This window comes from Methylolobus aquaticus (assembly GCF_054172105.1).
In genome coordinates this window covers 115,172-171,281 of the sequence record NZ_JBSYXP010000011.1, presented here as the reverse complement: position 1 = coordinate 171,281, position 56,110 = coordinate 115,172, and the positions used below count along the sequence as shown (strand labels likewise).

Sequence of the window (56,110 nt, the reverse complement as noted above, 5' to 3'; positions counted from 1 at the left end):
GGTCTTCTTGCTTGGCATAAAGGCTCCTCGTCTGCAACGACAGAGTAAACCTCACACACAAAAATTCTGACAGGCTCCTCTGGTATTGCGGATCTTCAAGTTGGATTCCCTTTCCCGTCCAGTTGGTTCAGTGACGGCGAAGGTATTCCGCTGCTTCGGGGTGAAAACGTCGGCTATGGTAGCGCAGATTGGTCCGATACTAAATCTTTGCCGCCTGCTGACGCCCAAAACTTTGCTGTCTACTTGCTCCGCCCCGGGGACATTGTCATTGGAATGGACAGAACCTTCACAAAGTCTGGAAGCAAAATTAGTCAGCTTCACGACGCAGACTGCCCAGCGCTTCTCGTGCAGCGGGTCGGAAGATTTATTCCGCGGGCTTGCGAGAATGGATTTCTATGGGCCGTTCTATCGTCCGCGCGCTTTCAGCGGTCATTACTGGTTCAGCAAAAGGGAATGGACATTCCCCATCTGTCACGCTCTGAGATTCTCGGACCAGAACTCGCTGTGCCGACAACTCGCCCCGAACAACAAGCCATCGCCACCGCCCTCTCCGACGTTGACGCCCTGATCGCTAAACTCGACCAACTCATCGCCAAGAAGCGCGACCTCAAACAGGCCGCGATGCAGGAACTGCTGACCGGTCGGCGGCGACTGCCGGGGTTTAGTGGGGAGTGGGAAACGAAGCGTCTCGGTGATGTCGCCGAAATAATCATGGGGCAGTCCCCGAGTTCTTCAAACTACAATACGACGGGCGAAGGGCTTCCCCTGATTCAGGGTAATGCAGATATTGATGACCGGAAGACAATCAGACGAATTTTCACTACCCAGATTACAAAGCGAGGCACCGAAGGAGACATTCTCATGTCTGTGAGGGCCCCAGTCGGCGAAGTTTCTCGTGCTGTCTTTGACGTGTGCCTTGGGCGAGGAGTCTGCGCCATCCGTTACGACAACGATTTCCTGTATCACTTTCTGATCTGTCTTGAGCCAGTTTGGGTGAAGCACTCAAAAGGGTCGACCTTTGACTCTGTGAACTCAGCAGACATAAAGGCCATGGAAATAAACGTGCCCAAACCCGAGGAACAAACCGCTATCGCCACCGTCCTGTCCGACATGGACGCCGAGATCACGGCCCTCGAAGCCCGGCGCGACAAGACGAGATTGCTGAAACAGGGCATGATGCAGGAACTGTTGACCGGGCGGATTCGACTGGTGTAGCCCGGCAAAACCAGACAGGCATTCTCCCTCACGAGAATCGGATGAACGCGAGCACTCACACGCTAGCACCGCATGTCGCTCAGGCCGCACGCCGTTTTACCGCAGCCCTTGCTCAGGAATTCGACGTAGCCGATGCGCTCGTCTTCGGCAGCCAGGCACGCGGCGAGAGCCGGCCGGACAGCGACGTCGATATTGCCGTACTGTTGCATGGAACCCCCGGTCGCCGGGTCGATGCTGCGCTGCGGATGGCCGCCATCGCATTCGATGTGCTGCTGGAGACCGGCGTCGTGATCGAGCCGCTGCCGCTGTGGGAAGACGAATGGATCCATCCCGAGCGGTTCGCGAACCCGGCTCTGCTTGAACGGATTCGGCGGGAAGGGATCGTGCTGTGACCCCGGAGCAGTACCTCTCAAAGGCGAACCGTGCGCTCGCCTCCGCCCGCTTGCTGTTGAGCGATGGCGATATCGAGGGAGCCTGCAATCGCGCCTATTACGCGATGTTTGACGCTGCTCAGGCGGCGCTCTTGGCTCATCTAACCGACGCCAACCCGCCCGAAACACCAACGCATCAGCATCGCTTGATACCGGAACGGCTGATTGGGAGAAACCGTCTGATTTGACCTTAACCGCATACTTCGGGGGAATCGTATGCAGATCTCGAACATTCTTTACCAGATCGACGATGGGCAGATGGCACTGCCCGAGTTCCAACGGGGCTACGTCTGGAACAGCGATCAGGTCCGCGGGCTATTCGAATCACTGTACCGGCGTCATCCGGTCGGCGGACTGCTGGTCTGGGCCACGGAGTCTCGGACCGCAAACCATCGCGGTGATGGCCCGCTTGCGGCGGGTGTGGTTAAACTCCTTTTGGACGGCCAGCAACGCATCACGTCGATCTATGGCGTGGTGCGCGGCCGAGCACCGCGATTCTTCGATGGTAACCCGAAGCCGTTTACGGGGCTTCGCTTTCACCTTGAAGACGAGAAGTTCGAGTTCTACCAGCCACTCAAGATGCAGGACGACCCCCTGTGGGTCGATGTGACAGCCCTGCTGCGCAATGGACATGCCGGGCTGGGTGACTTCGTCGGCAAATTGACTGTTCTGCCCCAGTACTCGGCCAAGATCGGAGACTATGTCGCTCGCCTGGGTCGGTTGCTCGGCATCCTGGAGATCAACTTCCACATCGACGAAATCAACGGCGCCGACAAGACGCTGGACGTCGTCGTCGATATCTTCAACCGGGTAAATAGCGGCGGGACCAAGCTCTCGAAGGGCGACCTCGCCCTGGCGAAGATCTGCGCCGATTGGCCGGAAGCCAGGGTCGTCATGAAGACCAAGCTGGCGGAATGGACTCAGGCCGGCTACCACTTCAATCTCGACTGGCTGTTGCGCTCGGTCAATACAGTCCTGACCGGCGAAGCGAAGTTCCAGCATCTGCACGATCGATCCGCCGAGGAGGTGCAGGACGGGCTGAAGCGCGCGACGAAGCATATCGACAGCAGCCTTAACCTGATCAATGGACGTCTCGGGCTCGACCACGATCAAGTCTTTTTCGGGCGCTTCGGCGTCCCCGTCATGGTGCGTTACCTCGACCAGCGCAGCGGCCCGCTGAGCGCAAGCGAAGGGGACAAGCTGCTGTTCTGGTTCATGCAATCCGGCATGTGGGGCCGCTTCTCCGGTTCGACCGAAAGCTACATCGACCAGGACCTCGCAGCCCTTGAGGGCCCCGATGGAGGCATCGACCGGTTATTGGAACAACTCAGGCTGTGGCACGGCGGCCTCCGAGTCGAGCCCGGGCATTTCGCGGGATGGAGTCTCGGCGCCCGATTCTATCCGGTCCTTTACTGGCTCACGCGGAAGGGAAGGAGCAAGGATTTGGGCAATGGCTACTACGAACTGAGCAGCCACTTGCTCGGCAATCTGAATCGACTCGAGGTTCATCACATCTTCCCGAAAGCGCAGCTATACAAAGCCGGGTATGCGCGGCCCGAGGTCAATGCATTGGCCAACTTCTGCTTTCTGACCAAGCAGGCCAATCTCGAGATCAGCGACCGCCTGCCACAGGACTACTTCGTCGAGGCCGAGAAGAATGCACCGGGTTCCCTGGCCTCCCAGTGGATACCGGATGATCCGGCCCTGTGGCGCATTAACCGGTATCGCGACTTCCTCGAGGTCCGCAAGGAACTATTGGCGGCCGAAGCGAACCAGCGACTGGAGGAATTGCTGCATGGCGACTCGCGCTGGTTACAGCGCACGACATCCGCGATGGCCCCCACTCCTGCCATCCCAGTCGGCGGAATCACGAGCGAAGCGGAAGAAGAGGCCTTGGAAGCACTCAATACCTGGGTGGAGGCACAGGGTTTGCCACGCGGCATTCTCGCCTACGATTTCGCCGATCCGACGACCGGCGAGCAAAAGGCGATTTTTGACCTCGTGTGGCCGACCGGGATTCAGGAGGAGCTGAGCCAGCCAGTGGCGGTACTTTTGAACGAGCCGAGCGAGATCTTGTCACTCGCCAGCCAGGCGGGTTTTCGTTGTTTCACCGCCGTCGGCGACTTCAAGCGGTATGTCGAGGCCGAAATCCTGGCGGTCGGAATGGTGGCGTGACCGCGACACGCGTTACCAGTAGCCGGGTGACGATGGGTTGGACTTGTTCGAACTGGGGGTTACGCAACAGAGAAGGGTGCACAGTCCACCGCCAGGTCCGAACATTTGGCAGGCAAGGTCCGAACATTTGGCAGGCAAGCTCCGAACATTTGGGGCCTTACTCCGAACATTTGCGGGCTAGCTCCGAACATTTAGGCTCCGAACACGAGGCCCATTTGTTGCAGCTTGCATCACCCGACTGCGACGGAACCGAACGGCTGACGCAGGGCTTGATGCAGGAACTGTTGACTGGGCGGGTGCGATGACACCGGACAAGCTGCAGATCGCCGTACAACTCAGTAAGGAGTAAGAATATCGCCCCCAGTTCCACGCGGGGCGATCGTCAGCCATTTGACACACTTACGCTACCGTGTAATTTATAGAAGATAAAGCAAACTTACGAAGCGTAAAAACTTGTTTTAAAAAAAACTCACACAATTTCATTACAGATCACGCTACCCCCATTTTCGAGAAATCTCGCACCGATGCCCGCATTCCGGCACTTTGCCCTTGAGCTATTGAACCCCGCCTTCGACTCCCCGTTGGTGGATGTGTTGCATGAACTGGAACACCTGAGGCGTCTGCGGCTGGAGGGCAGCACACCGGCACCGGTCTTCTTTCAGCTCAAAGCCGTCTTTCATATGCTAGAGAGCTTGGGATCGGCTCGGATCGAGGGCAATCACACCACCTTGGCCGACTACGTCGAGAGCACCGTCGAAGGGAACACCGCAGGCAACGAACAACTTCGCGAGATTTCCAAAATCGAAGCGGCGATGGATTACACCGAGGAGGTGGTGCAGCACGGTTCAGCCGTAACAGAACACCTCATCCGGGAACTGCACTCGATCACGGTTCGCGACCTACAACGAGAGGGTGACGCGTCACCCGGCGCGTACCGTCGCGGAACCGTCCGCATCGCGCAGTCGGAACACCTGCCGCCGGAAGCGATTCAAGTGCCGGGCTACATGCAAGAGTTGGTGGCATTCATCAATCGCGCCGATCCGCGAAAATACGACTTGATCAAGGTTGCCCTCGCTCATCATCGCTTCGGCTGGATACACCCCTTCGGCAACGGCAATGGACGGGTCGTTCGGCTGCTCACCTATGCGCTGCTGATCAAATATGGATTCAATGTCACGGCCGGGGGGCGCGTTCTGAATCCGACGGCTGTGTTCTGCAGCGACCGTGAGCGGTACTACACGATGCTCGGCCACGCGGACAAGGGAACGCCCCAGAGTCTCGAGGAATGGTGTCTCTATCTGCTGCAAGGCGTACTCACAGAACTCCAGAAGGTTGACCAACTAACCGACTACCAATTCCTCACGTCCAGAATCCTCGTTCCTACCCTGGCCTACTCCCGCGCGCGGGGGCTAATCAATGGTCAGGAGGAAGCGATTCTTCTGGCAGCCGCCAAGGCAGGGATCGCGAAGGCACGCGACCTTGAGGATGCAATGCCCGGTCTGAATGCCGCACAACGGACCTACCAGATCCGGAAGCTGGTGGAACGGCGCATGTTGCACCCGATCGCTCACAACGCCCGCCAATACACGATCGGTTTCTCCAACACGTACCTGTTGCGAGGCGCAATTCATGCGTTGTCGCGGGAAGGATTCATCTGTGCGCCGCTGGAGCGACCCGATGCCTGACACTGCATCGAGCCAGCACGTGTACTCGCGGGTTCCTCATCAACGGAGTGGAGTCAAACCATGGGACTGACCCCGGTCGGAGAAATCGAGAAACGCACCCAGGCCCGCATCATCGCCTTGTTCCGGCAGCGGCTGGGTTACGACTATCTCGGCAACTGGACCGACCGGCCCGACAACCGCAACATCGAGCCGGAGCTGCTCACCTCGTGGCTCGAGCAACGCGGTATCGGTGAACTGCTGATCAGCCGCGCGCTGCACGAATTCACCAAGACTGCCTCCGACAGCAGCAAGCACCTGTACGACCGGAACCAGGCGGTCTACGGACTGCTGCGCTACGGCGTCAAAGTACTTCCCGCCGCTGGGGAAAACCACGTCACCGTCTGGCTGATCGACTGGCAGCATCCGGAACGCAACCACTTCGCGATCGTCGAAGAAGTCACAGTCAAGGGTGCAGACACCAAGGCCAGCACCAAGCGCCCCGACCTCGTGCTGTACGTCAACGGCATCGCGCTGGGCATCCTGGAGCTGAAGCGCTCCACGGTTTCGCTTGCCGAAGGCATCCGCCAGAACCTGGACAACCAGAAAAAGGAATTCATCCAGCCGTTCTTCTCGACCGTGCAGTGGCTGATGGCGGGGAACGACAGCGAGGGGCTGCGCTACGGGGCGATCGAGACGCCCGAGAAGTATTACCTGCGCTGGGTCGAGGACACAGGATTCTACGCTGCGGAACCGAATCGGCTGGATCGGGAAGTGCTGCAGCTCTGCCAGAAGCAGCGCTTCCTCGAATTGATCCACGACTTCACCGTGTTCGATGCCGGCACCAAGAAGCTGTGCAGGCAAAACCAGTACTTCGGCGTCAAGGCGGCACAGGACTTCATCCGGCGGCGCGAGGGCGGCATCCTCTGGCACACGCAGGGCAGCGGCAAGTCGTTGACGATGGTCTGGCTGGCCAAATGGATTCTGGGAACCATTCCAGGCGCTCGCGTCCTGATCATCACCGACCGGACCGAATTGGATGAGCAGATCGAGAAGGTCTTCAAGGGCGTCGATGAAGCCATCTATCGGACGACGAGCGGCGCAGACCTGATCGCTGTGCTGAATGCCAGCACGGAGTCGCTGATCTGCTCGCTGATCCACAAGTTCGGCGGAAAGGGCGACAACGACCCGGAAGGCACAAAAGCCTTCATCGAGGCTATCAAGAGGCTGCCGCCCGGCTTCCAGGCCAAGGGCGATGTCTACGTGTTCGTCGACGAATGCCATCGCACACAGTCCGGCGATCTCCATCAAGCCATGAAGGGCATCCTGCCGAATGCCGTGTTCCTCGGCTTCACCGGCACGCCGCTGTTGAAGTCGGACAAGGCGCGCAGCATCGAGGTGTTCGGACGGTACATCCATACCTACAAATTCGATCAGGCGGTGCGCGAGGGCGTGGTGCTGGATCTCCGCTACGAAGCGCGGGACATCGACCAGGCGCTGACGAGCCAGGACAAAATCGACCAATGGTTCGAGGCCAAGACCAAAGGCTTGAACGACCTGGCCAAGGCCCAGCTCAAGCAGAAATGGGGTACTTTGCAACGCGTCCTGTCCAGCAAGGGCCGCTTGCAGAAGATCGTCAACGACATCGTGTTCGACATGAACATCCGCCCTCGGCTGATGAGCGGGCACGGCAACGCGATGCTCGTAACCGGCAGCATCTACGAGGCCTGCAAGGTCTATGAATTGTTCGAAGCCACCGAGCTGAAAACGCGCTGCGCGATCGTGACCAGCTACGCGCCATCAGTCGCCGATGCCAAGGGTGAGGCCACGGGCGAGGGCGAAACCGATAGCCTGTTCAAGTACCAGGTCTACACGCAGATGCTGGCGGACTGGTTCGGCGAACCCCCGGAGTCAGCGGTCAAGAAGGCCGAGACCTTCGAAAAGGAGGTCAAGAAGGCGTTCATCGACCAGCCAGGGCAGATGAAGCTTCTGATCGTCGTCGACAAGCTGCTGACCGGCTTCGATGCACCGTCCGCAACGTACCTCTACATCGACAAGGAAATGCGCGATCACGGCCTGTTTCAGGCCATATGCCGGGTCAACCGGCTGGACGGGGAGAGCAAGGATTACGGCTACATCGTCGACTACAAGGACTTGTTCAAGAGCCTGGAGGGCGCCGTCCACGATTACACCAGCGGTGCCTTTGACGGCTACGACAAAAGTGATGTCGCTGGCCTACTGACAAACCGACTTGAGCAGGCGCGGGAAGATCTGGACGAGGCGCGCGAGCGCATCAAGGCGCTGTGCGAGCCGGTCTCGGCACCCAGAGCGCTTGAGGACTACTTCCACTACTTCTGCGCCGCGGACTCGGGCAACGCCGAGCAGCTCAAGGAGAACGAACCGAAACGGGTCAAGCTCTACCAGCACACCGCGGCGCTGCTGCGCGCCTATGCGGCTATCGCCAACGAACTGGCCGATGCCGGCTACACAGCTGAGCCGATCGCAGCGATCAAGGCCGAAGTCGATCACTACACGCAGGTCCGCGATGCGGTGCGCCTTAACAGCGGCGATTACATCGACTTGAAGGCCTACGAGCCGGCCATGCGGCACCTGATCGACACCTACATCCGAGCCGAGGACAGCGAGAAGATCTCAGCCTTCGATGACTTGAGCCTGATCCAGTTGATCGTCGAGCGCGGCGCCGCGGCGATCAATACGCTACCCAAGAACATTAAGAAGAAGGAGGAGACCGTCGCCGAGACGATCGAGAACAACGTCCGCAAGCTGATCATCAACGAATCACCGATCGACCCGGCGTATTACGACAAGCTGTCGAAGCTGCTCGATGCGCTGATCGAGCAACGCCGGAAGGGCATGCTGAGCTACAAGGAACATCTGGAAAAGGTCGTGGACCTGACCCGCGCGGCGGCACAACGCGGCAGCGGAAACGGTGGACATCCGGCGAGCCTCAGGACCCCGGCACAACGAACGCTGTACAACAATCTGGGCGAAGACGAGCCGCTGGCTCTGGCCGTCGATGCCGCGATCATGGGGAGCTTGCAGCAAGGCTGGAAAACGCATCCGATCAAGACCAAAAAGGTCCGGAACGCGATCAGGGCGGCGCTTCAGTCGGCGCACCGAGCACGCGTCGGCATGGGCATCCACGACGACCCGAACGACAGCTATCCACTCGAGGCCGAGATCGAGCGCCTCCTGAATCTTGCGCTGCACCAGGATGACTACTGAACCGCATCGCATCACGGTCGCCGGAATCACCGTCGAGGTCGTGCGCAAAGACATCAAGAACCTGCACTTGGGCGTCTATCCACCCCATGGGCGGGTGCGGGTCGCCGCGCCGCTGCTGGTAAGCGACGATGCCGTGCGGCTCGCGGTCGTCGACAAGCTCGCGTGGATACGCCGACAGAGAGAGAAGTTCGAAGAACAGCCGCGACAGTCGCAGCGGGAGATGGTCAACGGCGAGAGCCATTACTTTCTCGGCCAGCGCTATCGGCTACGCGTCCGGGAACGCGAAGGCGCGCCACGTGTAGCAATCCAGGGACTCGATACCCTCGAGCTGTGCGTTCGCCCCGGCAGCACCCGCGACCAGCGGGAAGCCGCGCTGCAGCACTGGTATCGGCAGTCGCTCAAAGTCCGCGTGCCACCTCTGCTCGCGCGCTGGCAAGCAACGCTGGGCGTCCAGGCCAGCCACTGGGGTATTAAGCGGATGAAGACGAAATGGGGCTCGTGCAACCCGGATACGCAGCGGATCTGGCTGAATCTCGAACTGGCCAAGAAGCCCGAGGGCTGCATCGAGTACATCGTCGTGCACGAGCTGATGCACCTGCTCGAACGCCATCATAACGATCGGTTCATCGCGCTGATGGATCGGCACCTGCCGACGTGGCGTCGCTATCAGCATGAACTCCGCCAACTGCCGCTGGGGCACGAAGAGTGGGCAGGATAGCGACGGAATCGCTTGCAAGCTTCGCGGCTTTCAATTTCCCGCAGGAACACAGGAATCCAGATGTCTCGTGCGCACGGCTTCCCCGCAACCCTCCCGGTGATCAGCCGGGGATTCTGCACCTTGCGAAGCAAAGAATAGAGAGATAAAGCGTGCGCCATGCGCGCGAAACGCCTCGGCAAGAATGGGGTCACGTCCCTGTGATTGTGCTTTCGGCATTTCACGCCGGAAAGACATGCTTCAGAATCCTGTGCTGACCTTCGTGCAATCTCCCTGCAAAGGCGCGCGGAGTCAGAAGGACGATGAATGACTGACGGTGATATGTAGCTCGACGGACGCTCGCGACGCTGCAGTACAACGAAAAATGCCGGCAGCCCTTCGGCCGCCGGCATCCTGGTCCGCTGACTTGGACCGGGTTCGACTTCGGCTAGACCACGCCCGGCTCGCCGCTGAACTTCACGAGGATGTCCTCGTGGCGAACGATGAACTGGCAGGCCAGGCGGAACGGCGGCGGGCGGTCGTTGACCACCGCGTCTTCGATCTGCGCCTTGGTCAGCTTGCCGGCCGCCAGCAGGGTCGCCCGTTCCTTCTCGGTCAGGGATTGGGCCATGAACGGCTTGTCGGACAGTTCCTGCACTTCGATGACGCAGGAGCCGCATTCGCCGTCCTCGCATTCGAACGGCAGCGGGATCTTATGCTGCTTCGCGACTTTCAGCAGCGTGTGGGTGTCCCCGGCGACCGCGTAGACCGTCAGGTCCTTCGGCATCAGGGGACTGGAAAAAGTGACGTTGCCCATTTTGGGTTCCTCGATGTTCGGGAGTGCACCGGAGCGTCCTGGGTCAGGGCGCTCCGGCTTGGACTATCCCGCTTTTACGGTGGGTGCGGTTGGTTTACCGGATGATGTCGAAGCTGTAGTCCGTCTTGGCCGGGACATTCGTGTTCGCATCGAAGGCGTCGAAGATGCGGTCGAGGATCCAGACCAGGACGTTCAGGCCGCCCTGATAGCCCCACACCGGGTAGCGGTGCTTGTGGTGGCGATCGAAGATCGGGAAGCCGATGCGGATCAGCGGGGTGCCGGTGTCACGCTCGAGGTACTTACCGTAGGTGTTGCCGATCAGGAAATCGACCGGATCGGTGAACAGCAGTGAGCGCATGTGCCACAAGTCCTTGCCCGCGTAGACCTTGCAGTTCTTGCCGAACGGCGAGGAGTCGAACAGTTCCTGCATCTTCTTTTCCCAGGCCTTGCCGCCGTTGGTCGCCAGGACATGGGTCGGCTCGGCGCCGAGCTCCAGCAGGAAAGCCGCCAGGCCGTAGCACAGATCCGGATCGCCGTAGATGGCGAATTTCTGGCCGTGGATGTGGGCCGTGGAGTCGGCGATGGCATCCACCAGGCGGCCACGTTCCTTCTCCAGTTCCGCAGGGATGGGCTTGCCCGTCAAACGGGAGATCTCCATCAGGAACTTGTCGGTACCGGCGACGCCGATCGGGTGATTCAGCGCAACCACTTCCTGGCCGTGCTCGGCGATGAACGGCAGGGTCTTCTCGGTGCAGTATTCCTGCATCGAGATCGTCGCCTTGGCATTCAGCGCATTGGCCGTCGCTTCCAGCGTGGTGCCGCCGTCATACATGCGGAACTCACCGTCCGTCGGGGTATCCCAGACATCGCTGTTGTCACCGAGGATGGTGTAATCGATGTCGAACAGATTGAAGATCCGCTTGACTTCACGCAGGTTGCCGACCGTGTAGCCATCGAAGCCGCCGATGAAGTTGATCGACTCATTCGGCGTGCGCTCCAGCGCCGGCGCGGTGCCGGCCTTGCCGTCCCAGAAGTGCTGGACGATGCCCTTCATGACGTTATCGTAACCGGTGATGTGGCTGCCCACGAACGCCGGGGTATGCGCAAACGGCACATCGAATTCGGCCGGAATGCTGCCCTTTTCCTTCGAGGTCTTGATGAAGGCGTTCAAGTCGTCGCCGATGACCTCTGCCATGCAGGTGGTCGAGACCGCGATCATCTTCGGCTTGTACATGTTGTACGAGTTGGCCAGACCGTCGACCATGTTGTTCAGACCACCGAACACGGCCGCGTCTTCGGTCATCGAGGACGACACGCACGAGGTCGGCTCCTTGAAGTGACGGCTGAAGTGCGAGCGGTAGTACGCGACGCAACCTTGCGATCCGTGCACGAACGGCAAGGTGCTTTCGAAGCCGACCGCGGCGAACACCGCGCCCAGAGGCTGGCAGGCCTTGGCGGGATTGACGACGAGGGCTTCGCGAGCGAAGTTCTTTTCCTTGTACTCTTCGGTCTTCACCCATTCGCGAACTTCCGCCACCTGCTCGTCCGGCGGCATGAACTCGAACTCCTTGCGCTTCTTCGCAAACAAGTCGACGTATTCCGGCTCGCGGAACAGATTGAAGTGATCGAGGACCTTTTCTGCATTCTGGCTCATGGTTAATCTCCGATGTAGGGTGGTGGGTTATCGTGCAAGGAACAGGCTCCCACCGAGGCAGTGGCTGGTGGGTTGCGGCTCAAGTCGCTAACCCACCCTACATTTGCTTTCCGATCAGGCAGCTGTCTTCCAGGGTGTCTTGGCCAAACCCCAGACCGGGTTGTTGATGGCCATGTCCATATCCCGGGCGAAGATGGCAAAGCCGTCATAGCCGTGATACGGGCCCGAGTAATCCCAGGAGTGCATCTGGCGGAAGGGCACGCCCATCTTCTGGAAGACGTACTTTTCCTTGATGCCGGAACCGACCAGATCGGGCTGGATCTTCTCGACGAACTTCTCGAATTCGAAGCCGGTCACGTCGTCGTAGATCAGCGTGCCGTCCTTGACGTAGTGAGTGGTCCGTTGGTAGTCGTCGTTGTGGCCGAACTCGTAGCCGGTGCCGACGATCTCCATGCCGAGATCCTCGTAGGCGCCGATCACGTGACGGGGACGCAGACCGCCCACGTACAACATGACTTTCTTGCCTTCGAGGCGCGGGCGGTACTTGTCGATCACGGCCTGCATCAGCGGCTGATACTTGGCAATGACCTCCTCGGCCTTCTCCTTGATGGTGTCGTCGAAGTAGCTGGCGATGGTGCGCAGCGACTCGGCGATCTTGGTCGGCCCGAAGAAGTTGTATTCGACCCACGGCACCCCGTACTTCTCTTCGAGGTGGCGCGAGATGTAGTTCATCGAACGGTAGCAGTGCAACACGTTCAGCTTCGCTTTCGGCGTGTTCTCGAGTTCCGCCAGCGAGCCGTCGCCTGACCATTGCGCGATCACGCGCAGGCCCATTTCTTCGAGCAGGATGCGTGAGGACCAGGCATCGCCGCCGATGTTGTAGTCGCCGATGATCGCGACGTCATACGGCGTGGTCTGGAATTCGGGGTGCTTGTCGCCCTTGTCGAAGATCCAGTCGCGCACCGCGTCGTTGGCGATGTGGTGACCCAGCGACTGCGAAACGCCGCGGAAGCCTTCGCAACGCACCGGCACGATGGTCTTGCCGGCGTATTCCTTCGACTTCTTCTTGGAGACGGCTTCGATGTCGTCGCCGATGAGGCCGATGGGGCATTCGGACTGAACCGTGATGCCGTGATTCAGCGGAAACAGATCCTCGATCTCGTCGATGATCTTTTCCAGCTTCTTGTCACCGCCGAAGACGATGTCCTTCTCCTGGAAGTCGGAGGTGAACTGCATCGTTACGAAGGTATCAACACCGGTGGTGCCGATGTAGTAGTTCCGGCGCGAGGCCCAGGAATACTGGCCGCAACCCACCGGGCCGTGGCTGATGTGGATCATGTCTTTGATCGGGCCCCAGACGACGCCCTTGGATCCGGCATACGCGCAACCACGGATGGTCATAACGCCCGGGATGGACTTGACGTTCGATTTGGTGCCGCAATCCGACTTGCCTTCCTCGTACTGGCCAAGATGCTTGGCGCGACGTTTTGCGGTCTTGTCGGGATAAACCTCGAGAACCTCTTTGATCAGTTCCCGGTTTCGTTCTTTAACTTGCTCAACGGTGAGGCTCATTTCACGCTCCTGTTTGGGTTTGGGAAGGAATGGCGCGGGATGCCGGCGGAGTCGGGCCTGAGGCGCGGCGTCGCAACGCCGGCCCCACGCCCCTCCCAGCCCCTTAGGCCGCCAGATCCGCCGCGGTCTTGCCGACCTGTGACTCGTCGATCGGCTTCATGATGCCGTGCTCCATCAGCAGATCTTCGAGCTCGTCCATCGTGATCGGCGTCGGGATCGTGCCGTTGCCCTTATTGGCGTGAATCTTCTGCGCCAACTGGCGGTACTCTTCGGCCTGCTTGCAGTCCGGCGCGTACTCGAGCACCGTCATGCGGCGGAGCTCGGCGTGCTGCACGATGTTGTCGCGCGGCACGAAGTGGATCAGCGTGGTGCCGAGCTTCTTGGCCAAGGATTCCGCCAGTTCGTATTCCTTGTCCGTCTGACGCTCGTTGCAGACCAACCCACCCAGGCGGACGCCGCCCGAATTGGCATACTTCAGGATGCCCTTGGAAATGTTGTTGGCCGCGTACATGGCCATCATTTCGCCGGACATCACGATGTAGATTTCCTGCGCCTTGTTCTCGCGGATCGGCATGGCGAATCCGCCGCAGACCACGTCGCCCAAAACGTCGTAAGAGACGTAGTCGACACCGTCATACGCACCTTCCTCTTCCAGGAAGTTGATGGAGGTGATGACACCGCGGCCGGCGCAACCGACGCCCGGCTCAGGACCACCGGACTCTACGCAACGGATGTCGCGATAGCCGACCTTCATGACGTCTTCGAGCTCCAGATCCTCGACGCTGCCGGCATCCGCCGCCAGGCTCAGGATGGTGTCCTGCGCCTTCGCGTGCAGAATGAGACGCGTGGAATCGGCCTTCGGGTCGCAACCGACGATGAGGATTTTCTGCCCCATTTCGGCCAGCGCTGCCAGAGTGTTCTGGGATGTGGTGGACTTGCCGATACCACCTTTGCCGTAGAAAGCGATTTGCCGTAAACCTGCCATGATTTTCTCCGGGAATGACTAAGGAAAAATACAGTCCGCTATTAGGCAGTATTCCGCCGCAAGATAACTTCCGGCCTAAGCACCAATGGGTCGCGCTTTCTATTTCTTCTTGTTGTCGCTACCGCTTTCGCGAATAGTGAATGCTGCTCGCTAATCCACAAAGCAATGGGCATGCCACGCATAGAAATATCTCTAAGTTACTGTTTATAAGCATCTAATTTTTAGTCTTTCGGGTCGTACAAACCGTCTCGTCAGTGTCATCAACCCAACAAAAACCTGAGCCTTTGTAAGGAACAAAACAAAGGCAGAGCACTGGAAAGACAGCCTAAAAACAATATTTACTCTTTTATTTACAGTGCCTTGCAATCTTCACGCGCGCGCGACTTCTTGGCTCCTTAATTGCTTAATAAGGATCAAGGGCGAGACTGGGCCGAACTAGGCGGAACGCCCGAGCAGTCCGGAAGCAGCCCGCAGCTCCCCATGGCCCCTCGATCTCGGAACGAGGATCACGGCGGGCGAGAGCGGCTCCCGGATACAAAGCCGGAGGCCTTATATAGAGGTAACCATTCACCCTGCTGCCCTGTTTTATTGGGGTAGTGGGAGCGGGCCGGAGGGCGAGACCGTCTGCGGGAGGGAACCCGCAGACTAGCCTCCAGGGACGGATTCACGGCGTGTCTCGGCCTCCCGGACCGCTCCCGCGAAGGGGGCGTGAACGGTTACATATAGAGTCATGTGCGCTCCCTTATATAAGGGGGGAACTTAGACGGGCCCGGTAACGGCCGCCTCATCAACCCAATGCAAGAGGGCATTGCTTATGCAGATCGGCGTGGATACCGAAAAGGCGCTGGACAACCGGCGTGTATTCGTCGTGCATGACGACGAAATCATCAGCGCAGCCTTGCAGTTCATGCTGCACGACGAAGTGGAAACACACGAATTGGGCAGCCTGGATGCGGCCTACGCCAAAGGGGCCGAGTGGAAACCCTCGGTATTGCTGCTCGGCGTCGGAATCGTCAAGGACAAGGGTGTCGATGTCCTGGACGAGGTCTGCACCCGTCTCGACGGCGTCAAGATCATCATCGTGGCCGACACCGCGGACGACCCGCTGGCCCGGGAATGTCTGAAGAAAGGCGCAAAATCGATCCTGGCCAAACCACTGACCATCGAAAACACGCGCCGCAAGGTGGACACGATGCTGGGTCGCCGCGTCGCGCTGGGTATCCCGGTCGTGACGATGTGAGCGGCCGACCGAGAGTCATCGCATGCCACCAAACCAACCGATCGCCCCGCGGCCCCTCGGCACGGCCGTCGCAGTGGCCGAGAACCCGCACTACCGCCTGCTCGGTGGAGAACCGGCCATACGCCGGCTCGTGGACCGGTTTTATCAACTGATGAGCGAACGCCCGCAGGCGCGTTCGATCCGCGACATGCACCCGCACGATCTGAGCCACTCCCGCGAACGCCTGTTCCTGTTTCTGTCGGGTTGGCTAGGCGGGCCCCCGCTGTATACCGAGCGCTTCGGCCCGCCTCGGCTGCGGCGGTCGCATCTGGGCTTCCCCATCGATGAGGCCGCCCGCGACGCCTGGATGGACTGTATGACCCAGGCGCTGGACGAGCAGGTGACCGATCCGGCGCTACTGCGCCAGCTCAAAGAGTCCTTTTTCAAAACGGCTGATTTTCTTCGCAACCAGTAACTCAAGGAGCGTTATGACCACTATCAACGAAACACCGCTGGGCACCCTCGACGCCGAAGGACGCCTGATGAGCCCCGTCTTCAAGGGTGCCACCGCCAAAGCCGGATATTTCGGTTTCCGGGGCGCGATTGCCCTCAAGTTTGCGCAGCAGTACAGTGACGAAGCCCGGCCGCCGGAAATCAAGCTCGACCAGGTCATGACCCTGGTGAAGGCCGGCGAACCGACCATACCGTTCCTGACAGGCGTCGCCCTGTCCCTGGAGCATCTCAAGTTGCTGTGCGAAGTGCTGGGCGACAAGCTGTCGCCCACGGGCAAGTACTTCTTCTTTGCCGGGAACCTGGACATCTCCAAGCGCTACCAGATCGCTTATGGCGGAGCAACGTTTTGGGTGCTGCCGCTCGAGGAGGCCACCGTCTACAACGAAATCCTGGAACTGTTCGGAATCGAGCGCAACGACCTGAAAAAGCTGGATACGGCCGGCAAGCTGGTCGCCGTGGCCGAGGCGGCCGCTGAGTTCAACGACAAGTTCCCGGAAATCAGCTTCGAGGAAGGCCTCAAGATCATGGGCCCCATCAAGGTACCGGAAAACCGCCCGGTATAGGCAGGCGCTGTGACCGGAACGGAGCGGAGCATCTGGCTCGGCCTCCGTTCCGCAAGCAGCCACCTGCTGTGACGACGACGATCATGACCGACGTGCTACAAGGCGAATGCCGACTTTTCCTGACCTACCGGGGCATCAGCCTGCCGCTGACGCTGCTGACCCCGCTGGAACCGGAACAGATCGCCAACCGCAACACCTACATCCGCGGTTACTTCGATGCGCAGGACCGCTTGATCGGCCTGCAGAAGATCGTCTATGGCGAGACGGAGCTCGAGCATCGGTATCGCTACGACGAGCGCGGCGTGCTGCGCAGCGCGGCCATCATCGACGCGGAAGGCGAGACGGCGGAACTGCTGTTCGACGCGAACGGCGAGCGCTGCGGATGACCGCCATGACGCGCCGGCGGCTGACCGAGCACTTCAACCACCGACGTTTTTCGGAGCTTGAACCCGCATGAGTCCGAAAGCCGTCGAACATGCCATCGCCGACCGGCGCCCGATCGAGATTTCCCCACGGGTGCACTGGATCGGCGCACTCGACCCGGACATCCGGACCTTCGACGTCATCCTGAAGACGGCCAACGGCACGAGTTACAACGCGTACGTCGTGCGCGGCAGCGAGGGCGTCGCCATCGTCGATACCGTCAAGGAAGAATTCGCCGACGACTTCTTTGCCAGGCTCGAAGCCGTCGCGACCTACGACGAGATACGGGCTATCGTGATCAATCATCTCGAACCCGACCATACCGGCGCGCTGCCGGAACTGATGCAACGAGCGCCGCAGGCGCGACTCTACATTTCCTTCCAGGCGCAGCTGATGCTGAAAGCACTGCTGAAGCGGGAAAACCTCGAGTTCACACCGGTCGACACGGGTGACCGCGTCGACCTGGGCGACCGCAGCCTCGAATTCCTGCACACGCCCTATCTGCACTGGCCCGACACCCAGTGCACTTACCTCCGCGAGGAAGAAATCCTCTTCTCGGGCGATGTGTTCGGCTGCCACTTCTGCGATCCGCGGCTGTTCAACGACACCTGCGGCGATTTCCGCTTTTCGTTCGAGTACTACTACGCCCACATCATGCGGCCGTTCCGCGAGTATGTGCTGCGTGCACTGGCGCTGATCGAACCGCTGCCGCTACAAGTCATCGCGCCGGCGCACGGACCCATCCTCCGTGACCGGCCGACGGCCTACGTCGGGCGTTATCGCGAACTGGCCGCGCCACGCCTGAAGCGGGAAATCTTCCCCGGCGAAAAGACCCTGCTGATCTTCTACATCAGTTCCTACGGGAACACGGCGCGCATGGCCGAAGCGATCTATGCCGCAGCCCAGGAAATTGCGGGCGTCCGGGCCTCGCTGTACGACCTGACCGGCGGCGAGACGAACTCCTTCGCCGACCTGCTCGAGGAGGCGGACGGGCTGGTGCTCGGCTCGCCGACCATCAATGGCGATGCGGTCAAGCCCATCTGGGATCTGCTGTCGTCACTGACCGTGATCGACATGAAGGGCAAGCTCGGCGCGGCCTTCGGCTCCTTCGGCTGGAGCGGCGAGGCGGTGCGGATGATCGAGGACCGGCTACGCGGCCTGAAACTCCGCGTGCCCCTGCAAGGCGTGCGCGTCAAGCTGATCCCGACGCCCGAAGAGATCGAGGAGTGCCGGCAGTTCGGCCGCTCCCTCGGCGAGGAACTGATGGGCCGGCGGGCGAACCGGGTCATCGACATGAGCGAACTGTTGTCCTCCAACTCCTGACACAGAGAGACCATCATGGCCAAAGCCACCGTTACCTTTGCCGACATCGGCGTCACCGTGACCGTGCCGGCCGGCACCCGCATCATCGAGATCTCCGAAAAGGTCGGGGCCGGTATCACCTACGGCTGCCGGGAGGGCGACTGCGGCACCTGCATCATGAAGGTCGTCGAGGGCTGGGACAATCTGACCGAACCCTCGGTGCTGGAGGGCAAGGTGCTGCGCGACAACTACGCCGGCAAGCATCATCGCCTGGCCTGTCAGGCGCAGGTCCTGGGCGGCGACATTGCCGTGAAGCCCGCGTGATGCAGGCGCGCGACTGAACTGAACACCGCTTTTCCCCTCAACCATCCGGAGCACATCCATGCGCTACGAAGAACTGAAAGGCAACCTGACACTCTGCAGCGGCACCCGCAAGGGCAGCGCCGACACCTGCCGCGGCACGCTGCATCGTTGCGGCAACTGTGGCACCGAAGGCTGCAAGCAGTCCCACGCTGATAGCTGCTCCAACCAGGCTTTCAACGTGCTGGGACATTGTCTGAAATGCCAGGCCACGAACCGGATGGAGACGCTTGCGCCGGGGGACTTCACGCCGCAACAGGCCTGGCTGGCCGGCACCGATTCATCGTCCACGCATTAGCGCTGCGATCGCCTCCCCCATGTCCACGATCCTGTTCTACGAGAAACCCGGCTGCGCGAACAATCAGCGGCAGAAGGCTCTGCTGTCGGCTGCCGGGCATCAGCTGGAGGTCCGCAATCTGCTGGAAACTCGCTGGCAGCCCGACGAATTGCGCGCCTTTTTCGGCGAGCGGCCGGTCAGCGAGTGGTTCAATCGCGCGGCGCCCCGGGTCAAATCGGGTGAAATCGTTCCGGAAGCGCTCGATGCGACGACCGCATTGACCCTGATGCTGCAGGATCCGCTGCTGATCCGCCGACCGCTGATGCAGTCGGGCGAGCGCCGGGAAGCCGGCTTCGACCCGGCCCGCATCGCAGACTGGCTGGGCGCACCCGAGGATCCGGCCAAAGGCGCGGACCTCGAACGGTGTCGCCGCATGGACCCTTGTCCTTCACCCTAGGCCGCCAGGGTGCAAAGTACTCGCCGCGTCTTCACGCCGATCCAGGGCGGCTCGCTCGGCAACGGCGACCGCGACGCCGACACGCCGGAAAGTCGCCTGGCGCGCGTCCTCGCCTACCATGAGCGGACCAAACATCGCATGTCGGGCTATGCCCACGGTCCGGAGGCGCTGGACTGGAGCAGTCAACCCGATCCGTTCCGGCACTTCGACGGCTGCGCCCGACTGTCCCTGCCTTTGCTCGCCGACACGCTGACGACGCCGTTTAGCGCCTTAAGTCAGCCGGGCAGCGTGGCGCCACAACCCGTCTCGCTCGAAAGCATCGGCCTGTTGTTCGAGCTATCGCTGGGCCTGTCGGCCTGGAAGACCTACGGCCCCGATCGCTGGGCCGTGCGCTGCAACCCCTCCAGCGGCAACCTGCATCCGACCGAGAGCTACCTTCTGTGCCGCGGCATCGAGCCGCTGGATGACGGCCTCTATCACTACCGCTGCGAGAACCACAGCCTGGAACGCCGCCGCGGGTCCGGCCCAGCAGCGGGGCTCGACCAGCCTCCGGAGCTGTTGATCGGCCTGAGCTCGATTCATTGGCGCGAAGCCTGGAAATATGGCGAGCGCGCGTTCCGCTACTGTCAGCTGGATCTCGGACATGCCATCGGTGCGCTGCGCTACGCCGCCGCGGCCCTGGGCTGGCAGCTCAGGGTCATCGAAAACGTCGACTGGGCGCAGATCGCACAACGCCTGGGGCTGGATCGTCGGGAGGATTTCGTCGGCGCCGAACCCGAAGAGGCCGAAGTACTGCTCGAAGTGGTGACGGACCGACGCGACCCTCTTCGTCCGGATCTACCGATCGATCCCGCCACCTGCGCGGGCACGGTGACATGGTACGGAACGGCCAATGTGCTGGACCGCCATCCCATGTATCACTGGCCGGTGATCGATGAGGTCGCGGAGGCGACCCGCCGCGAGGCCGAAAGTCCCCGGCAGGCTGCCGGGGAAACCTTCCCTGCCCTCGCCGCAAGCCCCGATCTGACCCCCGCCGCAACGCTGATCCGCCAGCGGCGCAGCGCCCAGCGTTTCGACAGCGGCAAAGCGCTCGCTCGCGACACCTTCTACGACCTGCTGGACACCCTGCTGCCGCGTGTCCTGCCCCCGTGGGACGCGTGGCGTGTTCCGGCCCGGGTGCATCTCGCGCTGATGGTCCACCGCGTCGAGGACCTGGAGCCGGGCCTCTATATCCTGCAGCGCGCGGCGGGCGCGGCGGAGGCGCTGCGCGCCGCCCTGAACCCGGGCTTCGATTGGCAAACGCCTGCTGGATGTCCGGAGCATCTGCCCCTGTTCCGACTGGCTGCGGGTCATTGCGGGTCCATCGCCAAAACGATCCATTGCCATCAGGCCATCGCCACCGACAGCGCGTTCGCGCTGGGTATGTTGGCGGAGTACGAAGCCGCACTGCAGCCCGCTCCCTGGCGCTACCGGGAGTTCCACTGGGAAGCCGGCTTCCTCGGCCAGGCCCTCTATCTGGAAGCCGAAGCCCGGGGGCTGCGTGGCACCGGGATAGGCTGCTTCTTCGACGACAGTTTTCATGAACTGCTCGGGCTGACCGGCCGGACTTATCAGTCCCTGTACCACTTCACGGTGGGTTACCCGATCACCGACAGCCGCATTGTCAGCTCCCCGCCCTACGCAGGGCGGGACTGAAAAGACTACCTGGAGCCGGAAACGATGTCCGATACCGAAATCGCCCCCCTGGATCCGGACGATCCTGCCCTGACGCCGTGGCTACTGGCCCAGGGCTTTGACGGAGCGAACCTGGCGGGCTCGATCGAGCATGGCATGACACCGTTGATGCAGGCGTGCCGTCTCGGACACAGGGATATCGTGGATCGGCTGATCGCCGCCGGAGCTGCGCTGGATGCGGTGAATCAGGACGGCAACAATGCGCTCTGGCTGGCCTGCTACCACGGTGATCCGGTCATCATCGACCGGCTGCTCGCACACGGCATCGCCATCGACCACCAGAACGCGACGGGCGCCACTTGCCTGATGTATGCCGCATCCAGCGGCAAGAGCGCCGTCGTCGCGCAGTTGCTGGCGGCGGGCGCGCAGTGGGCGGTGCCGAACCAGGACGATTTGACCGCGCTGGACATGGCCGCGAGCCTGGACTGTTTGCAGTTACTGCGCGCCGCGAGTCAAGGTCGTGCGCTGCCCTGACGGTCGCGCATGACTCGCCTGCGCCGCGCCTCCGGTCTTCCGAAACGTGCCTGACCAATTTCCCATCGAGGTAATGACATGAAGTGGAGCGACAGTCTCGACATTGCGATCGCATTGGCCGACAAGCATTCCGACGTGGATCCCCGGTATGTCCGTTTCACCGATCTGCTGACCTGGATTCTGGCCCTGGAGGGATTCGAGGACAGCGCAGAGAAGTGCAACGAAAAGGTGCTGGAGGCGATCCAGATGGCCTGGATCGACGAAGCGGACTGAACCACCGCGGGGGCGGAGCCGCATCCCTCCCGCATTCCACGTTCCCGGGGAAAGATTCATCCGGGCATCGGGGGAAGTCCCTGAACGGATCAGCGCTTCCCGGACCGTCCGCGACGGTACACCGCGTAACGCGGTCCGCTAAGCTGCTCCGGAACGTGGCACCGCGACCTGCTAGCGGCCGCCCATGAACAGGTTGAAGACCCGCCGCAAGAGGTTCAACTCGACCGGCGCCGTCCCGCGGAGTTCGCTGATCGGCTTGAACACGCCGCCATGCGGTGCGAGCGCGGCGCGGGGCGCCTCGAAAGTCTTGAACTGCGCCACGTGAACGCGGATGGGCCGGCCGCCGTCGGACAGCCATTCCTCGAAACCGTCGACCAGAGCCAATTCGGCCGGATTTAGCCCGAAGCGGGCAATCAAGGCGGCCAGCGCAGCCTCGGGCTCGTGGCGCGCCTCGCTCTCCGGCAGGACCGCCAGGGGTACCGCGCCTTCCGGCAGCGGTGCCGGTGCAAGTACCGAGGTGCCATAGCGGGCAAACACCAGCGCCGTGCTATAGGTGTCGAAGTGACAGAGGATCACGCGGTTGTCGTTCAAGGTGTCGTCGGTCATCGCGGCCGTATCCGGGTTGTTGGCAAAACTCCGCCGCTGGCGGAGAACAAGGTACCGGGCACATCACCCGAATTCAGTGCTGGCGCGGCTTACCGCTCGGCAACGGATGCACGTCGGGCTTTTCATCCCAAAGCCGCTTGAAACAGGTATCAAGGCGGGACAGACGCTGCGTCGCGACTTCCAGCTGGGCCAGGCGCGGAAAGCGCTGCGCGGTCCCGTTCCGATACCAGGCTTCCATGTCCTGATTGAGTTGCTCCCGCTCCGCCACGGTCTCGGCGATCAGCCGGCGCGCCCACACCTTGCTCTGGTCGATGCCGATCGCCGCAACCCGATACCGCACCGGACCGTCGAAAACTCGGACACCTCCGCCTTCACCGATCGTGTGGCGCAGTTGCTCCGAATCGACCACTTCGATGCCCGCGAGGTAATCGATGCCGAAGTGGTAGAGTTCCGGCAGCCATGGGGTCGTGGGGCCGATCAGCACGGTGACGGCATCGCGGGCGAGAGCCGCCAGCCGCGGAAAGGTCTTGTTGATCAGGGACGTTGCGGTCACGAAAACCCAGTCCGCCCGTGGCAACAAATACTCGCAAGCCGAATCCGGCAGATCCCCATCGCCGGGTTGCCGCTCCAGCACCGTCAGATCGAGGTCATGCGCCGCAGCAAGTCGATCGAGCCCCGGGTAACGCCCGACGACGACGACGTTGCGCCCTCTGAGCTCCGGCAGAAAATGCTCGAACACCGCCAGATTGTTGCCGCTGCCGGCGCGGGGTTCGAGCAACACGGATGCCGGAATCGCATCGTAACGATTGAGGCCGGCGTTGACGGCTGCCATGCCCACTGCCGCCCGATAGGGTTCGAACTCGCGCACCCAGGCCGCCAGTTCCGTCAGTGGCCGGCCGCGCAGCGTCCCGGCCCAGCTCAGGGTGCGCGTCGGAATACCCGGACTCATGGCAAGACCGACGGCTTCGGCCTCGCAATAGGTCCACACCAGACCGATGACCACGGCCCGGACTGGCTCCGGGCTGGACGCGTAGTCCTGCAGCAGATCGTAGATCTCGAAGGGATCGGGCATCAGCGGCCGGGTGCGGCGGCGCTCGCCACGCGAACGGGCCGATCGCGCGAAGGGTGGCGGCGGCCGAGGGGGAGGGGCTGCGCCATGCCCGAACTCATTCCCCGAGTGCGGGCAGGAGCTTGGCCTCGCTCTTGATGACCTCGTCCCGCCCCCAGGCCACCACGCTTTCCACGAACCAGCGAGGATCGCGCGGATGCGGCTGAACCACGTCGTACTCGGCATAGAACGAGCCGTCGCCATGGAATTTCATCAATCCCACACGCGAGCCGGCCGCATTCTTCCAGGATGCGCACAATGTGTTCCCGCCGCTGTAAGGGTCGCGGGCGGTCTCGAACGCCGCCTGGGCGTAAACCGGGGTGTCACGCAACTGCCCGGGCATGAAACCCAGTTTGTGCATCTCGGTCACGAGACGCGCACAGATCGCTTCACCCCGCTTGTCCCAGCTCTGTTCGCTCATTTCTCCCCCTCCGGATCACATGTAGTCATGGGCACGGGGACCGTTCCGGTGCCGCCCGCCTTGTCTGCCGTCGGCGGCGGGAACCGACCATGGGCGGAGAGAGAGTCCGTAAACGGCCCCGCCAACGGGACTAAGGCACCCGGCTCACAGCGCGACTGGGCCGGCGCGACGACGCAGGGAACGCGCACGCGGGCCTGGCACCCGTCCGGTCACACGCCGGACTGGAGGTAATTCTCGAGCCCGATCGCCTGAATCAGGCCCAACTGCGTTTCCAGCCAGTCGACGTGCTCTTCCTCGCTCTCCAGGATGTGCTCAAAGAGTTCGCGGCTGACGTAGTCACCAACGCTCTCACAATGGGCGATCGCCTCCTTCAGCACCGGCAGCGCGTCATGCTCCAGCAGCAGGTCGCAGCTGAGGCACTCCTGGACGTTCTCGCCGATGCGCAGCTTCCCGAGGTCCTGCAGGTTGGGCAGGCCTTCGAGGAACAACACGCGCTCTATCACCAGATCGGCGTGCTTCATCTCGTCGATCGATTCCTTGTATTCGTGCTCGTTGAGCTTCTTGAAGCCCCAGTTCTTGAACATGCGGGCGTGGAGGAAATACTGATTGATCGCCGTGAGTTCGTTCAGCAGTACGCGATTGAGGTATTCGATGACTTTGCTGTCGCCTTTCATTATTCCGATATATCCAGGTTAACGTTGTCTTGTTTCACTCCAGCCCTTGGACCCTCCGGCGAACGATCAGTCATCGTCGTCCTCGTCATCATCATCGCCGATCCGGCGCCGCCGGACCGTCTTGGGGTCGGCGATGATGGGCCGATAGATTTCGATGCGGTCCCCCTCCTTCACCGGGGCATCGAGTTTGACGAGCTTGCCGAAAATTCCGACCTTCTGCGTCGCCAGATCGATCTCGGGGAACCGCTTCAGTATCCCCGAGCGCAGGATTGCCTGCTCGACCGAACTGTCCTCCGGCACATCCATCCTGAGCCAGAGCTGGCGGTCCGAATCAGCGTAACACACACCTACATTCATGCCGGATACCCGTCAGGAATTTTCTGCCAGCGAGTCGCCGATCGGCATCGCGCGTTGCTGTCTGGCCGCCAGCCGGCGATCGATCAACTTCTTGCCGGCCAGGATGAAGCCGAGCATCAGGAACCCGCCCGGCGGCAGGGCCATCAACAGGAAGCCGCGGTAGGGGTCTATCACGACAGTCTCCAGCCAGGCGAAGGAGTCACCCATCAGCAGCGCGGCGTCGGCGAACAGCGTACCGGCGCCGACGATCTCCCGCGCGGCGCCCAGGACCACCAGGGCCAGCGTGAACCCGAGGCCCATCATCAGACCGTCCGCCGCCGACTGGGCCAGCGGCCGGCGCGAGGCAAAGGCTTCGACGCGGCCGAGAATCGCGCAATTCGTGACGATCAGCGGGATGAACAGGCCCAATACCTTGTGCATTTCGTGCAGCCAGGCATTCATGACCATGTCCACCAACGTGACCACCATCGCGATCAGCACGACGAAGATCGGAATGCGGATCTCCGGCGGGATCAGCGCCCGTCCATGGGATATCAGGACATTGCAGACCACCATGACGGCGGCTGTCGCGAGTCCCATGCCCAGGCCGTTGGTCGCGGTGCCGGTGACCGCCAGCAGCGGGCACAGACCGATGCTCTGGCTGAAGACGATGTTGTTGTCCCACAATCCGTCGCGGGCAATTTTCCGGAATTCTTGATTCATGGCATCACCGCATCAGCGAGGAGAAAGCAGCTCTTCCCGGTGCCGCTGAAAGAACTTGAGGCCGGCCTGAACGCCGCCGACGACCGCCCGCGGCGTGATGGTCGCGCCGGCAAACTGGTCGAAATCGCCGCCGTCCTTCTTGACGCGCCAGCGCTCGGGCGAGGTGTTCTCCAGGGAACGTCCGTCGAAGAAGGTGATCCAGTCCGACTTGTTGCGTTCGATCTTGTCGCCCAGCCCCGGCGTTTCGGCGTGGGCGACGACGCGCGTTCCAAGCACCACCCCGTCAGCACTGACGCCCATGACCAGCGCGATTGGACCAGAATACCCGCCCTTGGCGGACAGTTTGAAAGCCACCGCGGTCACCGCACCACCCTTGCGGGCCACATATACCGGCACCACACCGAGGCCCTGTTCCCCGGTATCGGCAACCGTGCCCGAGTCCCGCAGCAGATCGTTGTCGTAGAGGCCAGACGGCAGAACCTGTTCCAGCGTCGCGAGCAGGTCTTCGGCCTGGCGACGCTCGATCGAGCCCTTGGTGGCCAGATCGCCCACCCCCAGCAACACGCTGGCCAACAAGGCCGCCGCCGCCAGCACGTAAGTCTGATAGTCGAGCCGCTGGCGCAGGGTGTCGAGATCGTCGAATTGCCGCCGCAGCGACTGCCAGCGGTCCGCAGCGATCTCCCGCAGGCGTGCCTGATCAATGCTCATCCGTCGTTACCCGCGGGCAGATCCAGAGGCCTTCCCTTGCGATCGCGGCCATAGATCCGCGGACGCACGTAGTGGTCGATGGTCGGTGTCATCGCATTCATCAGCAGCACGGCAAAGCCGACACCCTCGGGATAGCCACCCCAGGTGCGGATCACGAAGACGATCAACCCGCACCCGGCGCCGAAAATGAGCTGCCCGACCGGGCTGCTCGGCGACGTCACGTAGTCGGTCGCGATGAAGAACGCGGCCAGCATCAGGGCCCCCGAGAACAGGTGGAATAGCGGACCCGGGTAGCGGTCGCCGTCGATCAGGGCGAAGAGGCTGGCCAGCACGGCGACCGTCAACAGCATGGCAACCGGAATGTGCCAGGTGATGAGCTTCTGGCGAATCATCCAGATGCCGCCGAGGAACAACAGCGCGGCCGAGGTCTCCCCCATGCTGCCCCGGATCCAGCCGAGGAAGGATTTCAGCGCACCGTAATCGCCACTGACGAGGGCCTCGCCAAGCCGGCGGCCCTGAGAGAATTCGGTCTTGATATGGCCGATCAGGGTGGCTCCGGTGACGCCATCCGGCACACCGGAAGCACCGAAGGTGATCGCCAGGCTGTCGAACCAACCGGGCGCCCCGGGCGACAACGGCGGGGCGGGATCGACCCAGGTCGTCATCTCCAGCGGAAACGACACCAGTAGCGCGACGCGCGCCAGCATGGCCGGATTGAAAATGTTCTGGCCGAGCCCGCCGAAGACCTGCTTGCCGATCACTATCGCCAATCCGGCACCGACGACGCCGATCCACCATGGCGCCCAGGGCGGCAGCGTCATGGCAATCAGCCACCCCGTCAGCAACGCCGACCCATCCAGCAAGGTGGACTTGACCGGCTTTCCGGCCAGCGAAAGGCAAAGGGCTTCGAAGCCCAGCGCGGCCAGCACGGTCACGGCGAACAGGAACATCGCCGGAAGCCCGAACAGGAACAGACCGAAGGCCGTCGCCGGAATCAGCGCCAGCATGACCTGGCCCATGATCGCCTGGACCTGACTGTCGGGCTGCGCGCGTAGAAGGGCCGGTACGGTTCGACTCATGCCGCTTCCTCCGCCTTTCGTTGCTGGCTCTTGGCCCTGCGGGCCGCGGCCAACGCGGCCTGCTCAGCCTTGTAGCGAGCGATGCGGGCCTGCTTTTCCTCGGCCAGGCGTTTGGTCTGTTCGGCCTTGAGCTGGGCCTGCTGCCGCCCGATTAGCTCGCTGCTCGCGTATTTGAAATACTGGACCAGCGGGATTTCCGAGGGACACACATAAGAGCACGAGCCGCAACTGATGCAGTCCCTGAGCCCGTAGCCGACGGCGGATTCGAGTTGCCCCGCCCTGATGCGCGTCATCATCTCCAGCGGCATCAGGCCGGCGGGACAGGCGGCAACGCAGCGGGAGCAGCGGATGCAGGCCTTCGCGTCCGACGCAGCGACTTCCGCGTCGGTCAGCGCGAGAATGCCGCAGGCGCCCTTGACCAGCGGGACGTTCGGGTGCGGCAGCACATCGCCCATCATCGGTCCGCCCATGATGTAGCGGGTGGCCGTCTCGGGCTCGAGGTCGCAGTAGGCGAGCAGGTCGGCCAGCGGTGTCCCGATCGGCGCCTCCACGTTTCGCGGGGTCCCGACCGCCTTGCCGGAGACGGTCACGACACGGCTGATCAGCGGCTTGCCGAAGCGGATCGCTTGCTGGATCGCATAAGCCGTGGCGACGTTATGCATCAATACGCCGACGTCGGCGGAGCGGCCGTCGGCCGGGACTTCCTTGCCGGTCAGGTAGCCTATCAGTTGTTTGTCCCAGCCCATCGGATAGAGGGACGGCACCAGGGCGACCTCCACGGCGGCGGCGAAGGGCGCGGCCGCCTCGCACATCGCGGCAAAGGCCTCGGGCTTGTTGTCCTCGATGCCGACGATTGCGCGGCTGCATTCCAGGGCCCGCAGCATGATGCGGATGCCGTCGACGATGTCGGCCGCGCGTTCGCGCATCAGGCGGTCGTCGCAGGTCAGATAGGGCTCGCACTCGCCGCCGTTGATCAGCAGGGTTTCGATCCGGTTCCGGCGGCCCAGATTCAGTTTGACAGCCGACGGGAACGCGGCGCCGCCCATGCCCACGATGCCTGCAGCACCCACTCGCTTGGAAATCTCCTCTGGGCTCAGGCTGAACGGGTCGGCCGCGTCCAGTACGTCCAGCCACTGGTCCTCGCCATCGGGTTCCAGCACCAGTGTTGGCGTCGGCAACGCCGAAGGGTGAGCCGCGGGGTAATCCATCAAGTCGAAGACGACTCCCGAGGTCGGCGCATGAACCGGCGCGGAGATATTCCCCTGACTTGCCGCCAGTAACTGTCCCTTGCGGACCCGATCTCCGACCCGGACGACCGGCTCGGCGGGCTGCCCGACATGCTGCTGCAGCGAGAGGTAGAGCTTCTCCGGCAACGGGAAGTCGCTATCGATCGACAGCCCGGCGGTCGCCTCCTTGCGCGGCTCGGGATGAACACCGCCGCGAATTTTCGGGCGGGACCAGAAGGTAGTGAACGCGAAGGGCCACATGGTCATGCCGCCTTGGCCGGAGCCGCTTCGGGGTTGGGCCAGCGCCAGTTGCGCAGCGTCACCTTGACCGGCTGGATACGAAGACATTCGGTGGGACAGACGTCGACACACTTGGCGCAGGCGATGCAGGCATCGGCAACGACCGCGTGGATCTGCTTGGGAGCCCCGACGAGGGCGTCGGTCGGGCAGACCTTGTAGCAGCGGGTACAGCCGATGCAGTTGGATTCGTCGACGCGGGCGACCATCGGCACCTGGTCTTCGACATCCGACAAATCGAGATCGATGGACAACTTGTTCGCGAGCTGTTCGGCCAGCGCCCGCCCGCCCGGCGGACACAGCGTAGCCGGCGCCTCGCCAGCGACCAACGCCTCGGCCGCGGGCCGGCAGCCGGGGTAGCCGCACTGCCCGCACTGGGAGCCGGGCATCAGGGCCTCGATCTCCTCGATCAACGGGTTGGCTTCCACCTTGAGGTAACGCGCCGCGGCTCCGAGCAGAAAGCCGAGACACAGGCCCATTCCGGTCAGACTGATGATGGCGAAGAGTATGTACATCCGCTTTCCCGATCCGACGCTAGTGTGTGTTCAAGCCCGCGAAGCCCATGAATGCCAGCGACAGAATGCCGGCGGTGATGAACGCGATGGGCGCGCCCGAGAAAACATCGGGCACCGCCAGCAGCGCGATGCGTTCCCGGATGCCGGCAAAAATGGCCATCACCAGTGTGAAGCCCAGGGCAGAGCCGAAACCGAACAGCGCACTGTGCAGGAAGTCGTAGTCCTGCTGGATGTTCAGCAACGCAACCCCCAGCACCGCGCAATTCGTGGTGATCAGCGGCAGGAAGATGCCCAGTCCCTGATACAGCACCGGGCTGGTCTTGCGCACGACCATCTCGGTGAACTGCACGACCGCGGCAATCACGAGGATGAATGACAGGATGCGCAGGAAACCGATGCCGAGCGGGATCAGGATGAAGTGCTCGATGACCCAACTCGCCACGGCGGTCAGGGTCAGCACGAAGGTCGTGGCCAATCCCATGCCGATGGCCGAGTCGATCTTCTTGGATACCCCCATGAAGGGGCACAAGCCGAGAAACTTGACCAGCACGACGTTGTTGACGAGCGCCGAGCCCAGCAAAACCATCAGGTAGTCATTCACGCCTGTCTTGTCCTGAAGCGATTTACGCTTATCGAACAAGCATGCCTTGTGCCACCGTCAGGACCGGGGTTCAACCGCCTGCGGAGTGAGGAATTTGGCCTGTATCGGGAAGGGAACCCGGGGAAGGTGACTTGTCGGGAAAGTCACAGGGCCCGGCCCTATTCCGCGCCTTTGTCAGATTTCAAACAAAGACTCCGGCAGCACCACCGGGGACCAGAGGGAGTGGGTCGGGCCGGCCCCCGCAGCGGTGAATCAGAGACAGTAGGGACTGGCCGCCCAGTCCTTCACGATCGCGGCATCGCGGGCCGGCAGATAGGCGTAGTCGTTGGTCAGGTCCCGGCTCACTGCCTCACCGACATGCGGCGAAACCAGCCCCTTCAACATGTGGAAGTACCACGCGAAGGGATAGCCGGCCTGGCTGTCGAAGCGCCCGATCAGGGTCGCCAGCGCCTTGCCCTTCCTGCCTTCGGCGCTTTCCAGACGGGGCACATCGCCGAGCGGATTGCGCACGATCTCGACGTTCATGATCTGCTCGCCGTGACGGCCGATATGCTGGAACAGGCGCAGGCTCCAGGGTTCGCAGAAGCGCTTGTCCACACCGGCGCTGCTGCGGTTCCAATCGTCCATGAACCGCTGAGCCGGGTGACGGTCAGCGCGATGGCGTCCGAGCTCCTGCATGAACAGCGCGACGTCGGTCTTACGCCGGTAGGTATAACGCGGTGGCCCGATTGCGAAGGGTTCCACGTTGACCGGATCGAGAGGGTCTATGAGTTCCTCCAGATCCTCCGGCAGCTGCGCGTCGTCGATCAGATAGCGATGCGCGAACTCCTGGGTCCGATCCACTTCGATCTGCACGAAATCCTCGGCGTTCGGGCCGGTCTCGGCGACCAGATACAGGCTGACGCCGCTGTGCTGCGTGACCAGGAAGCGCTCCGTCTCGCAATGATCCAGCAGCGTGTTGAAGTTCTGTCCGCACTCGATGAAGGTGCGCTCCGCCCACTCGTTGACATCCGGCGCGACGCGCATGCCGTCGGGCTTGATGATGCCACCCAAGCGGTACCACTCGTGACCCTTGCGGGCGATGCGCAGCGGATACTCCGGATAGGCCTGCTGCAGACGCGCCAACAGCGCCTCGTCGCCCGAGCCGGCGAGGGTTTCCTTGCACAGCCGGTTGAGCAGGTGGCCATCGAACGGGGCGGATGGCAATGGCGCTCCGCCGTTCATGGGGTGTCGGGCATCGTGCATCATCGAATGGCTCCTCGGTAGACCCGGAATCAACAGGTTCGGCGCGGCTCCGCGGGACCATGCTGAGGATCGCCGGATGGAGCATCGCAAGGCCCCATAGGGAGTCCGCGCCGCGGCAGTGTCGGCAAGACCCTCGTGGCCCTTGAAATCCCGTAGAAAACTAAAGGACTTGTGGGGCTTTGGCAAGCGCCCACCATCCGAATGCACTGTTTGCAAGGTATTGATGCACCGGGTTGGCCTGTTCAGCGCCACTCGGCCCTTTCTCCCACCGAATGCGACCGTTTCAAGATACCTGACAAGATCGGTGGCTTGCGTATACCGGGTTTTCCTGACAAGCGGTCATCAAGCGATCCTTCGCCTGATCGGGTATTGGGACACTCACACCTTCCGAGCTGATCGATTTCGATTGCCGCATCGCGGCGAGACGAAATCGTTATCCCTGTCGACCGACACTTCGCCTCCGGTTGCGCTCCACACCGCCTCTCGACCACGCAGTTACGACAGGCCAGCGAGTTGTGGCTTCCTGCTCCGATACGGATGTCCCGCATGCGGATGTAGCGCTCTTGCACGGAGAGTCCACGGAAGTCCGTGCCGCCGTGACGCAACAATCTCGTTTCGTTCCTTCCGAATCGATTGGAGCGTCATCTTTTCGCCCCGCCGAGGCAGACGACTCGGATGACCTTGGGCACCCGAGGCAATCCAACAGATCCGCCCGATGACGGGGCGTCAAAGCTCAGCGACCTCAGGGCGCACCATCCGTAACGATACGGACTTGCTGAGAACGGCTCTCCTTGGCACCATCGAAGTTCCATCACACAGCATCCCTGCGCGCTGGCAATCGACTAACACGGCGGTTAGTGGTCATCGCGCGAGGAGACGCAGACCCCCGCTGGCGCTGCGCCGCGAGCGGACGCGAGGGTCTTGCCAGTGCAAGGCAAGACGGGGTAATCGATCGCCGGCCCTACAGTGCCGGTTCCAGGGTTCTTCACACCCCGGCTTCCGTCGGCGTTCCTTAACGGCATACAGCGCGAGGAATCCCATGGGCAAAACGGTCACTTCCCCCATAAGCCTGTGTCTGGTTGCCGCTCTGCAGACGGGTTGCGCCCAACCAGACCCACACCCGATGGCAATGACGCAAGCCGTCCAAACGGCGACGACAAGCTCGGACCACCTCGCACTGGCGCGACATTTCGAAGAGGCAGCGCAAGCGGCGCAGACCCGATTGGCCGAGCACCAACAGCTGCTGGCGCAATATAAGGCCAAGAGTTTTCTCTACGGCAAGAACATCTATCGTCTGGAAGAGCATTGCGACGTGCTGATCCGCAACGATGAACAATCGGCAGACGCAAACCGGAAACTGGCGGAGTTGCATCGCCAACTGGCACAAACCGCCACGATGAGTCCTTAAGTCCTTGCCGCAACCGGCCTGCCGATGCGCGGTATGCAGCGGTCCCGACGGCGTATATTGCAGGGTGCGATGTCGCTTGGGATTTCAGCCGGAGCCGCCCGGTGGTTTTCCGGTTGCGCCACCAGACCGGCCACCCCGGCTTACTTTGCCCTGTCCGGTTCGCAAGTCCCGCTGCAAGGTGATGTCATCGATCTGGTGGTTGGTCACCGCCGGTTCATCGTCGATGGGCAGGCAGCCGAGGGCGTGGCGATCAATGGCACGGTGCCGGGACCGGTCATACGGCTTCGTGAAGGCCAGCGGGTGACGCTGCGCGTGACGAATCAGCTGGATGAGTCGACGTCGATACACTGGCATGGGCTGCTGGTTCCCGCCGTGATGGATGGGGTCCCCGGGGTATCCTTCGGCGGTATCCCGCCCGGCGAGACCTTCGTCTATCGGTTTCCGATCCGACAGAGCGGGACCTATTGGTTTCACAGCCATTCAGGCTTCCAGGAACTGCTGGGCATGTATGGGGCCATCATCATCGACCCGGAAGGCCCCGAGCCCTTTCGCTACGACCGCGATTATGTCGTCCTGTTGTCTGACTGGAGTCCCGAACCGCCCGAACTACGGATGGGACATCTAAAGAAATGGGCGGGCTATTACAACTTCCAGAAGCGCACGGCCCGTGAGTTGCTCGCGGATGCGGGGCGCGTCGGGTGGCTGCCGGCCCTGAAGGACTACCTCCGATGGGACCGCATGCGCATGGACCCGACCGACTTTGCCGACATCACTGGCTACTCATCCGTTTATCTGGTGAACGGCCAGTCGCCGACTGCCAACTGGACGGCGCTGTTCGACCCGGGCGAACGAGTGCGTCTGCGCGTCATCAACGCGGCCTCCATGACATTCTTCGACCTACGGATTCCCGACCTCGCCATGACCGTCGTGCAAGCCGACGGACAGAACGTCCAGCCGTTCATCGTGGATGAATTCCGGATCGGCCCGGCGGAAACCTATGACGTCATCGTCGAACTTCCGAATGACCGTGCGTACACGATTTTCGCCGAAACCATGGATCGGAGCGGCTACGCCCGCGGCACGCTGGCACCGCGGCCCGGGATGACCGCGGAAATTCCACCGCGTCGGCCGCGGCCGACGCGCACGATGGAAGACATGGGCATGCGGATGGACATGGGCGGAGACGAGCACATGGACATGGACATGTCGGACACGGCGATGCCGCCGGCGCACATCGTAATGCCGGAAGCCGCAGGCTCCGGGATGGGACATGAGCATCACCATCCTGTCGAACAGCCTTCAGGCACAGAGTTCGACGCCACACCGCGACGATCGCGCATTCCCGGCGCCGAGCCCGTCAAACATGGGCCCGACGATCATGGAACGGGAAACCAGCAGGTGGCGGAGTATTCCTGGAACCGTATGCATGAACCGGGCAGAGGGCTGGGCGGCGACGGCCGCCGGGTGCTGGCCTACACCGATCTGGCGAGTCTGGCACCGAACATCGACCGGCGCGAACCAAGCCGGGAGATAGAGCTGCACCTGACCGGCCAGATGGAACGCTACCTATGGTCCTTCGACGGTCAGAAATATTCCGATGCGCCCGCGCCGATCCATCTGCATTACGGGGAGCGCGTCCGGCTCACTTTCGTCAACGACACGATGATGGAACATCCACTTCACCTGCACGGCATGTGGATGGAACTCGAGAACGGCCATGGCGCCTTCCTGCCGCGCAAGCACACGGTCATCGTGAAACCGGCCGAACGCCTCTCGGTCGCCGTGCATGCGGACGCACCAGGCCGCTGGGCGTTCCACTGTCACTTACTTCTGCACATGGAGGCTGGGATGTTCCGCGTAGTGGCCGTAACGGACCCGGCCGCCTAAGGACCGCCCGTGCCGCGTCACGCCCGCGTCCACGGCTGGCTGCTCGGCACCTTGATTGCCTTGGGCGGCACGGACGCCCAAGCGGGCCATTCCGCGCAGCCGGCTGAGCTGTCAGCGTCCAGGGTAGTCGTGTCGCGTAAGGCGGCACCCGACACGGGACGCGGGAACCGTCCCATCCCGCCCGGCTACTGGTCAAACCCGGACTGGCCCTCTCCCGTCGACGACGAGGCACAGCACCTCTTCCTGTTGTTCGACATCCTGGAATACCGTCCGACCAACCTTTTGAGTTCAAGCCCCCATTCGATGACGCAAAGCGGGAACGATCCCAACGCCGGGGGAGAAAACGAGAACCCCTCGTACTGGTGGGATATGGAAGGATGGTACGGCGGCGACTACAACCGACTCTGGTTCAAAAGCGAAGGGCAACAGGACTCCGCCTTCAAGGCCAACTACGACATCGACTTTCAACTGCTGTACGGCCGCTTCCTTCAGAAATACTACGACTTTCAGATCGGCGGCCGCGTCGAAGCCCAGACGTATCGGCAGGCCAGCGTGGTCCGCGGCCTGCTGACGATCGGCATCCAAGGGCTAGTGCCATACGACTACGACGTGGAAGCCCTCGCCTTCGTCGCCCAGAACGGCGCGGTGTCCGCACGGGTGACCATGACCAAAGACCTGTTGCTGACACAGCAACTGATTGTGCAGCTCCGCATGGAGGCGAACGCGGCGATCCAGAAAGTCCCGGAATTCACGACCGGTTCCGGATTCAACGAACTCGAACTCGGCCTGCGTATCCGCTATGAGTTCTGGAGAGAATTTGCCCCCTATGTCGGCGTTTCGTATGGGAAAAGCTTCGGTGAGACGGCGACGCTGGTCCGCGACCAAGGGGGAGACCCCGAGCAACTGCGGGTAGCGACCGGCATCCGCTTGTGGTTCTGACGCGAGCTATTGTCCACCCCGAGAATGTTTGGATTCAGACATGATAATCCGATGGCACTGTCGGGGATATTCGTATCTAACCTATTCACACTAACTGGAGCAACAGGCTTTTCGCACCCTCCATTCGCATCTTGAGCTCCCGCGCGGTCGTATGGTGCGGTGTACTTCATCACGAGAGCGATGACGACAGGGTCATTTCCAAGGTGCATGGGCACGCACTTGAACCTTCCCGTTCGTAAAGCGCATTTACCAAGCGGGGTATTGCGTCGACGGAGGCCATGAAAGCCAATGGCGGGCGCGCCCAAAAACACGCTTCGGCGTGTCACCAACACGGCCACTCTTTCCGCCTTGAACGGGGGTTCATAATGAGAACAATAACTTCAGCGCTGCTGGCCACATTGATGTGCGGCATAGCGAATGCCACGAGCTTCTCCGGAGGCAGCTCCGCCGACGGCCAGGCACTGGGACTTGATGGCAAGGGCGACAAGATCGTCGTGCCGAACTGCGAGGAAAACGCGACATGGCTGCAGTGCCGCAATATCGATGAGGCTCCTCAGTATGTGATCGACGGCTTCAGCTACACCCATGACACGACCAACACCATCGGTCCCAATGGCAACATCAAGAACCCTGACGGCTCGACGATCTTCGTATCGCCGAACGCCTGCACCTCCTGTCACTTCGGTTCGGCACAGACCCCGGGCGGTAACCCCGTGTACCAATCGCCGGACAAATATACGAGCCTCCCTTACTTCCGGAGCTTTAACTACAACCGCGATCTCAAGGACGCGATCAATGACTGCATCAAGAACTGCGGCGGCGGCAATGTGATCGACAAGGACAGCGACGTGATGAACAAGATCGTCGCCTACATCAACTGGGTACGCGATAGCGTCACGGACCCCGCCATGAAGACGTCCACTGGATGGCGCACGATGCCCGGCGAGGCGATGCCGATCGTGGACCCGAACTGGAAGACGATGTCTGCCAATGCCACCCGAGGCAAGGCGCTGTACAAAGATCGGGGCTGCAGTTCGTGCCACGATGCCGACGGTCCGGGCATGGGCAAGCTGCGGTCGGACGAGGGGCGTCCGCGCGTGCCCTCGCTCTGGGGTCGGCGCGCGTGGACCATGGGCGCGGCCTACATCCAGACCCCGAACCTTGCCGGCGTGATCAGAAACCACATGCCGTTTGGCAAGCCCGGCACCCTGAAGACCCAGGATGCTCTCGACATCGCCGGTTACATCAATCTGCAGGCTCGCCCTGTCGCCTATTCAGGCACGATGTTCTGCGAGAACGATCCCGTTACCAACCTGCCCAATACGCTCTTCAAGCCGGCGGCATGGTGGAGCGGCTGCAACTATCCGACTGAACCCTTTTCCAACAGGCAACGGATTCTCGGTCCGTGGGCAGCGATCGAAACCTGGCGTAACGACAAGATTCAGTGCCTGAAAACAGGCACCTGCGAACCCTAGGGGTAGGGTTTCCGACGAAGTGCTCTAATCACCCAGCCTCTCGCGCAACGGACCCACGGTCTCGATCAGGTCGCGTTGCGCGGCGGGGCCGGTACGGCAGCGGCGGATTCAAATTCTCTGGGAAAGCACCGTGTCAGCGCCTTGAGGTTGCGAAACGCGCCGATCCTGAGCAGACGGAGCTGTATGAGATTCAGGTCCCGGTCGGCGGCTGCGCTTTCTCGGGTGCATCCGGGCCGCTGAAGCGCGGGCCTTCCGGCGACCACTCCACGAAATACTGTCCCAGCCGGCGCTTGCGCTCCAGCGCTTCCGCCACCGCAGAACGCAGGCAGTCCAACATAGCCAGGGTGTCCGCTGTGGGGGTGCTGCCGTCGGCGGAATCGGAAGGGGATTGCGGATTCATCGTTCAGACTCCTGCATCAAATGGGCAAACCAGCGCGGGTGAAAAATGGTGCGATCGGTCCCTTATGCTCGAACACCAATTCCGGCTCGGCCCCGGCATTCATGAAGCGGCGCACAGAATCGACCCCCGGGGAAAACGCCTGCAGCAGGTTATGCAGACCCCGCGGGAAACGCCGAGCAACGTCAGCCAATGAGATATCGTGGCCGCCATGAGCGACCCGTTCCGCCACGCGTAGTCGGAAGATCTCGACGTTCGGCAAGGCCAGGCAGATCAGCTCCACCCGCCAGCCCGCCCTCCGCAAGCGCTCAATCAGGCGCAGAGACGAAGGGATCGCGTCTTTGGTGAGTATCGAATACCGAATCAATCCGGCACGTCCTTTTGAGTCAGTTCCGACGCGCCCATCCAGTAACACAGCAGCGGGGCCGGCAGGCGCATGATTTGTGCTCTGGTTTCACCGATCTGCGGCAGTCCGGTCATCAGGCCAAAATCATCCAGCGACTTGGTGACGACGTAGCCCCGGTCGATCTTCTTTTGTTCGCACAGTTCGATCAGCCCCTTGAGCTCGCGCGCACCCGTGTGCTGCGCCCGGTATTTCACCTCGAAGGGAATCAGTTGCTGACCGATCTCGGCCACCAGATCGACTTCGCGGCCCTGTTTGCCGTGCCAGTAGGTGAAACGGACGCTTTGGGGATAGAAGCGAGCAAACAGGTGCTTGAAGACGGCGGTCTCGGTTGCCACACCCAAAGCTGCCGCATCATCGATCACGCTCTTGCCCTTGAGTAGAACGGCCGGCGCTATGGCCGCGTCGGCGAGGTAGACCTTGAAGCGGCCCTTCAGGACGTCCTTGCCGTACCCGAATGGGGGAAGGCGATAGATCAAGTGACAGGCTTCCAGCAGTTCGATGAAATGCTGCGCGGTGGGCCTCTTGACCTCCAGGTTGCTGGAGAGGTCGGAAATGTTCAGCAAGCCGCCATCGTGCATGCAGAGGTAGAGAAAGGTGTGCTCCAGATCGAGGATTCGCCTCACGCCGAACAGAGCAGTCATGTCGCGCTTGAGGACCTTGTCGATGATGTCCTCGCGGAGCAAGCGCTGCGCCTGCGTGATGCTCTCGACCTGCGCCGTCTGCGGAAAACCGCCTCGAATCAGGTACTCGTGGAAGTGGCCAACATAAGGGGCAGCCAGTTCCTGAGCTCGATAAAACTCCGGCTGCGACCAGTCAAACAACTCCGTCAAACTGCGGAGTGCCGGTAGTTCCGGCAGCTGCAGTTTCTTGATCTGAAGGTACTCGTAGAACGAGAGGGTGGTTAGCCGTATCGTATGCCAGCGCCCCACTCCGGATTCCTGTTCCGCCTCCACCAGCGGCATCGCGGAGCCGGTGAAGACGATACGGCGCTGTTTGTTGAAATCGGTCTGATGCTTGACCCAGGTGCCCCAGTCGCGGATGAACTGCGCCTCGTCGAGCAACAGATATTCCGGACCATCGACGCGCGGTTCACGTTCGCGCCAAGCCTCGAGGACGGCGTCGATGCCGGCCAGCTTCAGGAGCGGATGGTCGAAAGTGGCGTAAAGAATGTTCGCCGGTGAAACGCCTCGTTCGAGAAGCGCCTCGATCTGCTGCATCAACAGCGTGGTCTTGCCCACCTGCCTTGCGCCCGATACCAATACGGCTCGGTGGGTCGGCGGGCTGGTGACCCATCGATTCAGTTCCCGCCATGCCGCTCGTCTCCAGGTCGGCAGGTCCGCTATGGGCTCGCCACGCCACCAGGGGTTGAACGGCGCCAGCACGGCAATGAGTTCTTCCTTTGAGACTCGCATGAACAGATCCTAGCATATTTTCAGATTTTTTGTCATGTATACATAACAACTTTTACGTTTTTCTATCTTCTCTCAAACATGACCCATAGACCGGCTCATCGCCAGAGCCATGCGCCCGCGTCGTGTCATTGCTGCTGCCAGAGGTCCTCGGCGACCAAACCGCGATATCCGGCATTGCGCCCGATCCGGCCCAACACCCCCTTGATTGTCACGTCCGTAAGTACTCCTTCCTCGGAGTCGGCTGGCACAACCGGTAGCCAGTTCCCTCGCTACTGCCGCTAAGCTACTGGCCAGGGCTCGTCGGTTGGGGCAGAGGCCAGAGTATCTTCGCCAAGGTAAAGAGTGCCGCACCGCGCGCCAGGATCCGGTCCTCGTCCCAAGCCGCTTCTTGGACGATCTCTCGGTTCAGGGCGAGGAGCGAATGTGCTTCTATAGCCTTTCGCTTGTCAAGGCATGGCCCGTTGCTTACCTAACTGTTGAGGGGAGTCTCAAGCAAAGTGAGATTTCCGAAGCTGTGTTTAAGGCGGTTCCGCCGCACGATGCGGCCGAGTGGCGAACCGTCTTCAACACTGCCGTGTTGAGCCCGAAGAGGAACACCACCATGCTGAGTGAACGCCTGAAAAAGAGACTGGACAAGGACCCGCCGATGACCTCGATCACGCTGCGCATTCCCGTGGCTGTCGTGGAATCGATGCGCGAGATCGCACCCTTGCGCGGATTTTCCGGATACCAGACACTGCTGAAGTCATATGTCAGCGAGGGCCTGCGCCGGGACGAAGAGCGATACACCTTGGGCCAGACCGCCCGACTGATCGAGGCTTTGAGAAAGCGTGGTGTCCCGGAGGCGGTGCTGGAAGAAGCCGCGCGCGACGTGACAAAAGCCTGACTTCGGGTCTTCAGCCCGGCAGCCCCGCCGTCGCGGCGCGGTCGTTTTCAGGAGCCTCGGTCTCACGTTGCGCGCCGACGCCGGGATTTGCGGCTATCGGCAGTTCATTAGACCGGGCGGTTCCGACACAAAGCCGCAGGCTGAACAACACAGCAGATGATCGACCCGGCAGCGCTGTGGCGTGAACCGTGACGTATTGACGTCGTGCGCACATGCACGTTATCAAACCGAGCAATGAATTAGGGAGATTCCCGCGATGTCATCAACCGAAACGAGCGGGAACGCCGGCTCAACCCGGGACATCAACATCAACCTCCGCGCCAAGCGCCGTCAGCGCGACCTGATCGACCAAGCTGCCGAACTGCTCGGCACGACACGCTCAGATTTCCTCTTAGAAACGGCATGTCGCGAGGCGGAAGACGTGCTTTCGGATCAGCGCCGGTTTACGCTCGATCCGGAGGCATTCAGGAAGTTTCAGGCGCTGCTTGACTCACCACCCGAAGAAACCCGAAGCTGCGTAAGCTAATGGCAACCAAAGCACCGTGGGAACCGTGAGTTGATTGTGGCGGGAGAATGGAGCGCGCCAGCCCCGATCACCGCCGACCACGATGTGGCCCTCTTTTGAGTCGCTGTAAGCGGCGCCAAGGCGTGATCGCGAGAAAAAGGTAGTCGGCAGCACGCTCAGTGCGTGCGACTTGGCAGGATCTGATTCGCTCGACAGTCAGCGACGGAGATCGGACGCTAACTCATCGAAAAGGTGGGGTGACCGATGGGGCTCGAACCCACGACAACCGGAATCACAATCCGATATAAATAGCTGATAAAACAGAATCTTATGGCAGCTTAGTCTAACATTGTCTTTCGAACTTCCGTTATACGTAACAATAACTTGCCGAACAGCTGAGCGCGATTTTGGACGCCTCTGCTGGGCTGTTCGTCCGGTAAAACGTGCCATCGGAGATGGGAACTAACGCGCCGGCCCGTTCACGGTTTATCGCCACCCGAATGCAACATGTCGCGTTCCAGCTTTTTAGTTCGATCACCGAAATACACATGCCCCGCGCCAACGTCGCTGTAGGTGACATCAGGTGGCCCAGATCGACAGCGGAGTGTCATGGATCGGGTCACGTCATCCCTCTAGCACTGTAGGACGGTTCGGGCTGCGGGAGGCACCCGCCTAGTTGACGCGAGGCGGGTGCCTTGCAGGTTGTACCTCGGACGGTGTATAAGCGAGAAAGACGCACCCCTATGCAAATGGAACCGCATGAAATCTCGCCTGTTTCTTAACTCTTTGCCGGCTTATACGCCCCATTTGGCGTGTTGTAATGCGCCAATTCGGGTGTTTATTACACGTTGGGCCTTATCGGATCACGTGTGATGACTAGAGCCGAAGAACCACGCAGCGTTGATGAAATACCGGATGACCCGTTGAAAATGCCTCCGCCGTACTGGAGGGGTAGTGGAGCCACATTTCACATCCAGGCGTCTCTTGCAACATTGGAGCGGTTGCTTAAGCGTTTGCCGCCGCTCCTCGACAAGACTGACGCTGCCATCAAAGCATTCAATCGAAAATTTCGTACAAGGGCCGCGCGTGAGGCAGCCGACGACGAGCGCTGGAAGATTCAGGCTCCTCTCGTCAATCTCGAACATAAAATCAAACTCAGCGCGGAAGTCGCATGTCTGATGAGCGCCATCGAGGCGGAAGACACTCTTAACTGCTTCTGCGTTTTCAATTTGCATCGACATATCGCGGAGGGAATCGAAAAACTGTCATCCCCTGAAAAGCTACTTATTGCTTGTACATCTATAGGAATTCCCGAGGTAAAGGGGGAAGCAGTCTACGAGGCAACAAAGAAGCTTGTTTCGTGGCGCAATGCCTTCGCGCACGGTCACTGTGTAGATCGCCCCACAAAGTCTCTTAGGCATAACCATCTAATTTCTCCACCGGAATATCCGGGCGTGCCAAGTGCGATGAGAGATACCATAAGCATGGTCTCAGCATATTTGGCACTCTCTGACTACCTCCGGTCAAAAAGCCTAAATTCTTTCCTTCGAGGAACGAGCATGGATGATGAAGACATTCGAAAGTCGGTGCGCCGCCTATCCGCATACAGCTTCAAGGGAACAAATTGGCACTACACGATTCAGGTAGCAAATGGCGCCAAGGCCCAACTCATCATTCCACCGGACCTTGCGCACAAAGCCGCGCAAGGCCGGTGAATTCAAACGTTGGGCGGCAATGGGGGGGGTCGTCTTGAGTACATGCTTCATCATGCAGCCGTTCGACGGCGGCGTGTTCGACGGGCGCTATGAGGAAGTCGTAGCCCCAGCCGTACGCGCTGCAGGGCTTGAGCCTTATCGCGTCGATCGCGATGCCTCCGTAAGCATTCCGATCGATGATATTGAACGAGGGATCAGAGACGCACGCGTCTGTCTTGCCGAGATCACTCTCGACAACCCTAATGTGTGGTTCGAACTCGGGTACGCGATCGCTGCGGGAAAGGAAGTGGTCTTGGTATGCTCGGATGAGCGGACGTCAAAATTCCCATTCGACGTCCAGCATCGATCGATCATCACATACTCAACAAAGACCAAGGGCGGGTATACAAAGCTCGAAGCAGACATTAGCTCGCGCATCAAGGCGTACCTTACCAAGGCTCAAACGGTAGCCACCGCGTCAGCGGTATCTCGCTTGCAGAAGTTGGATGGTCTAGACCAGTTTGAGGTGGTCGCACTTGCAGCAATTGTCGAAAGCTTTGACCACCCGGAGGACCGGGCAATAGCTTGGCAGGTGAAGCGCGATATGGAGGCTGGTGGCTTTACCGCTATCGCTGCGTCGATCGCCTTCAAGTCTCTCGCAGAGAAGGGTTTCATACAGTCAGCCGTCGAGTACAACGCGGATTACGACCAAACTCAGACATTTATCTCTCTCACTGAGGTTGGCTGGAAGTGGGTCATGGAGAACCGTGATTGCTTTACTCTGCAGCGCAAGCCAGCGGTGGTCAACGATGACATTCCCTTCTAGTCTTCTCGTTGCTTCCCAACTATGCGTTCAAGCGGACCGCGGGCAGAGGCTATCGTGTTTCCTAATGTCATCTCGGCCGGCGGCCGATTAACACGGCGTTAGGCGCCAAGCATGCACGACCTGGATGCGTCTGTTCGCAAGGCCGAGAAAAACCTCAATGACGCTCTTCGCCATTTTGAGGCAGCACGGGGCGGCCTCGATCAGGAGTTTGTTGAGTTGAAGTTGCAGGCCTGCATATTCCAGTACGACGTTTGCGCCGAAATGGTTTCGGTCATTCGTAATCAGCCAAGCGGTTTTGCCAGTTCAGTCGCACTTAAGGGGCTTGTGCTGCGCCTATTCGAGTACGACTTGGTGTTGAACAAGCACCTAATCCCGAGGATGTTGGCGCTGGCAAAGAAACGAGGCATTCCCGTTGGTCGCGAGGACCTTCGTGCTCGGCGCCAAAAGTGGAAGAGCGAGCTTCGTCAACTTCAAGATTGGTCGTCCGTCAGAAATCAGGCCGCCGGCCATTACTGCACTGACATCCAGTCTCAGGTTTCGCTCTTGAAGTGCCTCAACGTTGATGGCGTCATGACTGTGACCAGAGCATTTCTAAGTTTCAACATGGACATTCTGGTCATGTTGAGAGATGCTGGGATGGGCCATGGTGCCTAACCCTGCGTTCGAGAGGGGCCTCAACTCCACGTGAGAACTCGTATAGGCCTTTAGCCTTCTCCGCTCCTAAGGTGTTTCGAAACTCCTTGCGTAGCGTTACCGTGTCGCTTGGGCACGGACCAAAGAGGCCATGCACAAGAACCCCAAGTACGAACAGAACCTCCTGAGACTCGCGGTCCGCGACGAGGAACGCATTGCCCAGCTCATGCGAGTCGAGCGGGATGCCCTGGCGAACTTCAAGGGTCAGCTCGACGAGTTGGAAGCCGCATTGGGCCTGCTGCGCTTCGGCGATCACGTCGGCTGGAAGGTGCTGGTGCTGGTCCACAACAAACGCACCATCCGCAAGTACGAAGAGATTCTTGGCATCAACGTGCGGGAGTTCTTCCCGGAGGAAGGGCCGATGGCGTACCGGTCCCTGGGCTACCAGATCGCCAAAAAGCTCGGGAATTTCTGGAAAGCCGTCAGTGGCGACATCAAGGTCGAGCAGCGGCGCGAGATTAGTGACGAGTAGATCACAGATTCCATCCTAAGGGGTCACAAAGCCCCCTTCCTTCCGGCTACACTCCAGGGTAACTGATTACCCCTTTGGAGTGTGTGCCATGAACCGTTTCGATCCCTCAGACCTGGACTGCGGCCACGCGGGGCGCGAAGGCGCGCGGCCAGACGCGCCCGCGCCCGGCGCGGCCGCTCCTGCTGAGCTCGCCGGCTGCCATGTCGACGCCCCCTTGCCGGCGTCCCCCCGTGAGGTAATACGGGGGGAAAGTACCTGTGAGGACGCGGGCAAGGGAGTGGGTGACGCCGCGCTGATCGATTGGCTCAACGTCACTTTCCCGCATGTGCCGAAGCGGGGGAGTCGCGTGCTGGATGCCTGGCTCGTCGAGGATATGGAACGGATCTTCGGTATACCCGTAGGCAGCAAGCGAAAGAGCGGGCACCTGGGGTACACCGATTCCTGGGAACTGGGGCACCGTGTCGGGATCTTGGCGCAAGGCGGTGCGTCTCAAGGCGGGACCTGTTTCCTGAGTCTGTCCGGCGAAGCCTGCGCGCTGGTGCCGAATTGGCTGGCGGTGCATGGGTGGCTGGTGCAACGAGACGCCAAGATCACCCGAGTCGATCTGGCACACGACGACTACGCCGGAGTCTTCGACATCCAAACGGCGTTGGGCATGCTGGCGACCGGTGGGTTCACGACGGGTGGACGTCCGCCGAGTGCCAGGTACACCGACGATTTCGATTCCGGCAAGGGCAAAACCCTGTACGTGGGCGAGCGGAAGAACGGCAAGCTGCTGCGCGTTTACGAGAAGGGCAAGAAAGAAGGGGACCCGGACAGCCCCTGGGTTCGCTGGGAGCTGGAGCTCCATACGGTCGATCGCATCATCCCGCGCGATGCGCTGCTCCGGCCTGGGGTCTATCTCGCGGGCGCCTATCCCTGCTTGGCGTGGGTGTCCGAGACGCAAGAGCGCATCCGGACCCACAAGGCACGCTTCACGATCAGTTTCGAGCGGCTTATTCATTACGCCCGGAAGAGCTACGGCAAGCTGATCTGGTTCCTCTCCAACATCCTCGGTTGGGACGCCGCGCGGATCGTCGAGACGCTCTCGGTCGAAGGTACGCCCGCGCGCTTCGTAATGTCGGGGTTCCCCTTGGAGCCGGAAAAGACCGCACCCAACGACGACAGCGCCGAGGTCGCACAACCGTGAGCACCCACCTTCTGAGCAGCGGGGAACTGGAACAGTTGACCGGCGCAAAGCGCCCAGCCATCCAACGCAGAGTTCTGGACAAGGCGGGCATTCGGTACGTAAAACGTCTGGACGGTGCACCCGCGCTGACCTGGGAATCGGTCAACAACGCCCTCGCCGTGACCGGACCGAACCCCGAGAGCGATCAAGAACCCAGACTGGAGTCTTTCCATGGGCCGAAAACGCAACGTCGATAAGCACTTGCCACGTCGCGTGTACCTGAAACACGGGGCCTACTACTTCGTCACGCCAGAGCACAAGTGGATCCGTCTCGGCATAACCGAGGCGGAGATGCATCGCGCCTTGGCGCAGATGCTGGACGATGCGCCCTTCGACAGATTGAACACCGTGTTCGATCGTTACGAGCGCGAGGTTCTCCCCACGAAGGCCCCGCGCACCCAGCAAGACAACCGGGCGGAGCTAGCTAATCTGCGGCTGGCGTTTGGACACATGCGGCCCTCCGCGCTAAAAACCAAGCATGTGTACGCCTACCTCGACGCGCGGGGTCAGACCGCCAGGGTACGGGCCAACCGCGAACGCTCTCTGCTAAGCCACGTTTACAAGTACGCCATTCGGTGGGGCCTGGTCGAACACAACCCATGCGCCGGGGTCATGGGTCACAAGGAGACGCCGCGTCGCCGTTACGTCACCGACGAGGATTACCTCGCGGTCTATCAGCTGGCCAGCCCGATCATTCAATCCACGATGGAAATCGCGATCATCACCGGCATGCGCCAGGGCGATATCTTGTCGCTACAGCGGCACCAGTTGCAGGACGATGGCATCCATGTGACACCCGCCAAGACGAAGGATCGCACCGGCCGCAAGCAGATCTTCGAGTGGACGCCGGGGCTCCGAGCTGCGATCAGTCAGGCGCTTGCCCTGCCACGCCGTCTGGCTACGACTTGGGTCATCGCCAATACGCACGGCCAGCCCTACACCCGCAACGGATTCAAGGCGATGTTTGGGAAGTTGATGACCAAAGCCCTAGAGGACGGGCTGCTACAAGAACGGTTCACTTTCCACGACCTTCGTGCAAAGGCCGGGTCGGAAGCGGAAGACGGCATGCGCCTGCTCGGGCATCAATCGCCCGCGACGACTCGTCGAATCTATGAGCGTAAACCGGATCGGGTGAAGCCGATTCGCTGAAGTTCACGACCAGAGCCACGTCTGCGGCGTCGAACAAACAGCGAAAATATTAGACAGCGTCTAAATTATTAGACAGTCAGCCATCCGTAACGGACGCTAACTCATTGAAAAGGTGGGGTGACCGATGGGGCTCGAACCCACGACAACCGGAATCACAATCCGGGGCTCTACCAACTGAGCTACGGCCACCATAGAAAGAACCGAACGGCTGGCGCGCCTGGCAGGACTCGAACCTGCGACCCTCGGCTTAGAAGGCCGATGCTCTATCCGGCTGAGCTACAAGCGCGTAGTGGTCGGGGTAGAGGGATTCGAACCCCCGACATTCTGCTCCCAAAGCAGACGCGCTACCAGACTGCGCTATACCCCGGATCAGCATCCTCAGCGGCGCTCAACACGCACGTGAAGATCGCGTATGATAAACGGGGATGCTTATCCCGTCAAATCAGGATGCCGGCAAGGTCGCTAGAGGCGTTCCTTGACGTCCCGGAAAATCTGCTCGCTGGCGGGCTCGCACTCGGCCAGCAGGGTCTCCAGCTCCTCGACGCTGCTGCGGGCGAAGGCCTCGTCCTTCAGGCTGCCGACGTTGATGTAGACATTCAGCGCCGCGCATTTCAGGGCGGCGTGCGCGGCCATCACGGCGGCCCCCGCATCGCTGATGACGTTGCGATTGCCGTGATCGGCCGCAACGCGGCTCAGACGAATCACCTGTGCGCACAGGCGGGCACAGTCGAGCGGCACCTCCGTCGCGGCCCGCAGTGCCGCCTGGATGCCCGCCGCGCGACGTTGCTTGTCCTCGTCGGTATCCTTGGGCATACGATACGCGACCATGACCTGGTCGAAGACCGCCATGTCGGCCCGCACGAGATCCGCCATCCGCGCACGAACGGACTCCGCGTCAGTCAGAAGTCGCTGCATCTCGTCTTCGACGGACTCATAGCCCTTCTTCCCCACCGTCAGGTTGCAGACCATGGAAACCAGCGCGGCGCCCATGGCGCCCATGATCGCCGCCGCGCTGCCGCCGCCCGGCGTGGGCGCCTTGCTGGCGAGTTCGTCAAGGAACAGTTCCACTGGCTTGTCGATCATGCAGTCGCTCCGGTCGTTCGATGTCTCTTGAGTCACCCGCGGATTATATAAATTCACCCGCCGCCACTCATCAGATTTGCTTATCCCACGCATCGGCACCTGCCACGGTATCATTGCAGACCGTCATCAACCGCGGGGACCCAGAGCACCGTCGCCGCACCGGCCGGCGACCGCGCAGGAAGAAGCATGAAGAAGCTGTTGTTCCAATTTGATACGGACCGCTTTCCGTCGGTCTTTGACACCGTCGTGGCATACGACGGCGGAGCCGATCACGTCATCGGACACGGTGGCGTGACGCCGGACGATATCAGTGCGCTGGTCGAAGGGGCCATCTTTACGCGCCCCCCAAAAGACAAGAAGAACACGGCGATCTTCATCGGCGGCAGCAGTCTCACGGACGGGCAGATCCTGCTGGAGGCCGTCCGGCAGAAATTCTTCGGCGATTTCCGCGTGTCGGTCATGATGGACAGCAACGGCAGCAACACGACCGCGGCCGCCGCCGTGGCACGTTTGGCGGGTACTGGCCCGCTGACCGGTAAACGGGCCGTGGTGCTGGCCGGCACCGGCCCGGTCGGGCAACGGGCGGCCGTCATGCTGGCCAAGGAGGGCGCGGAGGTCACATTGACCTCCCGCACACGGCTGCGCGCCGAACAGGCCTGCGAGGACATGAGGGCGCGCTTCGGCGTGAGCCTGACTCCAGCCGAAGCGGCGACGAGCGACGCGCGTGGCGCCGCGATCGCCGACGCTCAGATCGTGCTCGCGGCCGGCGCCGCCGGGGCGCCGCTGCTGGAACCGCACCACTGGCAGGACAACACGAACATCCAACTGATGGTCGATGCCAATGCGACCCCGCCCGTCGGGATCGGCGGCACGAACATCATGGACCGCGGCAAGGACTACGGCGGCCGGCTGGTCTGGGGTGCGATCGGTTTCGGGATGCTGAAACTGGCCGTGCATCGCGCCTGCATCGGTATGCTGTTCGAAAGCAACGACATCGTGCTCGATGCGGAAGAGATCTATCTGATCGCCAAGGACATGGCGTAAGCGGCGCAGGAAGACCCACTCTCGTGCTGTGACGCCGCACCGCTCATCCAGGCGCTGGCGCGGATACTGCCGTTCTCAGGTGGGAAGCGACGCGCGTCGCAGCCCTGACGGCTGTTAGGCCCGCCGCCAGGTAGTTCCGCCAGCCGCGTCCTCCAGCACGACACCCTGCTCTTTCAGTTCGTCGCGTATGCGATCGGCCAGCGCCCAGTCCTTGGCTTTGCGCGCCGCGAGCCGGTCCTGAATCAAGGTTTCGATGGCGTCCGCCGACAAGCCGCAAGATTGACCCTCTGCGCCGGCGTCACCGGCCGCAGCGACTGTAGCTTCCGCCGACTCGGGCCTGGACTTGAGCCACGCGTCGGCCTCGTCCTGAAGCAGGCCCAGCACGCCGCCCAGTTCCCGCAGCAGCCCGGCGAGCCGTGACGCCTGTGCCGGCGCCGACTCGCGGCTGCGGTTGACGTCGCGCGCCAGGTCGAAGAGCACGGCGATGGCCTCGGCCGTGTTGAAGTCGTCGTTCATGGCCGCATCGAAACGCTCGCGCCGGCCCGCGTCATCCAGCGCTGCCGCCTCATGTGTCGGGATGCCGCGCAAGGCGGTGTACAGACGCGTCAGCGCCGCATCCGCCTCGTCCAGGCTCTCGTCCGAGTAATTCAGCGGACTGCGGTAATGGCTGTTCAGGATGAAAAAGCGCACGGTCTCGGGCCGGTACTGCCGCAGCACCTCGCGCACCGTGAAGAAGTTGCCCAGGGATTTGGACATCTTCTCCTCGTTCACGCGCACGAAGCCGTTGTGCATCCAGACGTTCACGAAGGTCTGGCCGGTCGCGCCTTCCGACTGCGCAATCTCGTTCTCATGGTGCGGGAACTGCAGGTCCATACCGCCGCCATGGATGTCGAAGTGCGCGCCCAGACAACCGGTCGACATCGTCGAGCATTCGATGTGCCAGCCCGGTCGACCCGCGCCCCAAGGCGATTCCCAGGACGGCTCGCCCGGCTTGGCCATCTTCCAGAGAACGAAGTCCAGCGGGTCACGCTTGGCCTCTTCGACCGCAACGCGCTCGCCGGCCCGCAACTCGTCGAGATTCTTGCCCGACAGCCGGCCATAGCCGACGAAGTTCTGCACCGCGTAATAGACATCCCCGTTCCCGCCGACATAGGCGTAGCCACGCGCGATCAGGGTTTCGATCATCGCGATCATCTCGGCGATGGACTGCGTCGCCCGCGGCTCGATATCCGGACGCAGTACTTTCAGCGCGTCTTCGTCGGCGTGCATCGCATCGATGAAGCGCTCGGTCAGCGCTGCGGTCGACTCGCCGTTCTCCTGCGCGCGCCGAATGATTTTGTCGTCGATGTCGGTGATGTTGCGGACGTAGACGACCCGGTAGCCGGCATGACGCAGGTGCCGGACCACCGTGTCGAACACCACCATGACCCGGGCATGTCCGAGATGGCAGTAGTCGTAGACGGTCATGCCGCAGACATACAGCTTCACGAGGCCCGGTTCGATCGGTACCAACGGCTCCTTGCGGCGCGACAGGGTGTTGTAGATGCTCAGGCTCATGTCATTCGGACACGTAGGTGAACTCGGCCAGGCGGCGCCGGGCGCGCGCCGGATCGAGCAATTCGTAGATGCGGGCCAGTTCCGGGCCGTCGGTCCGGCCGGTCAGCGCGGCCCGCAGCGGCATGAACAACTGCTTGCCCTTGGCGCCGGAGAGGCGCTTGAGCGCTTCCAGGAAGGCCTTGTAATCGCGCGGCGCGGTCTGCGCGGCATCGAGTGCCGACAGGAAAAAGCCCTCGCCGGCCTGCTCTGCCAGCTGCGCCACCTCGGGCTCCCGATGAAGTTCATCGGCGAACAGGACGCGAGCCCATTGCTCGGCCTGCTCCGGGAAAACGCAGTTGCTGCGGACGATGTCCAGGTACTCGTCGTGGTGTTCTACCGGAACGACAATGCGCAGGTCCGGCGGCAGCCAGGACCACAACGCTGCGTCGTCCGCACTCCGGACGGCGAGCTGTTGCCAATGATCGAGATGGATCGGGTCGAAGCGGGCCGGCGATTTGCCCAGGCGCCGCACGTCGAAGCCCGACTTCAGCGAGGGCAGCGGGAGCAGTTCCTCACTGTCGTAATGGTGGCCGAGGCGCGCCAGCATGTTGAGTATCGCCGCCGGCAGGTAACCCTCCTGACGCATCTGGGAGATGCTGCGACTGCCGTTGCGCTTCGAAAGCGGCGCGCCGTCGTCACCCACGATCAGCGAGATATGCGCATAATCGGGCCGTGGCAGGGCCAGCGCCTGCAGGATCATCAGCTGACGCGGGGTGTTGGTCAGGTGATCCTCGCCACGCAGCACCAGATTGACGCCCATCAGCGCGTCGTCGACGGCGTTGCAGAAGAAGAATGCCGGCGTGTCGTCGGCCCTGCGGATGATGAAATCCCCGATGTCATCGGACGCGAACCGCTGCGGGCCGCGTACCTGATCGTCGAACTCGATGACCTCGCCCCTCGGAACCCGGAACCGCAGCGTCGGCTGGACGCCTTCCTGCAGACGCCGCGTCACGTCGGATGTAGACAGACGGCTGCATTTGCCGCTGTAGCGCGGCGGCCGACCGGAACTCAGCTGCACCTTGCGCGAGATTTCCAGCTCCTGCGGCGAGCAGAAGCAATAATAGGCACGGCCGCTCTGCTCCAGCTCTTCGTAATACTGACGATACACCTCGACCCGGCGGCTCTGAAAAAAGTTGCCCTCCGGCTCGGAGCTTGACGGTCCCTCGTCCCAGACCAGGCCCAGCCACTCGAGATCCTCCATCAGCGCCGCGACGAACTCGCGCCGGCTGCGTTCCAGGTCGGTATCTTCGATGCGGAGCAGGAACCGCTCACCGGCCAGCGCACTGAGCACGGCGGTGCGGGCGTTGCCCAGATGCATGAGTCCGGTGGGACTGGGCGCGAAACGTGTCTTTACCGACGTCATCGGGAAGGAGAAGAAGGGGCGGGATAAACGAGAGCCACTTTAGCAAGGGCTTACGAGGCCCCGCAAGCCGCGAGCGACGCAGTCGCGCTCCCGCTGCAGCACGTTGCAAGTCGGCCAGCGACCGGCAAACCCGTCCAGGCTAACGGAAAGCGGGGCGATCAGTGGCCCGAAGCGCTGCACCGCACGTTTCCGGGGCCGGGCTGGCGTGCTATTCTTCGCCCTGTTTCGCGGCATCGCTGTGCGCCGGCCGTCAGCGGGAAAGCAGGAAGTCCGCTCGGTCGCCAACCGTCACAGCAGAAACAGCACCGCTCCCGACCTCGTGAAGATACTGAGCGTCATTCTGTGGGCCCCGGTCGTCGGTGCGCTCCTAATCGCCTGCGTGCCGGCACAGCGGACCCGTATCGTCCGGGCCATCGCACTCGGTGCGGCCACCGCGACACTGTTTCTGGCCGCCAGCCTCCCGTTCTCGTTCGATAGCGCATCGGCCGATCTTCAGTTCTTCGAGCGCCGCGCCTGGAACCCCGCGATGGGCAGCTTCTACGCGCTCGGCGTCGACGGCATCTCGCTGCCGATGGTGCTGCTGTCCAGCCTGCTGTCACTGGTCGCGACGATCGCATCGTCGACCATCCACCGAAACGTCAAGGGCTATTGCATCTGGCTGCTCGCACTCGAGTTCGGGATGCTCGGCGTCTTCATGGCGCAGGACTGGGCTCTGTTCTACGTGTTCTGGGAACTGACGCTGATTCCGCTGTTCTTCCTGATCGACCTCTGGGGCGGACCCTACCGGCATAAGGCCAGCCTGAACTTCGTGCTGTACACGATGGGAGGCTCGGTGTTCATGCTGCTGGCCCTACTTGCCGTCTACAAGTCCTCGCCGGACAACTCGACGGCGATGGATTCGATGATCACGGCCGCCCGCGCACTGCCACCGGGGACGCAGTTGCTGGTCTTCGGCGGACTGTTGCTGGGCTTCGGCGTGAAGATGCCGCTGTTTCCCATCCATGGCTGGCTGCCGCTGGCGCATGTCGAAGCGCCGAGCCCGGTCAGCATCCTGCTGTCCGGGGCCTTGCTGAAGATGGGCGCCTACGGGCTGCTGCGAAGTTGCGAAATGCTCCCGGCGGCCGCCGTGGAGTTCCAGCCCTGGCTGCTCGCGATCGCGCTGATCACCGTCATCTACGGCGGCCTCATCGCCTGGCGGCAAACGGACCTCAAGGCGATGATCGCTTACTCATCGATCAGCCATATGGGGCTGGTGCTGTTCGGTATTGCCAGCCTGAACCTGACGGGTCTGCTCGGTGCCACACTGCAGATGAGCGCCCATGGACTGGTCGGCGGCGCGCTGTTCCTGCTGATCGGTCTGCTGTACGAGCGGACGCATACCCGCGAGATCGGTGATTACAGTTCACTGATCAAGGTCACACCGCGTTTCGCGGCCCTGACGACGCTGACCCTGCTGGCCGCCGTGGGTCTGCCGGGCAGTTTGAGCTTCGTCGCAGAGCTGCACGCGCTGATCGGCGGCATCCAGCGGTCCGGCTGGTGGACCCTGCTGCTGTCCATCGGCATCATCGTCAGCGCAGCCTATGCCTTTCGAACAATCGGCAATCTCTTTACCGGCCCGGTGCGCCCGGCGATGGCGGCGGTGGAGGATCTGCGCCCGGCCGAGCTGTTGGCAGCCGGCACGCTGGTCGCAGGCATCCTGGGCTTCGGCATCGCGCCCGCACTGCCGCTGGACCTGATTACCGCATCGGTCGCCCGGCTGAGCGCGATCTTCTGAACGTGCGAGGCCCATGAACGCAGCCGCGCCCTCACCGAGCCCACCGCCGGACTCGCACACTGCGACTCGGCAGCGTGTCGCCGAACTCGTCGACCACCTCGACCACATTCTGCCCGCTCAAGCGCCCTTGCTGGACTTCGTCCATCACAACACGCTGCATGGCTATCAGCACCTGCCGTTTGCACAGGCCCTGAGCGAGCTCGAGCGCCTCACCGGCGTCCGGGCCTACCCGTCCGAAACGGCCTTCCGGGCCTGGTACGCGGCGCAGCGTATCGAGCAGGAGGATCTCGATGCGGTACTGAGCCAGGCGACGGATCTGGAACCGGATACCGTCGTCCTGGAAATTGGGGCGACGAAGGTGCGTCGCCGTGAGCTGTACCGTCTCGCGATGGTCTATGGCATCGAGCCGACGACCCGAGAAGCACTGCGGTGGATGAGCCGGGAGAGCGGTATCTTCGATCGCATCATGGATGACATCCCCCCCGGGGCGCGTCACCGGCTGCTGCAAGCCATCAAGACCGAAACCATTCCGTCAGCGGGACCCGTGCCCGCTCCGCGCACCTTCGTCCGCGCCCTCTGGGCAGCCTGTGCCGAAAAGCTTGGATTGGCGGCGGCCGGCCTGGATCCGGAGGGGGCGCTCGATCCGATGATCGACGAGGTCCCGGGGTTGCCGCCCAAGGAGTCCGTCATTGCCGACCGGGAGGCAGAGCAGCTCAGCCGGGTGGGACTTGCGCTGGACCAGGTCGGCAAAACCCTCAGCCTGCCGGCGCTGATCGGCGAGTTGACGGGGCAGAGCGCCATCGAGGCCCTGCGCCCTGACCTGATCCGCCTGTGTGCCGCCTTTCTGGACGAAGGTGTCGCGGCCTGGCAACCGACGAACCGCCGCGACGGCCTCTACGCGGTCTGGCGGGACTCGGTCGCACGAGGCCTGTCGATCCGACCGTCTGCGCTGCGCCCGAACGAACTTCCCACCGATGCGCTAGCCGCGATCGCGTCGGAACTGACGCGTCTTGGATTGCCCGAGGACCGCTGGGGCGGCTATCTCGCACGCGTCGCACTGGAGCTGCCGGGATGGGCAGGCCTGATCAATTGGCGTGGCCGGCACGCCGATTACCCCGCGAACACGGCGGCGCCCGCAAGTCTGGCCGATTTTCTGGCCGTGCGGCTGATACTGGACCGGTTCTGGTGCGACCGACTGTGTCAGGAAATCTGGGCGATCGAGGCGACACTTCCGGCTATACGCCGGTTTTTCCTGACGCATGCGGACGAGTTTTCGCTGCGGCGCGCACTGTACGGCGGGACCTTGGCCGAGGATCTCGCCGATGCAGTCCATCGCCTCATCGCCACGCCCGAGCCGACCGACCGGACCCGGCGGCAGTGGCAGGAGATCGGACGGCTGCACGACGCCCGACAGGGTAAGGACAGCGCCACGCCGCGCGCTCCCCAGGGACCGCATGAGAACGTCTGGCGCCTGTTTCGTCTGGCCCAGCACCTGGGGTTGACCGCCACCGAGGTTGGGACATTGCCGAAAATGCAGATCGAGCGTTTGCTGCGGCTGCTCGACGATTTCACACCGCAGCGCCGCGCCAATCTGTGGCTGCTGGCCTACGAACGGAACTACCGGCAACGGATCTTCCTGGCTTTGTCGGACAATCATGGCCAGGGCCGCTGGCAGCGCCGCGAGCACGCCCCGGACGTGCAGATCGTGTGCTGCATGGACGACCGGGAGGAAAGTCTCCGCCGACATCTGGAGGAGCGGAATCCGCGCGTGGAAACCTTCGGCGCCGCCGGCTTTTTCGGTGTGCCCATGTACTGGCAGGGCCTAGACGACACGCGGAAGACCCCGCTGTGCCCGGTCGTCGTGACACCTACCAACGAAGTGCATGAACTGCCACGAGCCGACGAGGCAAAGCGTCACCGCGCCCACCGCCGCTGGCATCGGCTTCGCACCTTGCGCGACGATCTGCTGCAGCACGAACTCCGCCGCAACCTCGTGTCCTCCTCGCTGCTGATCGATGCGCTGGCGCCGGGCTATCTGTTGGGCCTCGCGGCGAAAATCGGCGCTCCCGGTACCTTCCAGCGGTGGGCCAGGGCGGCTGCCTCGGCCCTGATTGCCCCGGTGCGCACGACGGTAACCGTTACCGCCGTTCAGGGAGAGGCACCACGGCTGGGATTCACCGACGAGGAACAGACCAACCGTATCGAAGCCTTCCTGCGCAACATCGGCCTGATCGACCACTTTGCCCCGCTCGTGGTCCTGCTGGGCCATGGGTCGAACAGCGAGAACAA

The 56,110-nt window shown here is 61.9% G+C and carries 56 protein-coding genes and 3 tRNA genes (1 of these 59 only partly in view); 34 read left to right on the top strand and 25 right to left on the bottom strand.

Annotated elements, in window-relative coordinates; all coding sequences use genetic code 11:
- Nucleotides 1-273 precede the first annotated feature (273 nt).
- From ACW73L_RS15715 to ACW73L_RS15685, 7 genes are all read left to right on the top strand, one after another.
- A complete protein-coding gene (locus ACW73L_RS15715) occupies nucleotides 274-1,215 on the top strand; it encodes a restriction endonuclease subunit S (protein ID WP_498923342.1) in 942 nt (313 codons plus the stop codon).
- 41 nt (nucleotides 1,216-1,256) lie between these two features.
- On the top strand, nucleotides 1,257-1,607 hold the full coding sequence (locus ACW73L_RS15710) for a nucleotidyltransferase family protein (protein WP_498923341.1): 351 nt from the start codon (nucleotides 1,257-1,259) through the stop codon (nucleotides 1,605-1,607).
- Nucleotides 1,604-1,834 carry a HEPN domain-containing protein gene (locus tag ACW73L_RS15705; protein ID WP_498923339.1) on the top strand — a complete coding sequence of 77 codons (231 nt, stop codon included), beginning with the start codon at nucleotides 1,604-1,606 and terminating at the stop codon, nucleotides 1,832-1,834. Before ACW73L_RS15710 ends, ACW73L_RS15705 begins: the two co-directional genes overlap by 4 nt.
- A gap of 28 nt (nucleotides 1,835-1,862) precedes the next feature.
- Nucleotides 1,863-3,821 (top strand): GmrSD restriction endonuclease domain-containing protein, encoded by a 1,959-nt coding sequence (locus ACW73L_RS15700; protein ID WP_498923338.1) that lies wholly within the window; start codon nucleotides 1,863-1,865, stop codon nucleotides 3,819-3,821.
- A 524-nt stretch (nucleotides 3,822-4,345) separates the two neighbouring features.
- Entirely contained in the window at nucleotides 4,346-5,506 is a 1,161-nt protein-coding gene (locus ACW73L_RS15695) for a Fic family protein (RefSeq protein ID WP_498923336.1), read from the top strand.
- Between the two features lie 60 nt (nucleotides 5,507-5,566).
- Nucleotides 5,567-8,728 (top strand): type I restriction endonuclease subunit R, encoded by a 3,162-nt coding sequence (locus ACW73L_RS15690; RefSeq protein WP_498923334.1) that lies wholly within the window; start codon nucleotides 5,567-5,569, stop codon nucleotides 8,726-8,728.
- Nucleotides 8,718-9,446: a M48 family metallopeptidase gene (locus ACW73L_RS15685; protein ID WP_498923332.1), complete on the top strand. Its 729-nt coding sequence runs from the start codon at nucleotides 8,718-8,720 to the stop codon at nucleotides 9,444-9,446. Before ACW73L_RS15690 ends, ACW73L_RS15685 begins: the two co-directional genes overlap by 11 nt.
- A gap of 424 nt (nucleotides 9,447-9,870) precedes the next feature.
- On the opposite strand, the gene ACW73L_RS15680 is transcribed toward ACW73L_RS15685, so the two are convergent.
- The 4 genes from ACW73L_RS15680 to nifH all read right to left on the bottom strand — a co-directional run bounded on the left by ACW73L_RS15680 (nucleotide 9,871) and on the right by nifH (nucleotide 14,450).
- Complete coding sequence (locus ACW73L_RS15680) at nucleotides 9,871-10,239, bottom strand: 2Fe-2S iron-sulfur cluster-binding protein (protein ID WP_129883080.1); 369 nt, start codon at nucleotides 10,237-10,239, stop codon at nucleotides 9,871-9,873.
- A gap of 94 nt (nucleotides 10,240-10,333) precedes the next feature.
- Nucleotides 10,334-11,893: a nitrogenase molybdenum-iron protein subunit beta gene (nifK, locus tag ACW73L_RS15675; RefSeq protein WP_498923330.1), complete on the bottom strand. Its 1,560-nt coding sequence runs from the start codon at nucleotides 11,891-11,893 to the stop codon at nucleotides 10,334-10,336.
- Nucleotides 11,894-12,007: 114 nt separating this feature from the next.
- The gene (nifD, locus tag ACW73L_RS15670; protein WP_498923329.1) at nucleotides 12,008-13,465 is read right to left on the bottom strand and encodes a nitrogenase molybdenum-iron protein alpha chain; all 1,458 of its coding nucleotides are present in this window, start codon (nucleotides 13,463-13,465) and stop codon (nucleotides 12,008-12,010) included.
- A gap of 103 nt (nucleotides 13,466-13,568) precedes the next feature.
- Nucleotides 13,569-14,450: a nitrogenase iron protein gene (gene nifH, locus ACW73L_RS15665; protein WP_139557892.1), complete on the bottom strand. Its 882-nt coding sequence runs from the start codon at nucleotides 14,448-14,450 to the stop codon at nucleotides 13,569-13,571.
- A gap of 814 nt (nucleotides 14,451-15,264) precedes the next feature.
- On the opposite strand from nifH, the gene ACW73L_RS15660 reads away from it, so the two are divergent.
- The 11 genes from ACW73L_RS15660 to iscX all read left to right on the top strand — a co-directional run bounded on the left by ACW73L_RS15660 (nucleotide 15,265) and on the right by iscX (nucleotide 22,045).
- Nucleotides 15,265-15,690: a response regulator gene (locus ACW73L_RS15660; protein ID WP_498923350.1), complete on the top strand. Its 426-nt coding sequence runs from the start codon at nucleotides 15,265-15,267 to the stop codon at nucleotides 15,688-15,690.
- A 22-nt stretch (nucleotides 15,691-15,712) separates the two neighbouring features.
- Nucleotides 15,713-16,144 (top strand): group II truncated hemoglobin, encoded by a 432-nt coding sequence (locus tag ACW73L_RS15655; RefSeq protein WP_498923327.1) that lies wholly within the window; start codon nucleotides 15,713-15,715, stop codon nucleotides 16,142-16,144.
- 13 nt (nucleotides 16,145-16,157) lie between these two features.
- Nucleotides 16,158-16,745, top strand: a complete 588-nt coding sequence (locus ACW73L_RS15650; protein ID WP_498923326.1) for a hypothetical protein — start codon at nucleotides 16,158-16,160, stop codon at nucleotides 16,743-16,745.
- A gap of 68 nt (nucleotides 16,746-16,813) precedes the next feature.
- Nucleotides 16,814-17,131 (top strand): DUF6156 family protein, encoded by a 318-nt coding sequence (locus tag ACW73L_RS15645; RefSeq protein ID WP_498923324.1) that lies wholly within the window; start codon nucleotides 16,814-16,816, stop codon nucleotides 17,129-17,131.
- A gap of 67 nt (nucleotides 17,132-17,198) precedes the next feature.
- Nucleotides 17,199-18,491 carry an FprA family A-type flavoprotein gene (locus ACW73L_RS15640; RefSeq protein WP_498923323.1) on the top strand — a complete coding sequence of 431 codons (1,293 nt, stop codon included), beginning with the start codon at nucleotides 17,199-17,201 and terminating at the stop codon, nucleotides 18,489-18,491.
- A gap of 15 nt (nucleotides 18,492-18,506) precedes the next feature.
- A complete protein-coding gene (locus ACW73L_RS15635; RefSeq protein WP_129883071.1) occupies nucleotides 18,507-18,794 on the top strand; it encodes a 2Fe-2S iron-sulfur cluster-binding protein in 288 nt (95 codons plus the stop codon).
- 58 nt (nucleotides 18,795-18,852) lie between these two features.
- Entirely contained in the window at nucleotides 18,853-19,128 is a 276-nt protein-coding gene (locus ACW73L_RS15630; protein WP_498923321.1) for a hypothetical protein, read from the top strand.
- Between the two features lie 19 nt (nucleotides 19,129-19,147).
- Nucleotides 19,148-19,564: an ArsC/Spx/MgsR family protein gene (locus ACW73L_RS15625; protein ID WP_498923320.1), complete on the top strand. Its 417-nt coding sequence runs from the start codon at nucleotides 19,148-19,150 to the stop codon at nucleotides 19,562-19,564.
- Between the two features lie 9 nt (nucleotides 19,565-19,573).
- Complete coding sequence (locus ACW73L_RS15620) at nucleotides 19,574-21,259, top strand: SagB family peptide dehydrogenase (RefSeq protein ID WP_498923318.1); 1,686 nt, start codon at nucleotides 19,574-19,576, stop codon at nucleotides 21,257-21,259.
- A 24-nt stretch (nucleotides 21,260-21,283) separates the two neighbouring features.
- Complete coding sequence (locus ACW73L_RS15615; protein ID WP_498923316.1) at nucleotides 21,284-21,772, top strand: ankyrin repeat domain-containing protein; 489 nt, start codon at nucleotides 21,284-21,286, stop codon at nucleotides 21,770-21,772.
- Between the two features lie 78 nt (nucleotides 21,773-21,850).
- Entirely contained in the window at nucleotides 21,851-22,045 is a 195-nt protein-coding gene (gene iscX / locus ACW73L_RS15610; RefSeq protein ID WP_139557883.1) for a Fe-S cluster assembly protein IscX, read from the top strand.
- Nucleotides 22,046-22,216: 171 nt separating this feature from the next.
- Here the strand turns inward: iscX and ACW73L_RS15605 are convergent, their stop codons facing one another.
- The 12 genes from ACW73L_RS15605 to ACW73L_RS15550 all read right to left on the bottom strand — a co-directional run bounded on the left by ACW73L_RS15605 (nucleotide 22,217) and on the right by ACW73L_RS15550 (nucleotide 31,587).
- Nucleotides 22,217-22,651, bottom strand: a complete 435-nt coding sequence (locus ACW73L_RS15605; protein WP_498923315.1) for a hypothetical protein — start codon at nucleotides 22,649-22,651, stop codon at nucleotides 22,217-22,219.
- A gap of 73 nt (nucleotides 22,652-22,724) precedes the next feature.
- The gene (locus tag ACW73L_RS15600) at nucleotides 22,725-23,723 is read right to left on the bottom strand and encodes a Rossmann-like domain-containing protein (RefSeq protein WP_498923314.1); all 999 of its coding nucleotides are present in this window, start codon (nucleotides 23,721-23,723) and stop codon (nucleotides 22,725-22,727) included.
- Nucleotides 23,724-23,817: 94 nt separating this feature from the next.
- Entirely contained in the window at nucleotides 23,818-24,180 is a 363-nt protein-coding gene (locus ACW73L_RS15595; RefSeq protein WP_139557880.1) for a hypothetical protein, read from the bottom strand.
- Between the two features lie 209 nt (nucleotides 24,181-24,389).
- Nucleotides 24,390-24,854 (bottom strand): bacterioferritin, encoded by a 465-nt coding sequence (gene bfr / locus ACW73L_RS15590; protein ID WP_129883064.1) that lies wholly within the window; start codon nucleotides 24,852-24,854, stop codon nucleotides 24,390-24,392.
- 66 nt (nucleotides 24,855-24,920) lie between these two features.
- Nucleotides 24,921-25,211, bottom strand: coding sequence for an RnfH family protein (locus ACW73L_RS15585; protein ID WP_129883063.1), 291 nt, complete (start codon nucleotides 25,209-25,211; stop codon nucleotides 24,921-24,923).
- A 12-nt stretch (nucleotides 25,212-25,223) separates the two neighbouring features.
- Nucleotides 25,224-25,913: an electron transport complex subunit E gene (locus ACW73L_RS15580; RefSeq protein ID WP_129883062.1), complete on the bottom strand. Its 690-nt coding sequence runs from the start codon at nucleotides 25,911-25,913 to the stop codon at nucleotides 25,224-25,226.
- A gap of 12 nt (nucleotides 25,914-25,925) precedes the next feature.
- A complete protein-coding gene (rsxG, locus tag ACW73L_RS15575) occupies nucleotides 25,926-26,621 on the bottom strand; it encodes an electron transport complex subunit RsxG (RefSeq protein ID WP_498923312.1) in 696 nt (231 codons plus the stop codon).
- Nucleotides 26,618-27,700: an RnfABCDGE type electron transport complex subunit D gene (locus ACW73L_RS15570; protein ID WP_498923310.1), complete on the bottom strand. Its 1,083-nt coding sequence runs from the start codon at nucleotides 27,698-27,700 to the stop codon at nucleotides 26,618-26,620. Before ACW73L_RS15570 ends, rsxG begins: the two co-directional genes overlap by 4 nt.
- Nucleotides 27,697-29,193, bottom strand: coding sequence for an electron transport complex subunit RsxC (gene rsxC / locus ACW73L_RS15565; RefSeq protein ID WP_498923309.1), 1,497 nt, complete (start codon nucleotides 29,191-29,193; stop codon nucleotides 27,697-27,699). The genes ACW73L_RS15570 and rsxC overlap by 4 nt, the downstream gene beginning before the upstream one ends.
- A complete protein-coding gene (locus ACW73L_RS15560; protein ID WP_129883058.1) occupies nucleotides 29,190-29,738 on the bottom strand; it encodes an RnfABCDGE type electron transport complex subunit B in 549 nt (182 codons plus the stop codon). The genes rsxC and ACW73L_RS15560 overlap by 4 nt, the downstream gene beginning before the upstream one ends.
- A gap of 19 nt (nucleotides 29,739-29,757) precedes the next feature.
- A complete protein-coding gene (gene rsxA, locus ACW73L_RS15555; protein ID WP_498923308.1) occupies nucleotides 29,758-30,339 on the bottom strand; it encodes an electron transport complex subunit RsxA in 582 nt (193 codons plus the stop codon).
- A gap of 252 nt (nucleotides 30,340-30,591) precedes the next feature.
- The gene (locus tag ACW73L_RS15550) at nucleotides 30,592-31,587 is read right to left on the bottom strand and encodes a hypothetical protein (protein ID WP_498923306.1); all 996 of its coding nucleotides are present in this window, start codon (nucleotides 31,585-31,587) and stop codon (nucleotides 30,592-30,594) included.
- Between the two features lie 1,120 nt (nucleotides 31,588-32,707).
- On the opposite strand from ACW73L_RS15550, the gene ACW73L_RS15545 reads away from it, so the two are divergent.
- From ACW73L_RS15545 to ACW73L_RS15530, 4 genes are all read left to right on the top strand, one after another.
- On the top strand, nucleotides 32,708-32,992 hold the full coding sequence (locus ACW73L_RS15545; protein WP_498923305.1) for a hypothetical protein: 285 nt from the start codon (nucleotides 32,708-32,710) through the stop codon (nucleotides 32,990-32,992).
- Nucleotides 32,993-33,025: 33 nt separating this feature from the next.
- Entirely contained in the window at nucleotides 33,026-34,879 is a 1,854-nt protein-coding gene (locus ACW73L_RS15540) for a copper resistance system multicopper oxidase (RefSeq protein ID WP_498923304.1), read from the top strand.
- Nucleotides 34,880-34,888: 9 nt separating this feature from the next.
- Nucleotides 34,889-35,818, top strand: a complete 930-nt coding sequence (locus tag ACW73L_RS15535; protein ID WP_498923302.1) for a copper resistance protein B — start codon at nucleotides 34,889-34,891, stop codon at nucleotides 35,816-35,818.
- Between the two features lie 365 nt (nucleotides 35,819-36,183).
- Nucleotides 36,184-37,293 carry a c-type cytochrome gene (locus ACW73L_RS15530; protein WP_498923300.1) on the top strand — a complete coding sequence of 370 codons (1,110 nt, stop codon included), beginning with the start codon at nucleotides 36,184-36,186 and terminating at the stop codon, nucleotides 37,291-37,293.
- Nucleotides 37,294-37,483: 190 nt separating this feature from the next.
- On the opposite strand, the gene ACW73L_RS15525 is transcribed toward ACW73L_RS15530, so the two are convergent.
- The 3 genes from ACW73L_RS15525 to ACW73L_RS15515 all read right to left on the bottom strand — a co-directional run bounded on the left by ACW73L_RS15525 (nucleotide 37,484) and on the right by ACW73L_RS15515 (nucleotide 39,508).
- Nucleotides 37,484-37,693 carry a hypothetical protein gene (locus ACW73L_RS15525; RefSeq protein ID WP_498923298.1) on the bottom strand — a complete coding sequence of 70 codons (210 nt, stop codon included), beginning with the start codon at nucleotides 37,691-37,693 and terminating at the stop codon, nucleotides 37,484-37,486.
- A 16-nt stretch (nucleotides 37,694-37,709) separates the two neighbouring features.
- Nucleotides 37,710-37,973 (bottom strand): hypothetical protein, encoded by a 264-nt coding sequence (locus tag ACW73L_RS15520; protein ID WP_498923297.1) that lies wholly within the window; start codon nucleotides 37,971-37,973, stop codon nucleotides 37,710-37,712.
- 80 nt (nucleotides 37,974-38,053) lie between these two features.
- Entirely contained in the window at nucleotides 38,054-39,508 is a 1,455-nt protein-coding gene (locus ACW73L_RS15515) for an ATP-binding protein (protein WP_498923295.1), read from the bottom strand.
- A 388-nt stretch (nucleotides 39,509-39,896) separates the two neighbouring features.
- Here ACW73L_RS15515 and ACW73L_RS15510 point away from each other — a divergent pair, with 388 nt between their 5' ends.
- The 9 genes from ACW73L_RS15510 (at nucleotide 39,897) to ACW73L_RS15470 (ending at nucleotide 46,961) form a co-directional block, all read left to right on the top strand.
- Complete coding sequence (locus ACW73L_RS15510; RefSeq protein ID WP_498923294.1) at nucleotides 39,897-40,394, top strand: hypothetical protein; 498 nt, start codon at nucleotides 39,897-39,899, stop codon at nucleotides 40,392-40,394.
- Nucleotides 40,395-40,650: 256 nt separating this feature from the next.
- On the top strand, nucleotides 40,651-40,920 hold the full coding sequence (locus tag ACW73L_RS15505) for a type II toxin-antitoxin system TacA family antitoxin (RefSeq protein WP_498923292.1): 270 nt from the start codon (nucleotides 40,651-40,653) through the stop codon (nucleotides 40,918-40,920).
- Between the two features lie 851 nt (nucleotides 40,921-41,771).
- On the top strand, nucleotides 41,772-42,614 hold the full coding sequence (locus ACW73L_RS15500) for a hypothetical protein (RefSeq protein WP_498923290.1): 843 nt from the start codon (nucleotides 41,772-41,774) through the stop codon (nucleotides 42,612-42,614).
- Complete coding sequence (locus tag ACW73L_RS15495; RefSeq protein WP_498923288.1) at nucleotides 42,586-43,419, top strand: hypothetical protein; 834 nt, start codon at nucleotides 42,586-42,588, stop codon at nucleotides 43,417-43,419. The genes ACW73L_RS15500 and ACW73L_RS15495 overlap by 29 nt, the downstream gene beginning before the upstream one ends.
- A 111-nt stretch (nucleotides 43,420-43,530) precedes the next feature.
- Nucleotides 43,531-44,073, top strand: coding sequence for a hypothetical protein (locus ACW73L_RS15490; RefSeq protein WP_498923287.1), 543 nt, complete (start codon nucleotides 43,531-43,533; stop codon nucleotides 44,071-44,073).
- A 130-nt stretch (nucleotides 44,074-44,203) separates the two neighbouring features.
- The gene (locus ACW73L_RS15485) at nucleotides 44,204-44,584 is read left to right on the top strand and encodes a hypothetical protein (protein WP_498923285.1); all 381 of its coding nucleotides are present in this window, start codon (nucleotides 44,204-44,206) and stop codon (nucleotides 44,582-44,584) included.
- An 88-nt stretch (nucleotides 44,585-44,672) separates the two neighbouring features.
- A complete protein-coding gene (locus tag ACW73L_RS15480; protein ID WP_498923283.1) occupies nucleotides 44,673-45,773 on the top strand; it encodes a replication initiation factor domain-containing protein in 1,101 nt (366 codons plus the stop codon).
- Nucleotides 45,770-46,009, top strand: coding sequence for a DUF4224 domain-containing protein (locus tag ACW73L_RS15475; protein WP_498923281.1), 240 nt, complete (start codon nucleotides 45,770-45,772; stop codon nucleotides 46,007-46,009). Before ACW73L_RS15480 ends, ACW73L_RS15475 begins: the two co-directional genes overlap by 4 nt.
- Nucleotides 45,984-46,961, top strand: coding sequence for a tyrosine-type recombinase/integrase (locus tag ACW73L_RS15470; RefSeq protein ID WP_498923279.1), 978 nt, complete (start codon nucleotides 45,984-45,986; stop codon nucleotides 46,959-46,961). Before ACW73L_RS15475 ends, ACW73L_RS15470 begins: the two co-directional genes overlap by 26 nt.
- A 113-nt stretch (nucleotides 46,962-47,074) precedes the next feature.
- Here ACW73L_RS15470 and ACW73L_RS15465 read toward each other — a convergent pair.
- The 4 genes from ACW73L_RS15465 to fchA all read right to left on the bottom strand — a co-directional run bounded on the left by ACW73L_RS15465 (nucleotide 47,075) and on the right by fchA (nucleotide 48,044).
- Nucleotides 47,075-47,150 (bottom strand) — tRNA-His (locus ACW73L_RS15465).
- A gap of 20 nt (nucleotides 47,151-47,170) precedes the next feature.
- Nucleotides 47,171-47,247 (bottom strand) — tRNA-Arg (locus tag ACW73L_RS15460).
- A gap of 4 nt (nucleotides 47,248-47,251) precedes the next feature.
- Nucleotides 47,252-47,328, bottom strand: a tRNA-Pro gene (locus ACW73L_RS15455).
- A 95-nt stretch (nucleotides 47,329-47,423) separates the two neighbouring features.
- Nucleotides 47,424-48,044, bottom strand: coding sequence for a methenyltetrahydrofolate cyclohydrolase (fchA, locus tag ACW73L_RS15450; RefSeq protein ID WP_498923278.1), 621 nt, complete (start codon nucleotides 48,042-48,044; stop codon nucleotides 47,424-47,426).
- 186 nt (nucleotides 48,045-48,230) lie between these two features.
- On the opposite strand from fchA, the gene ACW73L_RS15445 reads away from it, so the two are divergent.
- Entirely contained in the window at nucleotides 48,231-49,088 is an 858-nt protein-coding gene (locus ACW73L_RS15445; RefSeq protein ID WP_498923276.1) for an NADP-dependent methylenetetrahydromethanopterin/methylenetetrahydrofolate dehydrogenase, read from the top strand.
- 114 nt (nucleotides 49,089-49,202) lie between these two features.
- On the opposite strand, the gene cysS is transcribed toward ACW73L_RS15445, so the two are convergent.
- A complete protein-coding gene (cysS, locus tag ACW73L_RS15440) occupies nucleotides 49,203-50,645 on the bottom strand; it encodes a cysteine--tRNA ligase (protein ID WP_498923274.1) in 1,443 nt (480 codons plus the stop codon).
- A gap of 1 nt (nucleotide 50,646) precedes the next feature.
- On the bottom strand, nucleotides 50,647-52,047 hold the full coding sequence (gene gltX / locus ACW73L_RS15435; RefSeq protein ID WP_498923272.1) for a glutamate--tRNA ligase: 1,401 nt from the start codon (nucleotides 52,045-52,047) through the stop codon (nucleotides 50,647-50,649).
- A 319-nt stretch (nucleotides 52,048-52,366) separates the two neighbouring features.
- On the opposite strand from gltX, the gene ACW73L_RS15430 reads away from it, so the two are divergent.
- Both ACW73L_RS15430 and ACW73L_RS15425 read left to right on the top strand, forming a co-directional pair.
- Nucleotides 52,367-53,821, top strand: a complete 1,455-nt coding sequence (locus tag ACW73L_RS15430) for a complex I subunit 4 family protein (protein WP_498923270.1) — start codon at nucleotides 52,367-52,369, stop codon at nucleotides 53,819-53,821.
- Nucleotides 53,822-53,834: 13 nt separating this feature from the next.
- Nucleotides 53,835-56,110: the 5' portion of a DUF2309 domain-containing protein gene (locus ACW73L_RS15425; RefSeq protein ID WP_498923269.1), read on the top strand. Its footprint extends 1,009 nt past the window's final position; the window shows 2,276 of its 3,285 coding nt (coding positions 1-2,276); its start codon is at nucleotides 53,835-53,837; the stop codon falls past the right edge of the window.

Excerpts from the sequence above, each read along its gene's own strand:
- ACW73L_RS15630 (WP_498923321.1), top strand. The coding sequence starts at position 18,853 with ATGCGCTACGAAGAACTGAAAGGCAACCTGACACTCTGCAGCGGCACC.
- ACW73L_RS15540 (WP_498923304.1), top strand. The coding sequence starts at position 33,026 with ATGCAGCGGTCCCGACGGCGTATATTGCAGGGTGCGATGTCGCTTGGG.
- ACW73L_RS15505 (WP_498923292.1), top strand. The coding sequence starts at position 40,651 with ATGTCATCAACCGAAACGAGCGGGAACGCCGGCTCAACCCGGGACATC.
- cysS (WP_498923274.1), bottom strand. The coding sequence starts at position 50,645 with ATGAGCCTGAGCATCTACAACACCCTGTCGCGCCGCAAGGAGCCGTTG.
- rsxG (WP_498923312.1), bottom strand. The coding sequence starts at position 26,621 with ATGAGCATTGATCAGGCACGCCTGCGGGAGATCGCTGCGGACCGCTGG.
- ACW73L_RS15490 (WP_498923287.1), top strand. The coding sequence starts at position 43,531 with ATGCACGACCTGGATGCGTCTGTTCGCAAGGCCGAGAAAAACCTCAAT.
- ACW73L_RS15685 (WP_498923332.1), top strand. The coding sequence starts at position 8,718 with ATGACTACTGAACCGCATCGCATCACGGTCGCCGGAATCACCGTCGAG.
- gltX (WP_498923272.1), bottom strand. The coding sequence starts at position 52,047 with ATGACGTCGGTAAAGACACGTTTCGCGCCCAGTCCCACCGGACTCATG.
- ACW73L_RS15715 (WP_498923342.1), top strand. The coding sequence starts at position 274 with ATGGACAGAACCTTCACAAAGTCTGGAAGCAAAATTAGTCAGCTTCAC.
- ACW73L_RS15700 (WP_498923338.1), top strand. The coding sequence starts at position 1,863 with ATGCAGATCTCGAACATTCTTTACCAGATCGACGATGGGCAGATGGCA.
- ACW73L_RS15525 (WP_498923298.1), bottom strand. The coding sequence starts at position 37,693 with ATGAATCCGCAATCCCCTTCCGATTCCGCCGACGGCAGCACCCCCACA.
- rsxC (WP_498923309.1), bottom strand. The coding sequence starts at position 29,193 with ATGACCATGTGGCCCTTCGCGTTCACTACCTTCTGGTCCCGCCCGAAA.
- ACW73L_RS15690 (WP_498923334.1), top strand. The coding sequence starts at position 5,567 with ATGGGACTGACCCCGGTCGGAGAAATCGAGAAACGCACCCAGGCCCGC.
- ACW73L_RS15615 (WP_498923316.1), top strand. The coding sequence starts at position 21,284 with ATGTCCGATACCGAAATCGCCCCCCTGGATCCGGACGATCCTGCCCTG.
- ACW73L_RS15585 (WP_129883063.1), bottom strand. The coding sequence starts at position 25,211 with ATGAATGTAGGTGTGTGTTACGCTGATTCGGACCGCCAGCTCTGGCTC.
- ACW73L_RS15470 (WP_498923279.1), top strand. The coding sequence starts at position 45,984 with ATGGGCCGAAAACGCAACGTCGATAAGCACTTGCCACGTCGCGTGTAC.
- ACW73L_RS15480 (WP_498923283.1), top strand. The coding sequence starts at position 44,673 with ATGAACCGTTTCGATCCCTCAGACCTGGACTGCGGCCACGCGGGGCGC.
- ACW73L_RS15600 (WP_498923314.1), bottom strand. The coding sequence starts at position 23,723 with ATGCCCGATCCCTTCGAGATCTACGATCTGCTGCAGGACTACGCGTCC.
- nifD (WP_498923329.1), bottom strand. The coding sequence starts at position 13,465 with ATGAGCCTCACCGTTGAGCAAGTTAAAGAACGAAACCGGGAACTGATC.
- ACW73L_RS15530 (WP_498923300.1), top strand. The coding sequence starts at position 36,184 with ATGAGAACAATAACTTCAGCGCTGCTGGCCACATTGATGTGCGGCATA.
- nifK (WP_498923330.1), bottom strand. The coding sequence starts at position 11,893 with ATGAGCCAGAATGCAGAAAAGGTCCTCGATCACTTCAATCTGTTCCGC.
- ACW73L_RS15550 (WP_498923306.1), bottom strand. The coding sequence starts at position 31,587 with ATGATGCACGATGCCCGACACCCCATGAACGGCGGAGCGCCATTGCCA.
- ACW73L_RS15650 (WP_498923326.1), top strand. The coding sequence starts at position 16,158 with ATGACCACTATCAACGAAACACCGCTGGGCACCCTCGACGCCGAAGGA.
- ACW73L_RS15515 (WP_498923295.1), bottom strand. The coding sequence starts at position 39,508 with ATGCGAGTCTCAAAGGAAGAACTCATTGCCGTGCTGGCGCCGTTCAAC.
- ACW73L_RS15605 (WP_498923315.1), bottom strand. The coding sequence starts at position 22,651 with ATGACCGACGACACCTTGAACGACAACCGCGTGATCCTCTGTCACTTC.
- fchA (WP_498923278.1), bottom strand. The coding sequence starts at position 48,044 with ATGATCGACAAGCCAGTGGAACTGTTCCTTGACGAACTCGCCAGCAAG.
- ACW73L_RS15560 (WP_129883058.1), bottom strand. The coding sequence starts at position 29,738 with ATGTACATACTCTTCGCCATCATCAGTCTGACCGGAATGGGCCTGTGT.
- iscX (WP_139557883.1), top strand. The coding sequence starts at position 21,851 with ATGAAGTGGAGCGACAGTCTCGACATTGCGATCGCATTGGCCGACAAG.
- bfr (WP_129883064.1), bottom strand. The coding sequence starts at position 24,854 with ATGAAAGGCGACAGCAAAGTCATCGAATACCTCAATCGCGTACTGCTG.
- ACW73L_RS15625 (WP_498923320.1), top strand. The coding sequence starts at position 19,148 with ATGTCCACGATCCTGTTCTACGAGAAACCCGGCTGCGCGAACAATCAG.
- ACW73L_RS15640 (WP_498923323.1), top strand. The coding sequence starts at position 17,199 with ATGAGTCCGAAAGCCGTCGAACATGCCATCGCCGACCGGCGCCCGATC.
- ACW73L_RS15695 (WP_498923336.1), top strand. The coding sequence starts at position 4,346 with ATGCCCGCATTCCGGCACTTTGCCCTTGAGCTATTGAACCCCGCCTTC.
- ACW73L_RS15580 (WP_129883062.1), bottom strand. The coding sequence starts at position 25,913 with ATGAATCAAGAATTCCGGAAAATTGCCCGCGACGGATTGTGGGACAAC.
- ACW73L_RS15660 (WP_498923350.1), top strand. The coding sequence starts at position 15,265 with ATGCAGATCGGCGTGGATACCGAAAAGGCGCTGGACAACCGGCGTGTA.
- ACW73L_RS15500 (WP_498923290.1), top strand. The coding sequence starts at position 41,772 with ATGACTAGAGCCGAAGAACCACGCAGCGTTGATGAAATACCGGATGAC.
- ACW73L_RS15655 (WP_498923327.1), top strand. The coding sequence starts at position 15,713 with ATGCCACCAAACCAACCGATCGCCCCGCGGCCCCTCGGCACGGCCGTC.
- nifH (WP_139557892.1), bottom strand. The coding sequence starts at position 14,450 with ATGGCAGGTTTACGGCAAATCGCTTTCTACGGCAAAGGTGGTATCGGC.
- ACW73L_RS15595 (WP_139557880.1), bottom strand. The coding sequence starts at position 24,180 with ATGAGCGAACAGAGCTGGGACAAGCGGGGTGAAGCGATCTGTGCGCGT.
- ACW73L_RS15485 (WP_498923285.1), top strand. The coding sequence starts at position 44,204 with ATGCACAAGAACCCCAAGTACGAACAGAACCTCCTGAGACTCGCGGTC.
- ACW73L_RS15710 (WP_498923341.1), top strand. The coding sequence starts at position 1,257 with ATGAACGCGAGCACTCACACGCTAGCACCGCATGTCGCTCAGGCCGCA.
- ACW73L_RS15635 (WP_129883071.1), top strand. The coding sequence starts at position 18,507 with ATGGCCAAAGCCACCGTTACCTTTGCCGACATCGGCGTCACCGTGACC.
- ACW73L_RS15680 (WP_129883080.1), bottom strand. The coding sequence starts at position 10,239 with ATGGGCAACGTCACTTTTTCCAGTCCCCTGATGCCGAAGGACCTGACG.
- ACW73L_RS15545 (WP_498923305.1), top strand. The coding sequence starts at position 32,708 with ATGGCAATGACGCAAGCCGTCCAAACGGCGACGACAAGCTCGGACCAC.
- ACW73L_RS15570 (WP_498923310.1), bottom strand. The coding sequence starts at position 27,700 with ATGAGTCGAACCGTACCGGCCCTTCTACGCGCGCAGCCCGACAGTCAG.
- ACW73L_RS15445 (WP_498923276.1), top strand. The coding sequence starts at position 48,231 with ATGAAGAAGCTGTTGTTCCAATTTGATACGGACCGCTTTCCGTCGGTC.